The organism is Vibrio sp. 2017_1457_13, from assembly GCF_030851525.1.
Taxonomy (GTDB): domain Bacteria; phylum Pseudomonadota; class Gammaproteobacteria; order Enterobacterales; family Vibrionaceae; genus Vibrio; species Vibrio metschnikovii.
On record NZ_VHTA01000007.1, the window covers coordinates 57,672 to 115,342 of the forward strand.

The following is a 57,671-nucleotide window of genomic DNA, read 5'->3' on the forward strand; positions in this document are numbered from 1 at the left end:
GAATTCATCAGGCGTGTCGTCCATCTCACCGAGCTCTTTTTGAATAGCTTTCATTTGCTCATTCAAATAATACTCACGCTGAGATTTCTCCATCTGTTTTTTCACTCGAGTGCGAATACGCTTCTCAACTTGTAACAGATCGATTTCCGACTCCATTTGCCCCATTAAAAATTCTAAACGCTCAGAAATGTCTAAAATCTCTAATACTTTTTGCTTATCCACCAATTTTAAGGGCATGTGAGCGGCGATGGTATCAGCTAAGCGAGCGGCTTCATCAATCCCATTCAGTGAAGTAAGTACTTCAGGTGGGATTTTCTTGTTCAGTTTGATAAAGCCTTCAAATTGATTGATCGCACTGCGAACAATCACTTCTTGTTCTTTTTCATCCAACTCTGGTGTCAGCAGATATTCCGCCTCTGCTGAAAAGAAATCACCCTCATGAAATTGATTAATTTTCGCGCGCTGCTGGCCTTCAACCAAAACCTTGACCGTACCGTCTGGCAGTTTTAATAGTTGAAGAATGGTCGCTACCGTTCCTACTGCAAATAGATCGGAAACTTTCGGCTCATCGGTTTCAGCTTGTTTTTGAGCAACCAAGAGCACTTGTTTGTTGTTATCCATCGCTGCTTCTAAGCATTGGATGGATTTTTCACGGCCAACAAACAGAGGAATGACCATATGTGGGTATACCACCACATCGCGCAGAGGTAGTACTGGGATCTCGATACGCTCGGAACGTTCCAAGTTCATATTATTCTCTCTTCCGCTTTTATGTATATCGGAGTATATGGGGCCTAACTGACTGGATTCAATGACGGAATTAAAAAAAGGAGGTATCACTACCTCCTTTTAAAAATGGTTGAACACTTTTTACTCAGCGCCTGCTGCCTGACTCTCATTTCCAGAATAAATAAGTAGCGGCTCTGACTCACCATTAATGACGGATTCGTCAATCACGACTTTTTCAACGTCTGCCATTGAAGGGAGCTCGTACATGGTTTCTAACAGAACATTTTCGAGAATTGAACGTAAACCACGTGCTCCTGTTTTGCGTTTCATCGCTTTAGCAGCGATAGCACGCAAGGCATCTTCACGAAATTCAAGTTCTGCTTTCTCTAACTCGAAAAGAGCGGCGTACTGTTTAGTCAGCGCGTTTTTAGGCTCACACAAGATTTGAATTAACGCTTTTTCATCCAACTCCGTCAACGTTGCGGTCACTGGTAAACGACCAATAAACTCAGGAATCAGACCGTATTTAACCAAATCTTCTGGCTCAACTTGGGTGAATAATTCACTCAATGACTTACTGTTGTCTTTTGAACGAACTTCAGCACCAAAACCAATCCCAGTGCCTTTAGCAACGCGTTGCTCAATCACCTTATCCAAACCAGAGAAAGCACCACCACAAATGAAGAGGATTTTGGAGGTATCAACCTGCAAAAACTCTTGCTGAGGATGCTTACGTCCACCTTGTGGCGGAACAGAAGCAACGGTACCTTCAACCAATTTAAGCAGTGCTTGTTGAACGCCTTCACCAGAGACATCTCGAGTGATCGACGGATTTTCTGCTTTGCGTGAAATCTTATCGATTTCATCAATATACACGATTCCGCGCTCCGCTTTTGCAACGTCGTAATCGCATTTCTGTAGCAATTTTTGGATGATGTTTTCAACATCTTCGCCCACATAACCCGCTTCCGTCAGGGTCGTAGCATCGGCCATGGTAAATGGCACATCCAAAAAGCGAGCTAACGTTTCTGCCAACAGTGTTTTACCGCTACCGGTTGGACCGATCAGCAAAATATTACTTTTACCGAGTTCCACACCATCACTGGTCGTATCACCGTTACGTAAACGCTTATAGTGGTTATATACCGCAACAGCGAGCACTTTTTTCGCGTGTTCTTGGCCAATCACATAGTCATCAAGATGTTCACGAATTTCACGCGGTGTTGGTAACGCCGACGACTCTTTCTTCGGTAAAACATCTTTGATCTCTTCACGAATAATATCGTTACAAAGATCGACACATTCATCACAAATGTAGACTGAAGGACCTGCGATTAGCTTGCGAACTTCGTGCTGGCTTTTGCCACAGAAAGAGCAGTACAGTAGCTTACTGCTACTACCCTCTTTGCTTTTATCTGTCATTCGCTAACCTCTTAGCCTTTACTCTTGATAATTTGAGTGTATAACAATTTACCCCAAATTGCGTTAATCAATTATTACGATTGTTATTCACCGCGATGGGTAAGTATCGCATCAACAATACCGTAATCGACTGCTTGCTGCGCTGACATAAAGTTATCTCGGTCAGTATCACGTTCAATGACATCTAGTGGCTGTCCGGTATGCTCTGCAAGTAGCGTATTTAATTTATTCTTGATGCTCAAAATTTCTTGTGCATGGATCTGAATATCCGATGCCTGCCCTTGGAATCCACCGAGTGGTTGGTGAATCATGACACGTGAGTTAGGCAGAACGTAACGTTTGCCAGGAGCACCACCGGCCAATAAAAAAGCGCCCATAGAGCAAGCTTGTCCAACACACAGGGTACTTACATTCGGTTTAATAAACTGCATCGTGTCATAAATCGACATACCTGCGGTTACGCTGCCACCGGGTGAGTTGATGTATAGAAAAATATCTTTATCTGGATTTTCAGATTCTAAGAAAAGCAGTTGAGCCACGACAAGATTTGCCATGTGATCTTCTACTTGACCCGTTAGGAAAATAACACGGTCTTTCAATAAGCGAGAATAGATGTCGTATGAGCGCTCACCACGAGAAGTTTGTTCCACCACCATGGGTACTAGCGCGTCAATAATTGGCGACATTGCATTTTTTTCTTGGTAGCTCATAGTCTTAATATCCCTAAAATAAATGGCCCGAATGATGGGCATCACACGGACCATTGTTAGCAGAAGAGTCGAGGTTTCGTCAACCCTTCTTGCTGATCACCGACTAAAATTAAGCCGCTTCTGGGTTCATTAGCTCATTAAAGCTAACGGTTTTTTCCGTTACTTGTGCTTTGGCAATGATGGCATCAATCGCTTGCTCTTCTAGAGCTACATTGCGCATGTTGTTCATCATTTGCTCATTTTGCTGGTAGTAAGCAATCACTTCACTTGGATCTTCATAAGCGGTGGCCATCTCTTCGATGATCGCTTTTACTTTCTCTTCATCCGCTTTCAGCTCTTGAGTACGGATCACTTCACCAAGTAGTAGGCCAACAACAACACGGCGTTTCGCTTGTTCTTCAAATAGCTCACGTGGAAGTTGGTTAGCCGCTTCAGTGTTACCACCAAAACGTTGGGCTGCTTGCTGACGTAGTACGTTGATTTCTTGGTCAACCAAAGCAGAAGGAACCAGTAGTTCGTTCTCTTTTACTAAGCCTTCAATCGCTTGCTCTTTAACGCGTGTTTTGATCGCTTGCTTTAGCTCACGTTCCATGTTTTTGCGAACTTCAGCTTTAAGACCTTCAAGACCACCGTCTGCAACGCCAAATTTAGCAACAAATTCATCGTTCAATTCTGGGAGCTCACGAGCTTCAACTTTGTTTACTTTGATAGCAAACTTAGCCGCTTTACCTTTTAGATTTTCCGCATGGTAATCTTCTGGGAAAGTCACGTCGATTTCAAATTCCATGCCTTTGGTTTTTCCAGCAATACCGTCTTCAAAACCAGGGATCATACGACCTGCGCCCATTTCTAGTGGGAAGTTTTCCGCTTTGCCGCCTTCAAACTCTTCACCGTCAATCGAACCGATGAAGTCGATAGAAACACGCTTACCTTCTTCAGCTGCTTCATCCACTTCTACCCAAGTCGCTTGCTGCTTACGAAGCGTTTCTAGCATTTCAGCGACGTCGGCATCGGTCACTTCTGCTGCTGGTTTTTCTACCGTAATGTTTTCTAAACCTTTCAACTCAACTTCTGGATAAACTTCAAAAGTAGCGGTGAATACCAAATCTTGGCCTTCTTCCATTGAAACAGGAGCAAACGTTGGTGCGCCCGCTGGGTTGATTTTTTCTTTTACGATAGCTTCGATAAAGTGACGCTGCATCACTTCACCAAGCATATCTTGACGTACTGCTTTGCCGTACATCTTAGCAACCATCTTCATTGGCACTTTGCCTTTACGGAAACCATCAAAACGACGGTTTTTCGCGATGTTGCGTAGTTCCGCTGTCACCGCATCTTCGATGTTTGCAGCTGGAACAGTAATATTGAGACGGCGCTCTAGGCCTTCTAGCGTTTCAACAGTAACTTGCATTATTTATAAACCTCAAAACTGGCTCAGTATTACTGAGCATCATGAGCCAATACGTTGACTGGCTGCATCCTTGTGTGGTGCTCGATTGAACACTTAGCGATAAAACATTGAGCATCGGCGTATCCAGTTAACTCACCTTCACGCCGGACTAATGAGTGATATCTTTGCCGATTTGCGCCGAATAAAGGTATCTCTGATTAGTCTCAGGACAAAAATTTAGACGCGACATTCTACCGACCCAAGCTTTTGCTGTCGAGTTAAACCCCAAGCCGGAACCCGTCAATCTGATAAAAACTCGCCTAAGTGCTAAAAAATCCATCACCTCGTTTCAACACGCTGTAATCGAAATGGGGACAATAAAGGCTTTTTCAAGAGAATCGAGGTCTTTTTTTATCCAAATCGATAAAAAGAGATCTTGCTCTTACTTTTATACTTTAAAAAATTCGACACTCGACGGTCCCACCGTAATGACGAGTCTATAGTCAACAAGACATCGTCGAGATGAGAATAGGATGAAGGTCCTACTTAAAAAAGACCGATAGTAACCTCGAGGCGCAAGAGAACATAAGCTAAGAAGAGCAGCTTATCGACAGCGTCTTTCCCCAATCTGGCGGCAATTGAGCATAATGCTCGTTCTCGACTTGTTCAGAAAAAGGGTCACGTAACACGTTGGTTAACCGCTCCAGTTCACGATAGTCCCCCTGCTCAGCGCGTTCAATTGCGATCTGTGCCAAGTAATTTCGTAAAATGTATTTCGGATTATGCTTACGCATCGTGGCACAACGTTGAGAGACCGAGACTAAATGGCCTTGAGCGTCTTTCTCTTGCTGACAACGCTGCAGATAATGCTCTAGCCACCGCTGACCAGCGTCTCTATCAGCAACGAGATCGATAACGCTTTGTTCATCAGCATGATCTAAACACGATAACTGACGCATAAAACGCGTGTAGTCGACTCGATGTTTCGCGAGTAACGTAAATAGCTGGTCGAATAACTCACTGTCCCCAGGCTGCTGGGTCAATAAGCCTAGTTTCTGACGCATTAGCTCGCTAAAATATTGATTAAGTAGCGGTTCATAACGGCTCAAGGCTTGTTCTAAATCTCCGCGGTCAATAAGTGGTGATAAAGCGTGTGCTAAAGCAGACAGATTCCATAAACCTATTCTTGGTTGCTGATTAAAGGCATAACGGCCTTGATAATCCGAGTGGTTACAAATAAAACTTGGGTCATAATCATCTAAAAACCCAAAAGGACCATAATCAAACGTTTGTCCAAGAATAGACATATTATCCGTATTCATCACCCCATGAGCGAAACCGACCGCTTGCCATTGAGCAATCATCTTTGCGGTTCGCTCAACAACCTGTGCAAACCAATCAGCATAAGGGTTATCCGCTTGCAGACATTGCGGATAATGCCACTCGATAACCTTATCGGCCAACAAACGTAGCTCATTGATTTTATTAGTATAAAAGAAATGCTCAAAGTGACCAAAACGCACGTGGCTTTGGCTCATCCTGACTAATAAAGCGCCTTTTTCTGCTTGCTCACGATAGACTAGCGTATCACTAACCATCATCCCCAGCGCTCGAGTGGTGGCAATGCCTAATCCCGCCATCGCCTCGCTACATAAATACTCACGGATTGTCGAACGTAAGACCGCACGCCCATCCCCCATCCGTGAATAAGGGGTAAGTCCAGCACCTTTTAAATGCAGATCAAAGACTTCCCCTGAGAGACTGGTTATTTCAGCTAATAGCACACCTCGCCCATCGCCTAAATCTGGATTATAAACCCCGAATTGATGACCCGCGTATTTCATTGCCAATGGTTTAAAACTCTCCGGCATCTGTAGCCCAGAGAAACAAACAAGCAGTTCTTGATCGGGTTGATCGGGTAAACCGAACTGAGTAGCGAATTCCGCATTCCATGCTATCCATTGTGGATTATCGAGCGGTTGGGGCATTACTTCTCGATAAAAAACCTTGGGTAACGCATGGTAACGATTGGTCAGTGTCGTGGTTTGCCAGATAGACATCAATGCTGCTCTTTTGGTGGTATTTTGCGAAAAATAGCAAATACCCGAGTAAAATACTAGGTTTTATATTATCCTCTGCACACTCGGTTTTCGATGGATAACACTCATCAAAACAACCTTGCGCTGAACGCAGCGTCGCTTTCAGTATGACAAGAAAAAGAGCGCTATCCCCGAATAACGAGGAGTCGCAGCGAAGTGGCAAGTGAGTGAAGCCCGATGAACATAGACACGATGTGATAGAGATAAACAAACGCCGCTCACACCGCTGCAGCTTCAAGTTGGAAGGGTATATACTCACTAAACGTAGCCGAGTGCATTACACCAATAAGGGAAACATTATGTTGTCGATATTTGATATTTTTAAAGTTGGTGTTGGGCCATCCAGCTCTCATACCAACGGACCGATGATCGCTGGCTTTCAATTTTTATCCTTGATTGAGGATATATCGCTGGTGACCAGAATCCAGATTGATTTGTATGGCTCATTAGCATTGACCGGAAAAGGTCACCATACCGATCGCGCGGTATTGCTCGGACTACTCGGTAATCAGCCAGATACTATTGATATCACACAAGCGAAGATGGATTTACACACCATTCAACAAACCGCTACGTTAAATTTAGCAGGTAAAAAAAACATCCCTTTTTCTCATCAAGATGATCTCCTTTTTCATCCACAGAGCTTACCTTTACATGAAAATGGCCTAACGTTTAGCGCGTTTGATCAGCAACATCGCCTTGTCGCTTTTGAAACTTACTACTCAATTGGTGGTGGGTTTATTGCTACCGCTGCGCAACTTGAACATGGTCACGCCGCTTCACCCATTAACGTTGAATTTCCTTTTACCTGTGCCGATGACTTGCTCAACAAAGCGCAACGTAATGGGCTTAGTCTCGCCGGTCTCGTTCTTCGCAATGAACTTGCTTTGCGTGATGGGCAAGAGATCGACCGAAAATCAGAACAGATTTGGCAAGTGATGTCCTCTTGCATGGAACGAGGGTTTGAAACCGAAGGGATTTTAGAAGGCGGACTTAATGTGACTCGCCGAGCACCTGCGCTCTTGAAAAAACTCGAAGCCAATGCGTCCACAGAACAAGACCCATTAGAAGTCATGGATTGGATTAACTTATTTGCTTTTGCGGTCAGTGAAGAAAATGCGGCTGGAGGTCAGGTCGTCACTTCCCCAACCAATGGCGCAGCCGGAGTTATTCCCGCAGTACTGATGTACTATCATCGCTTTATTCGCCCTTTGGATCTTAAACAGATTAAAGATTTTCTCGCCGTCGCGGGGGCAATTGGTATGCTATATAAAATGAATGCCTCCATTTCAGGAGCCGAAGTCGGTTGCCAAGGAGAAATCGGCGTATCCTCTTCCATGGCGGCGGCAGGATTAACGTCATTACGTGGCGGCAGTAATGAACAAATTTGTATGGCAGCAGAAATTGCCATGGAACATTCATTAGGAATGACATGTGACCCAATTGGCGGCTTAGTGCAAGTTCCTTGTATTGAACGTAATGCGATGGGCGCCGTTAAAGCGATTAATGCCTCTCGCATGGCACTGAAACGCACAAGTAAGTGCTTAATCTCTTTAGATAAAGTGATTGAAACCATGTTCCAAACAGGGAAAGACATGAATAAAAAATATCGTGAAACGGCGTTGGGAGGTTTAGCGTTAATTCACTTAGCCCCCCCTTGCGAATAATGCTTACCCTGACACGATAGATAGATAGATGCAGATGCGAACCAAGGATGGCTCTTATCTATATGAATGACCCTTCTACCCATACCAACATTATTCTTTAATCAGTAAAGACGGTTTATTTGACGAGGTATCAAGCATGTTATCGATCTGTTTACGCTGTTTAATCCATCGATAACTGAGCGACAATAGACATAGCTCGTAGATCCAAAATGCATAACCCAATATATTCACCAACAATGAAAAACTGACACTTTGATGCCATTGGGCTGACTGATACACCACGAACCCAACCCCTAGTGGTAACACACCAACGAGCAAAAACAGCGATATCTGATAAGGCTGAGACAAACGCCATGCGGTAATGAGCCCGCGTGGTTCATCGTCAATCGATACCGCAGGGATCACTAATAGGCAGCGAGAAAATAACCAAATAACCGGTACAGCCAATAGCAAAAACAGCAACGCTAAACCAAAGAAAGAGAGTTCAAATAGAATCATGACTGAGAAAGTTGATAGAAAAATAAGTACCAATAATCCCGAAAATAGCAATAACCAATAACCGATGACTCTCAATTCTCTTAGCCCAGAGACGGGTTGTGGATTCTTCATCTCGAATGAATGATCGAGTAAAATAGCTCTGTGCATTCTGACGGTAACCCAAGCCGTCACACCAATCATCACTACCCCCGTTAGGAACACCAAAGGGCATTGCTCAGAGAAAAACGGATTGGAAAGAAGCCATCCCCCTAACTGAGTGATCACTAAGTGTGGCCAAGAGAGCCATAAAAATTTCCGCCATTGACGTTTAATCAGCTGAGCCGCGCTGACTAAAGTATATAAAAGCGGTAATGGACAGGACTTCATGAGTGTTACCTCAATGTATGGTAAACCGATAAATGTCATCTATCGGTTGACGAAAAATAAGCTAGTACTATGGACCATGGTGACTATTTTTTCAGCGGCAATCGCGTGACAAGCATCCAGGTTGTGCGACAAGTTAATGACATTTCTGTTATAAAATTAACCCTATCGACACCACCTAATGCGGTAACGAATAGATAGCTCACTATCTTTAACCTTGAATCGCGCCAATAAATTAGCCAGTATGGTTAAAAAAGGAGTTCATAAAGTATGAGTAATATCGCGCCACGCTTAACTCTGCGTGTGATTGAAAAGAACGATTATCCTGAGTTAGCCGCACTGATGGATCTCGTTTTCCACGATGTTGGGGGAGCTTGGCCACGAATGACGATCATGGATCTCATTCATCAATTTCCCGATGGTCAGATTTGTATCGAAGACGATGGTAAAATCATCGGTGCCGCTCTCACCATCAAAGTCGATTACAACCGATTCTCTCTACCGCATGTCTACACTGACATTATCAGTGAACATAATGTCATTCAGCATAAAACCAGCGGTGATGCTCTCTATGGCTTGGATGTGTTTGTCCATCCTGATTATCGTGGTTTACGTTTAGGGCGACGGTTGTACGCGGCGAGAAAAGAGTTATGCCGCAGTAATAACCTTAAGGCGATTTTAGCGGGTGGACGTATACCAGGCTATGCTCAACACGCCGATCAAATGCCCGTTGCTGACTATATTGAAAAAGTAAAACGCCGTGAGTTACACGACCCGATCCTCTCTTTTCAATTAGCGAACGATTTTGATGTTAAGCGTATCATGCGCCATTATCTCCCAGAAGATGACCACTCAAAAGGCTACGCAACATTATTAGAATGGGATAATTTTTTCTATGAGGCAGATATTCAGTCGGTACACGACGTTGAAAAAACGCTGGTTCGTATTGGTATCATCCAGTGGCAAATGCGCGCCGTTGATGGCGTAGAGGATTTGCTCGATCAAGCTGAGTTTTTCATTGATTCATTAGCCAAATATCAAGCCGACTTTGCCCTGTTCCCGGAGTTTTTTAATGCGCCACTGATGGGATTAAAACGTGAACAAAACAGCGTCGAAGCGATTCGTTTTCTTGCTTCTTTTAGTGAACAAATCAAACATCATTTCTCAAAGCTGGCCGTCACTTACAACATCAATATTATTGCTGGCAGCATGCCAGTGTTAGAAAATGGTCAATTGTATAACGTAGCGTATTTGCTGCATCGTGATGGTTCTATCGACGAACAATACAAAATACACATTACTCCCCATGAAAAACGTGACTGGGTAATTGATGGAGGCAATCAAGTCCGCGTATTTGAAACCGATGCCGGACGAGTGGGGATTTTAATTTGTTATGATAGTGAATTTCCAGAACTAGGAAGGATGCTAGCAGAGCAAGATGTGCAGATTATTTTTGTGCCATTTTGGACAGATACCAAAAATGGCTATCAACGTGTGCGGCTTTGCTCGCAAGCCAGAGCGATTGAAAATGAGTGTTATGTGGCTATCGGGGGAAGCGTCGGTAACCTGCCACGGGTTGATAATGTCGATATTCAATATGCGCAATCGGCTGTATTTTCACCGTCCGATGTTTTTTTTCCACATGATGCAACAATCACTGAAGCAAGTCCTAACACCGAAATGATCATTTTTGCCGATGTTGATCTCGATAAACTGAAGCAGCTCAATACTGAAGGCTCAGTGACTAATTTACGCCATCGTCGTATGGATCTGTACGGTGGATTTACTCACCCCAAAAACTAACCTTCTCTTAACAAAGAGCCACACAATCAAGACAACCTACTGTTAAGAATGAAATTATTCACCGTAGGTTGTCTTTAACTTTGCTACTCACCCCTCAAAACGTTAAATTAATGTTACCAAACTCACCATCATCCATGTCGTTCACGCTAGAATAACCAGTCACACGAATACAGGAACTGACTTTTATGGAACATTTACTCGCTGATTTTCCGGTTATTACTGAAATCCCTGTGGCTTGGGGAGAAATGGATGCGCTACAGCATGTGAACAATGTGGTTTACTTTCGTTATTTTGAAACCGCGCGTATCGACTATTTCAAACAAGTTGCCCTGATGGAAGAAACGCAAAGTACAGGTATCGGCCCAGTGCTAAGTGAAACCCAATGCCGTTACAAAATTCCGGTCACCTTTCCTGATACCTTACTGATTGGTTCACGTGTAGTTGATATTCAAAGCGATCGTTTTACTATGGAATATCAAGCGGTCAGTAAAAAAATGGGCAAAGTGACCACGACAGGCTCGGCGACCGTAGTCATGTTTAACTTCAAAAACGGACAAAAAGCTCACCTATCCGACAAACTGATCCACGCCATTAATACGATTGAAGCAACATCGTGATTCCAACCACCTTCTCCCTGACATCGCTTTAAGATGATTTTGAGAGCTATTAGACAAAACGGCCTTTCTCCGAGAAAGGCCGTCTCTTTTCGCCAACAACCATGATCATTGTCATCATTACCCCCCTTTAATTCGGTATAGTTTCCTCATCTTACAGACTGAAACACTAGGTAATTACTTTTTATAACACTTTATACTCATTATCTAACTCTGAAGTGGTGATATTCTCTGCTCAAAATGGTTCATCATCAACATCGTCGATGCCCAGACAACATGAGATAGCGAGTCGGTGGTCAGTGAATCCGTGGCCTTAAGATTAGTAACATTATGATTAAGTGTCATTGATACATTCAATACCGCGGCAACGGCAAGTGAGAAGGGATCGTCAATTACTAAATTAAGAGAGGTACTATGTTACTTATTGCACAATTAGTTATCGGGCTTACCCTGATATTAATGATCAGTGGTCGAACGCCACTGTATATGACCGCGATTATCGGCTCGACATTGGCCGCTTTACTGGCTGGTTTCCCCGTCACCGGTGGTGCGGATATTACTGTTTTGAAAATGGTCAACGGCAGTTTACACCCCGTGATTGCTGATATGGCGGGTGTATTACTTTTTATTGGTGTCATGGAAAAAACCGGCTTCCTCAATGTGATTATTCAACGCATCATTTTGTTGGGTAGCCGCTTTGGAGGAGGCCCTGGCATTGCCAGTGCAGGAACCGTCGCTGCTGGCGTGATTGGTGGTCTGACTGGCTTTACCCAACCCGCTATTACTGCGGTAATTACTGGTCCTGCCGCGATTAAACTCGGTGTTAATCCAGATAAAGTCGCAGGATTACAAGCGCATGCCGGTCACTTAGGTAACTTTGGTGGATTCACTCACCCAACCCTACTTGCTGTCATCGCCACTGCTGGTATTGGCTTTGGTATGATCAACGTCATTGGTGCGGTGACCGCTTTATCAATTATTGCGATCAGCTTTTGGCGTCTACGCGTTGAGCAAAAACGTAGTGGTATTACTTATACTCAAGAGCAAATCAATGCCATATTGCAAGACATTAAAGATAAATATGAAGACAAAAGCTTTTTAATCGCTATTTTACCTTTCATTGCTTTGGTGATTGGTTTTACTATCGGTTATCCAGTGTTTTTAGTTGGTGTGTTCTCTGCTTTGTTAGTCGCCATTTTAGCCAAAACACCACTAGGACAAGCTGAGTCAATGATGCTTGAAGGCGTACAACGAGTTGCTATCCCGCTCATTGCGACTATCGGCTTCTTATTTATGTCAACTGTCATTCGTAATGTTGGTGTCGTAGACATAGTCGCCAACTGGTTTGATCCTGCGCTTAACTACGCACCGATCGTGGTAATGTTGTTAGTGTCAGCGATTGCTGGTTTGATCACTCAATCAAACGCAGCATCAGCAGCGATTGTATTACCATTTCTGACGATTGTACTGAAATACGATGTTTCTCCACTTGCCGCCGCCGCGGCCGCTGCTGGTGGTTGTGCGGTTATGCAGTACTTCTTAACAGGGGGTCCCGTTGCTGCTCTTTCAACCACCGTGCCCGTTGTCCCTGGTTCAGAGCTAAAAGCGGCGAACCGCTTCCAACGCCCTTCTATTTTGGGGGGATTATTGGTGCTATTGGCGATTGTTGTCATTATCTAAACCTAATAGACTCCTCTCATGCTGAAACATCGCATAAGATAATAAGAAAAAACGCTAAGTAACCCTGTTACTTAGCGTTTTTATCCGAGGAGGCTCGATATACATCGCCGCTATAGACTATACCCAAACGAGTTGAAGTTGCAGGTAGGCGGCAAGTGAGTAAATCTCCATGAGCATAGGCAAACTATGTGATTGGGGTGAACGAACGTAGCCAACATCGCTGCAGCTTCAAGTAGGAAGGGTATTCAATATGTGGTTAATATCCGGTTTAGGTAAACACTCAAAACCAGGTTTAGCAAAGACATAACCTTGAATTAATGGAACGCCCAGTGCGATTAAACAGCCCAACTCCGCCAGCGTTTCAACCCCTTCGGCCAACGGTGTAATATTCAGATCTTTAAACATCGTTAAACAGTTACGTACTATACTTTGTCGGGTCAGATCCACATCAATACCACGAATTAACTGCATGTCTAATTTAACGATATTGGTTTGAAAATCAGCCAAGAGATTCAATCCAGAATAGCCAGAACCAAAATCATCAATCGCAGTTAAAAAACCCAACGATTTATAATACTCCACTACTCGTTTAACGTGTGTCGTATCTTCAAATTTTTCAACTTCAGTAAATTCAAATAAAATCCGGGAGATAGGAAAATCATAGCGTTGAGCAGCTTCTATCGTTGTCCGCAAACAGCGTTCTGGTTGATAAATCGCATTCGGTAAAAAATTGATACTCAACATCGAATCTAACCCTAATTGGCTAGCGAGCTGAATCGCCTTCACTCGGCAAGTTTGATCAAACAAATAACGGTTATGCTCATTAATTTGAGAAATTATTGAGTAAGCAGACTGCTCCTGCTCGCCTCTCACCAATGCTTCATAGCCAAAAATCGTCCGATTTTTAACATCAATGATCGGCTGAAAAGCCATCGTAAATGAAAATTCCAGTCCATCATGAGATTGGCAGTGAGCACAACTCACACGAGAAACAGGATCAGAGCAAGAAGTCATAACAACGAGCCTTATCAAACAAACTTATACACCAGAAAATAGTAGCATAATAATCAAGCAAAACCTGCGATTCTTTAAAAGTAAACCGAACCGATTCTGATCCTATTTTTAAATAAGCAAGTGGATTTACCCTATTACGCCATAGCCGATTATCAAATTTGTATTACTCTTATTAATGGAAAGGATTTGATTCACTGCATCCCCTTGCTTAGGATATCGTTATGCGTAATAACCAACCAACGACCAATAAAGAAAAAACCTTTGACCCAAAAACCAAATTAATTACGGTGACCGACACCCAAGGTATTATTTTGGAATGTAACGATGCCTTCGTCGACATCAGTGGTTTCAGCAAGAACGAGCTGATTGGTCAACCGCATAATATCGTACGCCATCCCGACATGCCCGCTGAAGCATTTGAGGTAATGTGGCAATATCTAAAAGCAGGAAAGCCTTGGATGGGGTTGGTGAAAAACCGTTGTAAGAACGGCGATTTCTATTGGGTAGATGCTTATGCCACTCCAATTACTAAAAATGGAAAAGTCGTGGGTTATGAGTCTGTCCGTTCTTGTCCAGAGAGACAAGCAGTTGCTCGTGCAGAAAAGTTTTATCAACGAATTAAGTCTGGAAAATCAACAAAGTCACTAGCTTTGCTCGCGCACCCTGAATATCTATTGTTAAGTATCGCTTTCTTGTTCGCCATCGTTTTATGGAATATCGGTTACTCTCAACTCTCTGAGCGCTTTTTTCTATTGAGTGTTGTTATCTTCTCGGCTTGGATCTCATACTCACGCAAGAAAATGTTTGCATCACTCAGCGCACTACTGAAAAACTCATTTAGTCACCCGTTAGCGGTCAGCACTTATACAGACGATAGTGGCGATCTAGGAACGATTAAAGTCTCCCTCCACAGTCAAGCCGCTCATCTCAGTACCATTTTGGCGCGAATTGAAAACGCGGCCAGTGACGTTTCATCGGGCATGAAGCGTGGGCAAAGCTTAACTCAAAGCGCCCGTAAAGAAATCATACGCCAGCAAGCCGAAACCGAGACTGTCGCTGCGGCGATGAACCAAATGAGCACTTCAATCAATGATGTTTCCGAGCATGTTAATAATACGGCGGGGCAAGCATCAACAGCCAATACGTTGACTCAAAACGGCGTCACAACGGCCCACATTACTCGAGATTCAATTGAAAAGCTCAAACAAACGGTGCAGCAGATTGGTCACTCTGTTGAAAGTGTTTCTGAGCAGACCACAAAAATTGCTCAAGTCGCCCAAATCATTGAAAATATTGCTGAACAAACGAATCTATTAGCACTTAATGCGGCTATCGAAGCGGCAAGAGCTGGAGAGCAAGGACGAGGTTTTGCTGTCGTCGCTGATGAGGTACGCGTATTAGCGACTCGAACTCAGCAATCAACACAAGATATCCACAATATTATTTCTGAGCTGACCGGTCGAGCTCAGCAAGCAGTAAACGTATCCAAAGTAGGCGTGCAAAATGCTGAAGAAGGACTAGGATACGTCTTAAAAAGTAGTGAAGTATTGGAAGGTATTTCACAGGCCGTTGAGCAGATTGCTGATATGTCAGCACAAATTGCTACTGCGGTTGAGCAGCAAGCTCATGTAGCAGAGGACGTTAATCAACAAATCGTCAATATTTCAAACTTAGCGGCATCCACCCAACGGAGTGCAAATCAGTTGAATGACTGTATTAATGATGTCGATAAGGTCTCGGACGATTTGCATGAACTTGTCGTGCGCTTCAAACAATAAGCGCCGATCAAAAAGCCCCAGTACAAGTACTGGGGCTTAAAATATGGCACGCCCTACAGGATTCGAACCTGTGACCACCTGCTTAGAAGGCAGGTGCTCTATCCAGCTGAGCTAAGGGCGCGTTACGGGAAAGGATTATACGAGTTCAAGCGCGTAAATCAACGCTTTTGACCGTTATTTTCTATCAAGTGCCTAAATATAAAGCAAAAGTACTATTTTAAAACGGGTTAACGAGTACATAACTCACGATGTCGTCGTCAGCCAACCACATAACGTCTTACTAAAATAGCATGACTCATCACTATTTAGCGGATCATCTTTACCGAATTTGAAACAGAAAAATCCGCACAAACATTAAAAATCAAATAGCAAACGTTTGCTTATAGATATTTTGCTTGTCATCTGCCACAATGCGCGCAAAATTTTGTGCTTTGCAGTGTAAGTAAGGAATGTTATGACGGCTCAATATATTGATGGAAAATTAATCTCGCAAACGGTGCGATCTGAAGTCGCAGCACGAGTAAAAGCCCGCACCGATTTGGGACTACGGGCTCCTGGACTTGCGGTTGTTCTTGTCGGCGAAGATCCGGCTTCGCAAGTCTATGTCGGCAGCAAACGTCGCGCCTGTGAAGAAGTCGGATTTGTCTCGAAATCTTATGATCTACCGGCAACAACGGGCGAAGCAGAGCTCTTAGCGTTAATCGATACGTTGAATCAAGACGACACTATTGACGGTATTCTTGTTCAACTTCCTCTACCTGCTGGCATTGATACGACCCAAGTACTAGAGCGAATTGTACCGGATAAAGATGTCGATGGATTTCATCCTTATAATCTCGGTCGCTTAGCTCAGCGTATCCCTAAACTGCGCTCTTGCACCCCTAAGGGGATCATTACCTTATTAGAACGTTACAATATCGAATTGCGGAGTAAACATGCCGTTGTCGTTGGTGCATCGAATATTGTAGGGCGTCCAATGAGTCTCGAATTACTACTGGCAGGCTGTACAACGACAACCTGCCATCGTTTCACTAAAGATCTTGAACACCATGTTCGTCAAGCCGACATTTTAGTCGTCGCGGTCGGTAAGCCTAATTTTATTCCCGGATCTTGGGTGAAAGAAGGAGCTGTAGTGATTGATGTCGGTATCAACCGTCTTGCTTCTGGACAATTGATTGGTGATATCGATTTTGAAGTTGCACGCACACGAGCCAGTTTTATCACTCCGGTTCCTGGTGGGGTTGGCCCGATGACGGTAGCAAGTTTAATTGAAAACACCATGATGGCGTGCGAACAGTTCCATACTCAAGATAAAACGCAACTTTAATCACTCGCATTAATTATCTCTGATTAACAATGAGAAGTAACATGTGAGACAAAAACGGGGCGAGTAATAATCTCTCTCGCCCCGTTTATATTTATAGTGATAAGATCACACCAGCCAATGCAGCGCTCATTAAATTAGCCAAAACGCCAGCCCCAATCGCTCTAAAACCATATTGAGAGATAAAACTGCGCCGCTCTGGTACTAAACTCCCCAAGCCACCGATCAAGACCGCCATCGTCGAAATATTAGCAAAACCACATAAAGCAAACGTTATGATCGCTTGCGAATGTTCACTCAATTGTGATTGTACGTTGATGAATTGAATAAAAGCGACAAACTCATTGATGACGATTTTATTACCAATCAGCGATCCGGCGGTAATCGCCTCATGCCATGGAATGCCCAATAACCATGCTATTGGTGCAAATAAATACCCCAGTATCAGCTCAAAACTTAATGTGATGCCGATCCCGTCCCCTACCCAGCCTAATAGACCATTGAGTAAGGCAATCACGCTAACAAAAGCCAGCAGTGTCGCGCCGACCGCAACCGCAATTCGTAGTCCAGACATCGCCCCATCAGCCATCGCTTCGACGACATTGGTTGCCTTTGGAATATCAATATCGATTTCGGCCTTTTGTTGGTAAGTTTCCGTTTCTGGAAACAACATTTTTGCCATTAATAAACCGGCAGGCGCAGACATAAACGCGGCGGCAATCAAATAGTTCAAATTGACGCCCAATGACGCATAACCGACCAAGGTGCCTCCGGCAACCGATGCCAAACCACAAGTCATCACCGCAAAAAACTGTGAATCACTCATCTGCTTTAAATAAGGCTTAACCACAAGGGGAGCTTCAATCATACCCACAAAAATATTGGCGGTTGCTGACAGCGATTCTGCTCGGCCAGTACCCAGTAATTTTTGTAGCGCTCCGCCAATCAAATTAATCACTTTCGGCATCAAGCCAATATGGTATAACCCGGAAATTAACGCAGAGAAAAAGATAATGATACCAAGGACATGAATGGCAAATACAAAGCCTACTTTCTCACTGGCTAACCCACCAAAGATAAAGCTGATCCCTTCTTGGCCATAATCGATCAAATGAGCAACGGCGCCTGTCACCCCATTGAGTATATCTTTACCTGCTGGCACGTAGAGCACCAACAGGGCGAAACCTACTTGCAACAAAAAAGCCAAACCGACCGTTCTAAGTCGAATATTTTTTCTATCTGCAGAAAATAGCCAAGCAACGCTTAAAATGGCTATCACACCAAGTAATGAGATCATAAATCCAATCCGAAAAGTTACTAATAATGCAAGGCGAGGCATTCTATAGCGCAAAAGTAGATACGCAAGTAGCAAATGTTAACGGAGTAGATCAAAAATAATCCACGCGATCACTGACTATTTAAGCCATTGAATTTCAACAAAACAAACGTTTGCTTTTTGATACTATTTCTATATGGAAATAATGTTTCTAGTCATGGAAAGAATTACTTAAGAAAAAGAACAAATTCATGCATAGACGACCAATGTTGCCAGACAAGAAAAACAGGGGGAGATTGAAACATTAAGTAGGTGGCAGACTTAGCATCCTGTCGATGCGAAGCGCACATAAGGCTCTAAGCGGCTGTCCCAGTAACAAGGACTCGCTAATTTGTCTTTGATAAAGTCGATCACCGCCGACGTTTTCTTAGGCATATGCTGGCGGCTAGGATAAACCGCATAAAACGGCATATTTTGGTTGGCGTGCCAATCTGGCAATAATTGAATCAATTGTCCGTGACGAAATTCATCTTTAAGCAGATACGTCGCTAGATACGCTACCCCCCATCCAGCCACTGCAGCATCACGTACCGCTTCCGCTAAATCAACCGAGTAGTTACCCGAAACTTGTATGGTCAACTTGTGATCCGATTTTGCAAAAGACCAACGGGTATAGTCACGATCCCAACTTCGATAAATCAAACAATTGTGCTCTGATAACGCTTCCGGAGTATGCGGCGTACCATGGTGTAGTAAATAGTCCGGTGAGGCGACCACAACAAAACGGCTATCCGCTAGACGCTGAGCAATGTATCCCTGAGGTATATGCTCATTGCTGGTTATCCATAAATCGAGCCCCTCTTGTAACATGTCAACACGATGATCAAACAGGTGGACCTCGACTTGTAGCTCAGGATAACGTTGACGCAACGATTCTAGCGCAGGTAAAACATGTAAAGTGCCAAAAGATTGCGATAAACCCAAACGCAGCAGCCCAGCGACTTCATCACGCTGACTTTCAACTTCAGCTTGCGCTTCATCGACCAAACGAAGTAACTCGGCACAATGCCGATAAAAACCTTGCCCCGCTTCGGTAATGGTGACACTCCGCGTTGTACGTTGTACCAACTTAATTCCCAAAGACGCTTCAAGTAAAGCCAACTGTTTACTGACATGAGAGACCGATACCCCCAATTGCTTGGCGGCAGCGGTAAAGCCTTTTTGCTGCACCAAAGTAGCAAAAATCACCATTTGCCCAGCTCGTTCCGCTAACACTGATTTTCCTTCCAGTAAAATGCGCCTTGTTATAAGACAGGTTTGAAGCGGTTAATGCACCGCGCTTTGTAACTGAGCATAACACTGGGTAGTTTCGCTGAGTATCTCTAGCATCTTAGCCGTTTCTGTTTCTTCATTCATTGCAATCCCCTGCTTGGCATTGCTATCGATTTGTGTCGCAAAAGCACACAGCTTATCGGCACCAAAACTGGCGGCACTGCTTTTAAGAGCATGACTAATTTCAATTAAGTAAGTCATATTGCCGCCATCAGCCCCTTGAGTGAGCTGCTGATGATAAAGGCGAAGTTCACCTAAAAAAATATCCATTAAGATAGGAATATTCTCTTTGCCAATCTCTTGAGCCAATGCATCAATTTTTTCGGTATTCATCCACTGCATAACGTCTCTAACGCTCCTTTTCCTGCTCTTTTTCATTCCAGGTTTGCAGTTTGCGATAAATCGTTGAGGGACTGACATCCAAATAACTCGCCGCTCTTGGAATATTGCCATCACACACTTCAATGGCTTTTTCTATCGCTTGCTTTTCCGTTAGCCATAACGGAAAAATATCATGCACAGAAAGCACCTTCTCATTCTGAGACAAAAAGGTAGGCTCTGCCATTCTTGGCGCATTGAGTGGCGGAGGCAGCATCGATAAGGTAATTTCTTGTCCATCATTCAATACCACAACATTACGCAGTACGTTTTGTAACTGACGCACATTACCTGGCCATTCATAATGCTTAAAACGCTCTGTTACTTCTGAAGAGAGGCGAACAAATCCTTTGCCTTCCTCTTTCGCCATATGACCTAATAATGAATAAGCAATTTCAATCACATCATCGCCCCGTTCTCGTAGTGGCGGTAAATGTAATGGAATCACGTATAAACGGTAATATAAGTCTTCGCGAAAACGGCCTTGTTGAACTTCTTTCCAGGGATCACGGTTCGTCGCACAAACAAAGCGCACATCGACACTGTGTAGCTTAGAAGAGCCGACTTTTTGAAAAGTACCAGTCTGGATAAAACGCAATAATTTGGTTTGCAGATCAAGATCCATCTCGCACAGCTCATCCAAAAAGAGCGTTCCACCATCAGCCAACTCCGCAGCGCCCTGTCTATCTGAGGCGGCTCCGGTAAAGGCACCTTTGACGTGACCAAAAAGTTCACTTTCAATTAAGTCTTTTGGAATCGCAGCACAGTTGATGGCGATAAACGGTTTGTCGCCTCGCTTACTGGCGGCATGAATCGCTTCGGCGCACACTTCTTTACCAGTACCACTCTCGCCGGTAATAAAAATGCTGGCTTTACTGCTCGCTGCGGAATCAATCGTGCGATATACCGCCTGCATCGTTTGGCTACTGCCAATAAAACCTTGATAGTTTTGATTATTTGGATCGTAATTTTCGCTTTTAAGCTTATTCGCTTTGCGCATCGCATTATTGACGGTAATACGTAGCCGATCCGCCTCACACGGCTTAATCAGAAAGTCTTGCGCACCTTGACGCATCGCCTCGACCGCAGTATCGATCGAACCATGTGCGGTCATAAAGATGATCGGCACATCGGGAGATTGTTTTTTTACAGCGGCAAGCACATCCATTCCTGTCATATCAGGCAAACGTAAATCTAACAGGATTAAGTCGGGCGTTCGTCGGTTAAGGCTCTCTATCGCATCGCGCCCGGTGCTGACGATATTAATGTCAATCTCTAGCGGAGTCAGATAGGATCGGTACAATGCTGCCACAGAAGCCGTATCCTCAACCATCAATAGATACTTGGTTTTAACGTTATTTTCGCTCAATTGCCTACCCAGCCATTTTATTTTTGCATTTTGCTTAATTGTTGCATCAAGAGTCGCATTTTGCAAACTCCTTATTACCATTATCCCGTATGCAACTCTTATATACTCTAGCTATTAGCGATAAACTGCTGACGTAACTGCGTAATTTGATCGCGCTTTTGAGCCGCCAATTCAAATTCGAGATCTTGTGCGTGTTTGTACATTTCAGCTTCGAGCTTCATGATCTGCTTTTCTAACTGCTGGGGAGTGAGTAAGTCATAACTCGCACCGGGTTCAGCAACCTTAGCAAGTGGCACAACTTTGCTCGCTTTCTGCTGTTTCGGCTTCGTCGCATCGCCTAATTCCATAATATCTTTAATGCTGCGTCTTAGCGCTTGAGGTTCTATTCCCCGCTGTTGGTTATACGCTTGCTGCTTCTCACGGCGACGCTCGGTTTCATCAATCGCTTTACGCATTGACTTGGTAATGTTGTCCCCGTACAAAATCGCCTTACCACGCAAATGACGCGCAGCGCGACCTATAGTCTGGATCAATGAGCGCTCTGAACGTAAAAAACCTTCTTTATCAGCATCTAAAATCGCGACTAAGGATACTTCCGGCATATCCAGACCTTCGCGTAATAAGTTGATCCCAACTAAGACATCAAACACTCCTAGTCGTAAATCACGAATAATCTCCACCCGTTCAACGGTATCAATATCCGAGTGTAAATAGCGCACTTTTACCCCGTGCTCGTGTAAATACTCGGTCAAGTCTTCCGCCATACGCTTAGTCAGTGTCGTTACGAGCACTCGTTCCTCTTTGGCGGCCCGAATGCGTATTTCTGATAATAGGTCATCAACTTGAGTGGCTACGGGACGTACTTCAATCTCAGGGTCGAGTAACCCCGTTGGCCGGACGACCTGCTCAACCACATCACCTGCGGATTTCTCTAATTCATAGACACTCGGCGTTGCAGATACAAAAATCGTTTGCGGTGCTAAGGCTTCAAACTCTTCAAATTTTAAAGGTCGGTTATCCAACGCTGACGGTAAACGAAAGCCAAATTCAACCAAGGTTTCTTTGCGTGAGCGGTCGCCTTTATACATGGCGCCAATTTGCGGTACCGTCACGTGTGATTCATCAATTACCAATAAACCATCGTGAGGCAAGTAATCAAATAAGGTCGGTGGCGGTTCACCAGCGCTACGACCACTTAAATATCGAGAATAGTTTTCAATGCCTGAACAAAAACCCAGTTCATTCATCATTTCGATATCAAATTGTGTCCGTTGTGAGATGCGCTGCTCTTCCAATAGCTTATTATTATCTAACAGGGTTTGACGCCGAAGTTGTAACTCTTGTTTGATCTGTTCAATCGCATCAAGAATCCGCTCGCGAGGTGTTACATAATGGGTTTTGGGGTAAACGGTAAAACGCGCCAAATCACGCTGGCGAATGACACCCGTTAATGGGTCAAACAGACTGATGCACTCAATTTCATCGTCGAACATTTCAACCCGAACCGCTTCTTGCTCCGATTCGGCTGGGAAAATATCAATCACCTCACCGCGAACCCGAAACTGACCGCGCTCAAAAGCAACATCATTACGGCTGTATTGCAACTCTGCTAAGCGCCGTAACATGTCACGTTGGTTAAGCACATCGCCGCGTCTTAGATGCAACATCATTTTTAGGTAAGAATCGGGGTCGCCCAAGCCATAAATTGCCGATACCGAAGCGACGATGATCGCATCTTTACGCTCTAATAGCGCTTTGGTCGCCGATAGGCGCATCTGTTCAATATGAGAGTTAACCGAAGCATCTTTTTCGATAAAGGTATCGGTAGTTGGAACATACGCTTCCGGCTGATAGTAATCATAGTATGAGACAAAATACTCCACCGCATTGTGAGGAAAAAAACTTTTCATCTCACCATAAAGCTGGGCCGCTAATGTTTTATTCGGTGCTAATAAAATGGTTGGGCGTTGGGCTTGAGCTATCACATTCGCTAACGTGAAGGTTTTTCCCGATCCCGTTACTCCCAATAAGGTTTGGTGCGCCAATCCCGCATCAATGCCTGCCAATAATCGTTCAATTGCCTCCGGCTGATCGCCAGAGGGTTGGTATTCAGAGACCAGCTCAAACGTTTTGCTCATTACCCATTATCCTGCTGCATTCATTGCTTTGAATGACTATTGTCCGGTCAGCGCTGCAAACTCGCAAGTAGTTTAGGTGTTAACACTAAAAACGCGTAACGATTATCCCTTTGGTACAAAAAACATCCCATTACTTATCCACAAAAAGACTCTCGACCTCGCATCACTGCAATAATCATGAATCTGACAACTACACCTGAACAATCTGTGGGTAAAACTAAAAAATCCTATAAAGTCAAAATACTAGCCATAAAAAGCAATCGATTACACTGGCGGGAGTATGATAACAATTGGAACTACGGCTAATTTTACAAATCCCCTTATACACTTATCCACAAAATTGGTGGATAAGTAAATGCAACGCATGCCTGATAAGGAGTACAGAAAAGTAAAGTCTCTATCATCAAAAATATCTATGATTTTTTAAGGGGTAGATATTGACAGAAAAAGAGCGGATAAGTAGTATTCTCGCCGCAAAACTATTCCCCCTTAGTTCAGTTGGTAGAACGGCGGACTGTTAATCCGTATGTCGCAGGTTCGAGTCCCGCAGGGGGAGCCAAATTCCAGAAAAAAGACGTCCTAGGGCGTCTTTTTTGCTTTTAGTCTATTTATATTTCTCACAACTGAGAAGGCAACAACATAACTCGATTAACCTAGCGGTTAAGCCACATTTTCTTCAAGCGGGGTTTCATTACCCTCTTCACTTTTCGCCACGACACCAGCAGCAATCGCATTACCCAATACATTGGTCGCTGAACGTCCCATATCTAGGAAGTGATCAATGCCGAGTAATAACAATATGCCCGCATCAGGGATGTGAAATTGATGGAGCGTGGCGGCGATCACCACTAATGACGCGCGAGGCACGCCTGCCATACCTTTAGACGTGACCATTAAAATGAGTAACATGGTCACTTGTTGTGCCATGGTTAACTCAATCCCATAAGCTTGGGCGATAAACATAACGGCAAAGGTGCAGTACATCATCGAACCATCAAGATTAAATGAGTAGCCCATCGGTAATACAAAACTAGAAATTCGCTTAGGAGTACCAAAAGCACTTAAACTTTCTAGCGTTTTTGGATAGGCAGATTCTGAACTTGCCGTTGAAAATGCCAACAGTATTGGCTCACGTATCATGCGAAACAGAGTAAACACGCGTCGCCCAAGCACCAAGGCTCCCATCAACAATAATGCGCCCCACAATATACTGAGTGAGAGATAAAATTGCCCCATGAACGTACCATAGGTACTCAAAATCCCCATTCCTTCTTTAGCCACCATGGCACTGATTGCCGCAAAGACAGCAAATGGAGCAAAGTTCATCACATAAGCGGTTACCTTCAGCATGATCTCTGACACACTTTTTAGCATATCAATTACTGGGTAAGCTGGAGCACCAATAGCGGCAGCAGCTAGACCAAAAAATAGAGAAAACACCACAATTTGTAGAATTTGATTACTGGCCATGGCTTCAATCACGCTTCTTGGTACAGCGTGAATAACAAAGTCCCGGAAGCTTAGTGCTTGTGCATCAACACCACTGGCTAGGGAACTGGAAGGAATATCTAAATGTAAACCAACACCTGGGGACAGAATGGTCACCATCACCAAGCCAAGAATTAATGACATCATTGACGCCATCATAAACCACATTAAGGTTTTAATTCCTATACGCCCAACCGTTGTCGTATCTCCCATTTTAGCAATGCCGACGGTTAACGTGGTAAACACTAAAGGGGCAATAATCATGTTGATCAGCCGTAAAAACACATCCGTGATTAGGGTTATGTTATTGGCAAACTCTTCTGGCTGAACAGGGGTATACCAACGAATACCTTGTCCGGTAGCAATACCCAGCAACATAGCAATAATAATAGCTCTCGTTAACCTATTCATCTCAATGATCACTCCATGTATACAGCTTCAATTAGCTGCGTGTCGTAGCAGATGTTATTCCTGCGGAAAGCGAGGTGAACAGCAGATTAGCAGAGAGGTATTGAGCTAAAGTCAATTTTTGTTCTGTCAACGTGAGCGCAATGTTAAGGAAATGTCATTTTTACTTACAATTTCTTGCACAATAACAACAAAAAATAGATCAGCACCTATTGCATTTCCTCAACAAATAGAAATCACTTGCTAAGTGAAAGATTATTTCGCGAGTTTTTCACGAATTAATGGCGCTAACTTATCTAGCGGTAGATAGCCGGGAATAATTTGCTGGCCAATTAACAGCGCCGGCGTACCGTTTAGCCCTAATTCACTAAATAGCTGATAGTTTTTCGCCAATTGTTGTTGGGTTTTTTCCTGTGCATTCAGCGCTTGGCTGGTATCGGTTTTTTGAGCGACTTGCAGTAACGACTGTGGATTATGCGCGCCCGGTTTTTTGACCAACAATTCATCCGCTTGAGTAAATTTTTGTTGGTCCGTCTGCCATAGGTTTAATGCATAGCTGGCCGAATTAACTGGACTATCGAGTTCTTTCAGCGGCACCAGCACACTCACCACTTTGATCGTCGGGTAACGTTTGACCAACTCATGCAATACCGGATCGAGTTTTTTACACCACGGGCAGCTGTAATCGGTGAAAAAAATCAGCGTTAATTCAGGGTCTTGAGCACCAAAACTCGGGTGATCAGGGTTGTTGTATAAATAGGCTTGATTATCCTTTAATACCTGCTCAAAACGATTGGCTTGTTGCTCGTACATACGTAACGTGCTGTGTAAATTCTCAATCACTTGCGGATTACGTTGTAAAATTTGTTCAATATCCGCCAACTGTTTGGTTTGCTCTACCGTCAATGCAGCAGCACTACTCAGTGAAAAGGTGGCTAATAAGCCGGTCAACACCATTTTGTAGATTTTCATGTTTTATCCTTTATTTAATAATGACTATACCCAAACAACTTGGAGTTGCAGGTAGGCGGCAAGTGAGTAAGTCCCCATGAGCATAGATAGGCTATGTGATTGGGGTGAACGAACGTGGCCAACCCCCCTGCAGCTTCAAGTAGCAAGGGGATAACTTGCTAGCCACAAACGAGCCAATAATCCCCATGGAGTGGTCAAACCGCTGGTAATAAATTCAATTTTCCCTTGATGGACTATCATGATTGTTGGCGTGTAACGTATATGCCAATCCTGTCCTATTTGACTGCGAGGATCGTTAAGCTGAGGAAATTCAATGTCATGATAAGCCAAATAACGTCGTATCTGCTCATCGCTACCAGAAGAGAGCGCAATACCTAACGTTGGGTAGTATTGACTGAGCCAATTGACTGTTGGGGTGACAAAGCGACATATATTGCACCAACTGGCCCAAAAATAGATCACCATGGGTTTCTCTGCACTCATGGCTTGAATATCGATTGACTGACCTTGGAGATCCACCGCCTGTAAACTGAATTGATTACGCTCTGGCATCTGTTGGCTACGCCATTGATCGATAGCCACAGAAACGACGATCAGTAGCAAACCAACCATCAACCACTCACGTCCTAGATGTAATAAGCGCTTTTTCTTCATCGTGCTTCTCCTTTTGCCTGACGCAAGGCATCCATCACCGCACGATCGGTTAATAACACGGGCAGAGCAATGCCTTGCGGAGCTTGAGGGCCATAAACGATATTAAACGGCACACCAAATCGGCCATGGTTTTGTAAAAAACGAGTAACCGATTCACTGGGCAGCGTCCAATCGCCGCGTATCAAAACCACCTCTTCTTTCTGTAGAGCTTTATGAACGGGATTTTGTAATAACACGTTCATTTTATTGACCTTACAAGTAATGCACCAGTCAGCTGTGACATCAACCAACACCACTTTACCTTGCTCTACATGCTCAGCAATTTGCTCTGCTATCAGTGGCTGCCAGGGTAAATCGTCAGTAAGCTGAGTCAGTCCATGAGTGGTACTGAGTTTGGCCAGCCACAGACCAGCGCCAAAAGACAATACGGTAATGAGCACGAAGAGAACGATACGCTGAGCGCCGTAGTGTCTCCATCCTTGCCAAACACACAGTGCTAGAGTAGATAACAGATAAAGCAGTATTGCCCACAGCGGCCAATGGGCAGCGAGTAGGGTTAATAACCACAATGAGGTGGCCAATAACATCAAGCCAAAAAGGATTTTTATACGGTTCATCCACGCACCCGGTTTCGGCAGCCGGAGTGCAAGCTGAGGAAACAGTGCCACCAGTAACCAAGGTAGCGCCATACCTATACCCAAGCCGGTAAAAATAAACCATAGGGTGAGCGTGTCTGCGCCCAATGCGAAAGCGACCGCCGTGCCTAAAAAAGGCGCCGAACAAGGCGTTGCTAATAAAGTTGCGAACATACCTTGTAAATAATGACCCAAATAACGCTGATCGGAGCCGCGCGTTGCCATCCATGTCGAAGCACTCACTGGCAAACGTAACTCGAATAAGCCGAGCATATTGGCGCCAAACAAGGTGGTGATCAGCAGCATTAGAACAATAAAGCTGGCACTTTGAAATTGAATACCCCAGCCGATTGCCTGACCACTCCATTTCAGAGCCAATAATCCTATGGCTATCAACCAAAAAGCACTGAGTATTCCTGCGGCCGAAGTGAGAAACTGCAAGCGGACACTACGACGCTGCGGTTTATCCAAGGTCAACACTGACGTTAACTTCATGCCTAATACCGGTAACACACACGGCATGACATTTAAAATCAAACCACCCAGTAACGCACTAGCAAACATCAGCACCAGTCCCCAACCTGAGGTTGTGGATTCAATCAGACCAGATTCAATCGCCACGGTTTGTTCAACCAATAGCGACTGATCAGCAAAAGTAACTTGTACGGATTCACCACTCAAATCCGCTTTACCGAGCCAACTAGAAACAGTAAATGTCGCCGTCAAGTTTTGCCCATCAACCTGAATTCGTGGTTGAGTAAAGCTACTTTCTGCGACTTTATCACTTTGACCATCAAGTAAGAGATCCGGCTGCTGCCAACCTTGTGGGTTGTGTGCGGTGATTTGTAAACGTTGCTGAGCCTCATCCCAGACAGCGCCTAATGTCAATAATTGCTGCGTTTTTTGCGGTACCCGACTCATCGCCTGTGCATATTGCGCCACTTCATTACTACTAGGCATCAACTGATCAGGAACAAAGCTCAGCTCAACGGGATAGTCAGTGATCACACAAACGGTCGAACAGGATGAGAGCCGTAAGCGCGCCTTAAACAGGACTGGCTGTTGCCAGTCTTGTATTTTAAGCGTGATCGGAAAGAGCGTATCACCTTGATAACCGATCGTTTCAATACCAAGCAGCGAAAAACGACTAGGAAACGGCCAATGCCACTGAAAGTCACTCACATTTTCAGATGCAGACCAGTCAATTTCTGGGGCAACACCGCCTTCTCCGGGAGATCGCCAATAGGTTTTCCATCCCTTATCTAACTTTACCTCCAGATAACCAGCAGCCTCTCCGCTTTGCGGATCGCTTTGGCCAGTTAACACCAAACGTACCGCAACAGGTGGATGATAAGCATCGGTCAACCAATCGGTAGCAACGACTTCAGCCTGCGCCAAGAACGAGCTAAATAAGCTTAATAACAAACAGACACGCACTAAACGTGTTAAGAAGATTCTAAATACAGGGAACATGGTTTTTCCTTATTAATAAACACCAACAGGTTTGTAGCTTTAATGCCAATACATGCTGGTTTTATTCATGGAAAACACACAGTTGAAGATGGGGTCGCCGCTTGGGAACTCTCGGTTCGCGAAAAATGGTAAAAGGTAAACGACTCATCAGCCGTTGACTGACGATGATCGCAACCGTTAACCACAATAATGGGCTAAATAGCTCCACTAATTGTTGTAAATGATGACTCAGCAGTTTTTCTGTTAAATGGCATGACTCACTCAAGGTATCGTTGTCGGCCAACACCAGCTCAGCGAGCACCGAGGACGCCTCAGGGCAAAAACTTAACACACCGCTATTTTTCGCCAGACACAGCACCATCACCCAACTGATCAACAGTAAGGCGAATAATCGGTAACGAGGGCGACGTAAATAATCCAATCAACAATCCTGAGTAACGTAAATCGACAAACTCTACCCAAACCACTTGGAGTTGCAGGTAGGAAGGGGATACAACCTATGGCGAATATGACCGAGCACAATCAATAAAGTTCAGCACAATCTTAGCTTAATGGTTCAAATTCCTCTTCGCATCAGGTTGCCAATCAAAGGATTTACTCTCTAACCGCAATTATTACGTATACTTTGTAGTCAACATACTAAAACCTTTGTTTTACTCGGTTGTTATTGACTGCGCAAAGCAGGATAATGCCCAGCTCGGAATTTAAGACAACGATCACTATGACCGACTATTTTTTGCTGTTAATCGGCACTGTTCTGGTTAACAACTTTGTACTGGTAAAATTCTTAGGCTTATGCCCTTTTATGGGTGTGTCGAAAAAACTCGAAACTGCGATTGGTATGGGGTTAGCGACGACGTTCGTCCTAACCCTTGCCTCTGTATGTGCCTATCTTGTTGAAAGTTACATTCTCGCGCCACTTGGTATTGAGTATTTGCGCACCATGAGTTTTATTTTGGTGATTGCAGTGGTGGTGCAGTTTACGGAGATGGTCGTTCATAAAACCAGCCCCACTTTATACCGTTTATTAGGTATTTTCTTACCCTTAATTACCACCAACTGCGCAGTGCTTGGCGTAGCGCTGCTCAATATCAATGAAAATCATAACTTTATCCAATCGATTATTTATGGTTTTGGGGCAGCGGTTGGCTTTTCTCTGGTGCTAATTCTTTTTGCGGCGATGCGTGAGCGCATTCAGGTCGCCGATGTTCCCGCTCCGTTTAAAGGTGCTTCCATTGCCATGATCACCGCAGGTTTAATGTCTTTGGCCTTTATGGGCTTTACCGGTTTGGTGAAATAAATGAGTACGTTACTGATCGCCATTCTTGCGCTGGCGGCACTGGCTGCCGTGTTTGGGGCTATTTTGGGGTTTGCTTCTGTTCGCTTCAAAGTCGAAGGCGATCCGATTGTTGATCAAATCGATGCCATTTTACCGCAAACGCAATGTGGTCAATGTGGCTATCCGGGCTGTCGACCTTATGCTGAAGCGATCGCCAATGGTGATACGATTAATAAATGCCCACCAGGTGGCCAAGCGACGATTGAAAAGTTAGCTGATTTAATGGGGGTTGAAGTTCAAGAATCCGCCCATGATTTGGATAATAAGGTCAAAACCGTTGCTTTTATTCACGAAGATATGTGTATTGGCTGTACCAAGTGCATCCAAGCTTGCCCTGTCGATGCTATCGTCGGAGGCACCAAAGCCTTACATACCGTAATAAAAGACGAGTGTACTGGTTGTGATTTGTGTGTTGCCCCTTGCCCAACTGACTGTATCGAGATGATCCCATTAGAGACCACTCCCGAAACGTGGAAATGGCAAATGAATGCTATCCCAGTCGTGAATATCGTTGAACCTGCGTCTAATTCGCAAAAAAGTGCGCATTAAGGATAGGTATGTTGTCATTAATTGAACAAATCCAAGCTGGTCGTCTTTGGGATTTCCCCGGTGGCATTCATCCACCTGAAAATAAACAGCAATCAACACAAACCGCTATCGCTCATGCTCCCATTGCTCATGAACTTGTTCTGCCAATAAAGCAGCACATAGGTAAAGCGGGCGATCTACTGGTTGAGGTCGGGCAGCGGGTGCTCAAAGGTCAAGCACTCACCAAATATACAACGACATTTATGCTGCCAGTGCATGCGCCGACGTCTGGAGAAATCATCGCAATAGAACCACGCACAACCGCTCATCCTTCAGGATTGCCAGAAATGTGCATTGTGCTACGCCCTGATGGTCAAGAATCGTGGATAGAGCGCCAATCAATCGCCGATTTTACTCAGTATTCAGCCGAACAACTGATTGAAATCATCCGCAACGCCGGCATTTCAGGAATGGGCGGTGCGGGATTCCCAACCGCAAAAAAAATTCAAACTGGGCTATCACGTACCGAAATATTGATCATTAACGCAGCTGAATGTGAGCCTTACATTACTGCCGATGATGCACTGATGCGCTTCCATGCCGACGAGATCATTCAAGGGATCAGTATTGTCGAGCATATATTGCGCCCTAAGCTGACGATTATCGGCATTGAAGATAACAAACCAGAAGCCATCCAAGCATTAGAGCAAGCGGCAAAAGAAAAAGATTTGCTGATCCGAGTGATCCCGACTAAATATCCTTCTGGCGGTGAAAAACAGTTGATCAAAATTTTGACCAACCTTGAGGTGCCTAATAATGGCATTCCGGCGGATATTGGTTTGATGATGCAAAATATCGGCTCAATACATGCGATTAAACGTGCAGTCATCGATGGCGAACCCCTGATTCAACGTGTGGTTACCTTAACCGGTAATACCTTTAAACAACCAACCAATGTATGGACGCTGCTCGGCACGCCAGTTGCGCATCTGCTAGAGAAGTTTGCTTACCAAGCCGACAAAAAATTACCGCGTTTGATCATGGGCGGGCCGATGATGGGCTTTACCCTACCTCATGCTCAGGTGCCAATTACCAAAACCAGCAACTGCATCTTAGCGCCGACCAGCAAAGAAATTAGTGCACCGCAAGCAGAAATGGCCTGTATTCGCTGTGGTTTATGTGCCGACGCCTGCCCCGCGTCGCTACTCCCGCAGCAGTTACAATGGCACGCCAAAGCTGAAGAATATGATAGATGCGAAGAGCTGAATCTAAAAGATTGCATTGAGTGTGGCGCTTGCGCTTATGTTTGCCCAAGTGAAATTCCTTTGGTGCAATATTATCGTCAAGCGAAAGCGGAAATTCGCACCCGCAAACGTGAAGCCGAAGCGGCTGAGCGTGCGAAGCAGCGCTTTGAAGAGAAAAAAGCCCGCATGGAGCGTGATAAAGCCGAACGAGAACAGCGCTTTAAACAAGCTGCCGAAGATCGCCGCAAAGAGATGCAAAATAGTGGCAGTGATGATGCGATCGCCGCCGCTATTGCGAGAGTCAAAGCGCAAAAGCAGCAAGAGGATAGTAATGAGAAAGCGGTGAAACCAGCGGTTGCTGCTGCCATTGCCCGCGCGAAAGCCAAACAAGCTGAAGCGAGACAATCCGTAGAGTCGCCAGTCGAAGAAATCTCTTCAGCTACGAGTACAGTGCCTGAGTCTACAGCTGCTGCGCCTAACAATGATAAAAAAGACGCTGTCGCCGCAGCCATTGCTCGCGCTAAAGCGCGTAAAGCCGCCCTGCAAGAGGCTTCTACTGATGACTCGTCTCCAGCAACCAGCCCAGCGCCTAAACCGATAGCCTCTGCGCCCAATGATGACAAAAAAGACGCCGTCGCCGCAGCCATTGCTCGTGCTAAAGCGCGTAAAGCCGCCCTGCAAGAGGCTTCTGCTGCTGACTCGTCTCCAGCAACCAGCCCAGCGCCTAAACCGATAGCCTCTGCGCCCAATGATGACAAAAAAGACGCTGTCGCCGCAGCCATTGCTCGTGCTAAAGCGCGTAAAGCCGCCCTGCAAGAGGCTTCTACTGATGACTCGTCTCCAGCAACCAGTCCAGCGCCGGAGCCTACCGTCGCAGCATCTAACAATGATAAAAAAGACGCCGTCGCCGCAGCCATTGCTCGTGCTAAAGCGCGTAAAGCCGCCCAGCAAGAGGCTTCTACTGATGACTCGTCTCCAGCAACCAGCCCAGCACCTAAACCGACAGCCTCTGCGCCCAATGATGACAAAAAAGACGCTGTCGCCGCAGCTATTGCTCGTGCTAAAGCACGCAAAGCCGCCCTGCAAACCAATCACCAAGCCAATAACGCTGAGGAGAAAAAATAGTGGCCTTTTTTATTGCTAGTTCGCCACACGCGCATAGCAAGCGCAGCACCGCTGAGTTGATGAAATGGGTCGCGATTTGTGCCCTGCCCGGATTGGTTGCACAAAGCTATTTTTTTGGTTGGGGAACATTAATCCAATTGATACTGGCGATAACCGTTGCCTTAGGTTTAGAAGCCATAGTGATGTTACTGCGCAAACGCTCACCACGTTTAGCTTTACGAGATTATAGTGCCCTTGTCACCGCCTGGTTGCTTGCTATTGCTATTCCCCCACTCTCACCTTGGTGGATAGTGATCATCGGTTTAGTTTTTGCCATTGTGGTCGGTAAACATTTGTATGGCGGACTCGGTCAAAATCCATTTAACCCAGCGATGGTGGCTTATGTTGTCCTGTTAATCTCATTTCCAGTACAAATGACCAGTTGGTTGGCACCACATCAATTAGCCCCAGAATCCGTGTCGTTTGTTGATTCTTTATCACTGATTTTTACTGGCTTTAATCAAGATGGGTTATCGCTACAGCAGATCCGCACAGGGATTGATGGCATGACCATGGCGACCCCATTGGATGCTTTAAAAACGGCGTTGCATGCTGGCAATACACTATCACAAGCGCTTTCCTTACCCCCATTCAGTGGTTTAGCAGGGATTGGTTGGGATTGGGTGAATCTCGCTTATCTAGCAGGCGGCTTATTATTGATTAAGCTACGGGTGATTAATTGGCATATACCGGTCGCTTTTCTCTCTGGGGTGATTGTCTCTAGTTTACTGTTGATGCTGCTGGCTCCGGGCACGACCGCTTCGCCGATTATTCATTTACTTTCTGGGGCGACGATGCTTGGGGCATTTTTTATTGCTACCGATCCCGTTACCGCTTCTACTACCAATAAAGGCCGGATTATCTATGGCCTGTTTATTGGGAGTTTAGTGGTGATGATTCGTAGTTGGGGAGGCTTTCCTGACGGTGTCGCCTTTGCGGTATTACTCGCCAACATGTGTGTCCCCTTAATCGACTATTACACCAAACCTCGTACTTACGGGCATTAAGGAGCATTATGTTTACTGCCATCCGTAAAAATGGGTTAATTTTGGCTATCTTTGCTTGCGCTTCCACTGGTGTCGTCGCGTTAACCCAATATTTGACCGCCAGCCAAATCAAAGCTCAAGAAACTGCACAATTATTATCAGTGTTAAATCAGGTGATCCCACCTGAATGGCATGATAATCAACTGTCAGCCGCATGCACACTAGTAAGCGATCCCTTACTCGGTAGCTCAAAAGCCATGCCTGTTTATCTCGCCACTCTGAATGGAGAGCACACCGCATTGGCTATTGAGGCGATTGCACCTGATGGCTATAGCGGAGCGATCAAAATCATTGTTGGTATTGATCAACAAGGAAATATACTCGGCACACGTGTTTTATCTCATCAAGAAACCCCCGGTCTTGGCGATAAAATTGATTTACGGATCAGCAATTGGATACTCAGTTTTACTGGCCGTCAAGTCAGTGATGACAATCAAAAACAGTGGCAAGTACGCAAAGATGGTGGGCAATTTGATCAATTTACCGGAGCGACTATCACACCGAGAGCGGTCGTAAAAGCAGTTAAACAAACGGTCGAGTATGTGAATTTACATCGCGAACAGATCGTTAATCAACCCTTGAACTGTGGAGGACAATAGATGAGTGACCATAAAACACTGATCAAAAATGGCTTATGGGATAACAACCCAGCTTTAGTGCAGTTACTAGGTCTGTGTCCGCTATTAGCCGTCTCGTCCACCGTCACTAACGCGCTTGGTTTAGGTCTAGCGACCTTATTGGTATTGGTCGGTTCGAATGTGACCGTCTCTTTAGTGCGCGATTATGTTCCCAAAGAAGTACGGATCCCGATTTTTGTCATGATCATTGCCGCTTTAGTGACTTGTGTGCAGTTACTAATGAAAGCCTATGCTTACGGACTTTACCTCTCTTTAGGCATCTTTATTCCCTTGATTGTCACCAATTGTATCATTATTGGTCGCGCCGAAGCATTCGCCTCAAAAAATCAAGTGCTTCCTGCCGCTCAAGATGGCTTCTGGATGGGATTAGGCATGACTGCCGTTCTGGTCGTCTTAGGCGCTCTACGAGAAATTCTGGGTAATGGTACTTTATTCGACGGTGCTGATTTGCTACTGGGTGATTGGGCATCAATACTGCGTATCGATCTTCTGCATTTAGACAATAGTTTCCTACTCGCACTACTACCACCAGGCGCTTTCATTGGTGTCGGTTTTCTGATTGCCGCCAAAAACGTGATTGATAAGCAGATTGCTCAGCGTCAACCTAAGCCTGAAAAGCAGGCCATTGAGCGCGCGCGCGTCACCAATGTATAACTCTATTGACTGGGTATTTGATTATGAATAACGCAAAGCGGTTAGCAATCCTTGAGCGCTTGAGAGCCAACAACCCTAACCCACAAACTGAACTCAACTGGAATACGCCATTTGAGCTGCTGATTGCCGTTTTACTATCGGCTCAAGCTACCGATGTGAGTGTCAATAAAGCCACGGATAAACTCTACGCCGTCGCCAACACCCCACAAGCCATATGGGATTTAGGTGTCGATGGCGTGAAGCAATACATAAAAACCATTGGACTATTCAATTCTAAAGCCGAGAATGTGATTAAGACCTGCCGAATACTGCTTGATCAGTACGGCGGCGAAATTCCAGAAGATCGAACCGCTTTAGAGTCACTGCCCGGCGTGGGTCGAAAGACCGCCAACGTGGTTCTTAATACCGCCTTTGGTTGGCCAACGATTGCCGTTGACACGCATATTTTCCGCGTCTCAAATCGGACTAAGTTTGCTATCGGTAAGAATGTCGATGAAGTCGAGCAAAAACTGCTTAAAGTCGTCCCCAAAGCATTCAAAGTCGATGTTCACCATTGGTTAATCCTTCATGGTCGTTATACTTGTATCGCACGCAAACCCCGTTGCGGGAGTTGCATTATTGAAGACTTGTGTGAATACAAAGAGAAAGTCTACCCAGAAAGCTAGGAGTCATTATGTCAAATAGTCGTATTCTTCATACCATGCTACGTGTTGGAGATTTAGATCGTTCTATCGAATTTTATACCCAAGTCATGGGCATGAAACTACTGCGTAAAAATGAAAACACCGAGTACAAATATACCCTTGCCTTTTTAGGTTATGGCGATGAATCTGAAGGTGCGGTCATCGAGCTCACTTATAACTGGGGAGTCGCTGACTACGAGATGGGCAACGCTTATGGACACATTGCGATTGGTGTCGATGATATCTACACCACCTGTGACACCATCAAAGCAGCAGGCGGTAATGTGACTCGTGAACCCGGTCCTGTTAAAGGTGGCAGTACACATATCGCGTTTATTAAAGATCCCGATGGTTATATGGTTGAACTGATTCAAAACAAACAAGCCAGTGCTGGGCTTGAAGGCTAATCAGCTTAACGTTTAATGCCGATATACAAAACCGCTCTAGTGAGCGGTTTTGTTGTCTTTGAGGGGGTGGAATACGACGGCCAGTGCGTTTTTATCAGCGTTCCATCAAACCTGAGTTCGCCCTAACGAAATCACCACTCGGCGGTTTTTATCTCGTCCAATCGGCGAAGCATTGTCAGCAATCGGCCGACGTTGCCCATAACCTTGAACTTGAATACGATCTTCTGGCAGTCCTAAGGTGCGAAAATAGCGTTGTAACGATTCTGCACGGCGCTCTGATAAACTTTGACTCTCATTGCGGCCTTCACTGGTATCGGTGTAAGTCGCCACTAATACCAGATCTATGTCTTGATTATATCGAATATAATCCGCGATTTGTGCTAAACGCTTCTGCGATGCTTTATTAAGCTCGACGCTATTTCCTCGGTCGTAATGCAAAATAGTGAACGCGATATCTTCAAAACTGTATGGCAAAAGATTAGCGATACAATCACTAAACACGTTGTACTGAGGCTGAAACAGTACCGATGAGAGCATCACTTCAATGCGTTGATCACGGCTTTGCCAATCTTGATAACTAAAGGTTGGATAACGCCCTTGTTCTAATTCACTCAAGAGTGCCCAAGCCGTTTGACCACCAATATAACCATCAAATTGTTTAAAAAACTGGATATTAGAGATGCGATCAGCACGCTCGCCCGGACGCCACCTCGGCGGCATAGAGACTAAGCTTACGTTACGAGTCTCACCCATCGGTCTGCGCATTTTTAGTTCAAAATCAAGATTAATCTGTTTGCTGGCATGAGAAGTAAAAACAGCATCGCCATAATTAGGAATGGGATGCACTAACTGGCACTCTAATGGTGTATTGACCACCATTTGCCAAGTAGACTGCTGTGGCGAGGCAACGTATTGCTTACCAGAAGCGAATGCATTCACAGTGCCAAGACAACCTGCTACATAAAGACCTGTCATTAGCCATTTATTCATAATCTGTCTCTTACCACAATAATAAGCACTAAGGCGATAACTTGCCGCAACGAAGGCAAATAACGCAATCTGCGTGAAGGGTCCGTAAAACATGCAAAAAACTCGCCACAACAACAAATTTTTGATGATTTTATTGCTGGGATTTGGTTTTTCTCAAGCAGATAATCTGTAATAATGTTGTTCTTGTCACTTAATTTAGGCTCACATGACTGTTATTAATGAAGCATTTGCGTTAAATAAACGCTTTAGAGGCTATTTCCCAGTAGTTATTGATGTTGAAACCGCTGGATTTAATCCACAAACGGATGCCTTACTTGAGATCTGCGCCATTACCTTATGCATGGATGAACAAGGAGATTTGCATCCTGCTTCAACCCTTCATTTTCATATTGAGCCATTTGAAGAGGCAAATATTGAAAAAGCCGCTTTAGAATTTAATGGGATTCATGATCCCTTCAGTGCATTGCGAGGCGCAGTCACCGAAGAATATGCGCTAAAAGAAATTTATAAACAGGTGCGTAAAGAACAAAAGGCGGCAGACTGTAGCCGAGCGATCATCGTTGCCCATAACGCATCATTTGATCACGGTTTTGTGATGGCAGCCAATGAACGTTGTAAATTAAAACGAGTCCCTTTTCACCCCTTCGCGACTTTCGATACTGCCGCACTCAGTGGGTTAGCTTATGGACAAACGGTGTTAGCTAAGGCTTGCAAAGCCGCAGGGATGGAATTTGATAATCGTGAAGCGCATTCCGCACTTTACGATACTCAACAAACCGCAGCACTATTTTGCGGAATTATTAATAAATGGAAAGCACTGGGTGGCTGGCCGTTAGCTCCCCAAACAAACACAACTGACTAATTGAGATATTTATGAACCCTGTTGTTATATCTGTGTGCGTCATGCTGATTTTAGCATTGATGCGCATTAATGTGGTCGTCGCCCTCACGTTCAGTGCGATGGTCGGTGGCCTTGTTGCTGGTATGAGTTTAAATGAGTCTGTCGCTGCGTTTGAAAGTGGTTTAGGTGGCGGCGCGACGATTGCTCTGAGCTATGCCATGTTAGGCACTTTCGCGGTGGCAATTTCTCGCTCCGGTATTACTGATGTCCTTGCCCAAAGCGTGATTAAACGTCTCCATGGTAAACAAAATCATGCAGCGACAACGGGATTAAAGTATGCCGTGCTCGTGGCTTTGCTGCTGATGGCGATGTCGTCGCAAAACGTGATCCCGGTGCATATCGCTTTTATTCCGATCCTGATCCCGCCCTTATTAGCGGTATTTGCTCGTCTCAAGATCGACCGCCGAATGATAGCCTGTGTGCTGACTTTTGGTTTAATTACCCCGTACATGATCCTGCCGGTCGGTTTTGGGGGGATTTTCCTCAATAATATCTTACTCAAAAACCTGCATGATAATGGCCTACAAAACGTTACCGCCAGTCAAGTACCCATGGCAATGCTACTCCCCGGCCTTGGTATGCTGGTCGGTTTGTTGATTGCGGTCTTTTTTACTTACCGTAAACCACGTGAATACCAAGCAACCGAACTGACCACCATTCAGCACCAAGAAAACAGTCATATCAATCGTAAGCACTTACTTACCGCAACACTGGGTATTGTGGCGGCATTGGCGGTGCAACTCGCTACTGGGTCAATGATCATCGGTGCTTTAGCTGGCTTTATGATTTTTACCTTTGGCGGGGTGATTGCTTGGAAAGAAACCCATGATGTGTTTACCAAAGGAGTGCACATGATGGCGATGATTGGTTTTATCATGATCTCTGCTGCAGGCTTTGCTGCCGTGATGAAAGCCACTGGTGGTGTCGAGTCACTGGTTACCGCTCTTTCAACCAGCATTGGCGATAATAAACCACTCGCAGCTCTATTGATGTTGGTCGTCGGTCTCCTTGTCACCATGGGGATAGGATCGTCTTTCTCTACTATTCCGATTATTGCGACGATTTATGTACCACTCTGCTTGGCTTTTGGTTTTTCCCCCATGGCGACTATCGCTTTAGTTGGTACCGCTGCTGCGCTAGGTGATGCCGGCTCTCCAGCCTCTGATTCAACTTTAGGTCCAACCTCTGGTTTGAATGCTGATGGCCAACACGAACATATTTGGGAAACGGTCGTACCGACCTTTATTCACTATAACCTGCCCCTGATTGCCTTCGGTTGGTTAGCGGCGATGGTGCTCTAGAGCTATATCAGATTTGACTATAAAAAAGAGCGCTCAATTTAGGCGCTCTTTTTTATCCATTCGGTAAACTCATCAAATAAAAGCAGTTAAGCGCCTTCGTTATGCAGCTCTAAGTTCGCTAAATCTTGTTGAATTTCCGCTAGCGTTTTCGCATCATCTCCGCGCATCGATTCGAGAAAATCAAGGTACTGCTGATCAATATCACCCGTCACATATTCACCGTTAAAGACTGACGTTTCAAACTTAGCAATATCAGGATTACCGAGACGCACCGCTTCAATCAAATCGGGTAGTGTTTGAAAAATTAAACCGTCAGCACCAATTTGTTTACAGATAGCTTCGTTATCGCGACCATGGGCAATCAGCTCATTGGCACTTGGCATATCAATGCCGTAAACATTAGGGAAACGGATTTCTGGTGCCGCCGACACTAAGTAGACTTTCTTAGCACCAGAGTCACGGGCCATTTCAATGATTTGTTCAGAAGTCGTGCCACGGACGATCGAGTCATCGACCAGTAATACATTTTTATCTTTAAACTCGGAGCGAATCGCGTTTAACTTACGACGCACCGATTTTTTACGCTGCTGCTGGCCAGGCATAATAAAAGTTCGACCGACATAACGGTTTTTGACAAATCCTTGTCGATAAGGAATATCAATCGCTTGGGCAATTTGTAGTGCAATATCACAAGACGTTTCAGGAATAGGGATCACTACATCAATCTCCAAATCGCTAAAACTTTCTTTGATTCGCTCGCCTAATTTTTTACCCATTTCGACTCGTGCGCTGTAGACCGAAATCTTATCAATGAAAGAATCTGGACGGGCAAAGTAAACGTATTCAAAAATGCACGGATTAAGTACTGGGTTTTGAGCGCACTGCTGAGTAAAAAGTTGGCCATCAAAGGTGGCATAAATTGCTTCACCGGGAGCGATATCACGCATAAAGCTAAAACCAACGGCATCTAAGGCAACGGACTCAGAAGCAACCATATATTCTGTGCGATCAGCCACTTGACGCTTACCTAAACAAAGCGGGCGAATCCCATTCGGATCACGAAAAGCAACCATGCCATGACCAATGATCATTGCCGCGACAGCATAAGCGCCACGTATTGTACGATGTACATTGGCGACAGCTCGAAAGACTTCTTCCGGCGTCACTTCGCTTTCAACAGAGTCTATTTCATGGGCAAGGACATTCAGTAACACTTCTGAATCTGAGGTGGTGTTGATATGACGGCGATCTTTTTCAAACAGCTTTTGGCGCACCTCTGTCGCATTGGTCAAATTACCGTTATGGGCCAGCGTGATACCAAAAGGCGAATTGACATAAAAAGGCTGCGCTTCCGATGCACTCGAACTGCCTGCTGTTGGGTAACGCACATGACCGATCCCAACCGTTCCTTGCAAGCGTTGCATATGTTTAGCTTCAAAGACATCTTTAACTAAACCGTTCGCTTTTCTCAGACGAAAACGATTGCTTTCTATGGTACAAATACCCGCGGCATCTTGGCCACGGTGCTGTAATACCGTTAACGCGTCATAAATTGACTGGTTCACCAGCGTTGTACCCACGATTCCAACAATACCACACATGTCTTAACCCTCGACTTTCAACAATAACTGGCGCTTAGTGAGCGCCAGAAAGAAAACTGGATGTTGCTTGTAAGTGTTCGAAGAAGGGAGCAATCAGGCGACTGAATTCTGGCACCAGTTGCGACCCTTTCCACCACTCTGCGTTTGGTGATGCGGTGAACGCATCCATAAAAAATAAAGCTGCTGCGACAATCAAAACACCTCGTAATGCACCGAAAACCACACCGAGGATCCTATCGGTTCCTGATAACCCTGTCTTATCAACTAACTGTGAAATGACGTAGTTAACCATCGCTCCAACAATCAAGGTGGCTATAAATAGCACCGCAATTGCCGAGCCATTACGAAACATCTCATCTTTAATGTTACTAAAGTACACGGCTAACTTTGCGTAGTATTCTGAAGCGATATAAAACGCGGCAAACCAAATAACCAATGACAACGCTTCTTTCGCAAAGCCACGAACTAAGCTGATCAACGCAGACAGGCCGATCACACTTAAAATGACAATATCTAACCAATTCATGAGTTCTTACATTCTAAGTTGGCGCGCATTTTAACAGAAAAATGCGCAACGCAAACGTTTTCTTAAGGATTTAATGGCTTAAATTTAAGTAACTGACCTTTAGCGCCAGTTATTTTCTCTAATTCCACTAACTGATTTTCTAACTTACTTTTTGAAACATCAGGCCCAATAATGACACGCGTAAAATCGTTTTCTTGTTTTGTGTGTGCCTGATAACCACGTCGTTGTAAGTCAGCAACCACATTTTTAGCATTTTCTGCATTTCTCAGTGCCATCAATTGAATGATCCAAGCGCTATCTTGATAATCATTTTTTTCAATCACAGGACGTGTGGTCGTCGTAACGGTTTGATGACTTGCCTCTTTCGGTATTGCTGTAGGCGATTCAGTGACGGTGACTGGAGAGTCGGGCAAAGCCACCTGATCTTCTATGGGATCAAGAATCTCAAACCGTTCAATATCACTATCGAGTTCAGGCCTTAGCGGAATGCTAGCAACGTCTTCTTGATAGTGCATTTTTTTACCGTCCAAGAGATCGGGTAATACGATCACACCAATCGCAACCAAAATGATCGTACCGACTAAGCGGCTTTGAAATTTACTGGCCATTTATTCTCCTTTACCTTGCCAATGCTCAAGGACTTCACCCACGGTATGAAAGGATCCAGCAACCACGATAACATCATTGCTTTGTGCCTTGGTCAACGCAGCTTCAAAAGCTTCCACTGGCGATGAGTATTGACGTTGAGTCGGGGTTAGATAATGCACTAACTCTTGTGAACTTGCGGCGCGAGGACCAGAAAGAGAAGCTGGATACCAATCCTTCACGACTGGGGTCAGTGCTTCGATAGTCGATTTAATGTCTTTGTCATGCAACATTCCGAGCACCATATGCACTTTTTGCTGTGGATAACGCTGCTCTAATTGCGAGACAAGATAGTCAGCCGAATGTGGGTTGTGTGCCACATCCAACAAAATCGTCGGTTGAGTCTGTAATACTTGCATGCGTCCGGCCAAATTGGCTTTACGTAATCCTTCACTCACATCAATGTCACTAATATCAAGTCCAGAGCAGCCTAACGCCATCAAGGCTGTGGCGGCATTGGCAAGAGGCAATGTCGGAATCGGTAAATCACTGAGTTCAAATGATCCACTGCGCCAACGCCATGATGAACTCGATAACGTCTCATAGTAATATTGAATACCGACCTGATAGAATGTCGCACTAATATCATCAGCATGAGCCGCCACCGTTGCAGGTGGAGAAGGTTGTCCGCAAATCGCTGGTTTTCCTGAACGGAAAATACCTGCTTTTTCAAAGCCAATCACGTTGATGTCATCACCGAGCCAATCCACATGATCAATCGCTAAACTGGTGATCACCGAGACATCATGCTCGACAACATTAGTTGCATCTAATCGTCCACCTAATCCAACCTCAAGCAAAATCACCTCGACCTGCTCAGTTTGAAAAAGACGCAGCGCGGCTAGAGTGCCAAACTCAAATAAGCTCAATGTAGTATTACCACGTTGAGTTTCAATGTAAGCAAAGGCTTGAGTATGTTTTGAATCCGGAAGTTCGTGACCGTTAATCCGTACACGCTCGTTGTAACGAATAAGATGAGGGGAGCTGTACACACCAACCGAGTAGCCGGCTTGGAGAAGAATACTTTCCATTAGGGCGCATGTTGAGCCTTTACCGTTCGTGCCCGCAACCGTAATGACGGTAGCAGATGGTCTGGTGAGTTGCGCTTTCTCGGCAACCGTTTGAACACGTTCTAAGCCGAGATCAATGGCCGAGGTGTGGATATGAGATAAATAATCAAGCCACACCGTAAGTGGCGATGTGGCTTGAGGAATAGAGTATTGAGTCATCTAACGTAGAACCATGGTTATGCTTGGCTTTGTTAGTGGTTACTTTACCCTTTTTTATCCGCTTCTGGTACAGAATATGTTTCTTCGTTTGGCGCTGCGTTCACAGAAACCACCAGAGGAGAAGCATGATTGGTCATTTTGGCTAACAATCCCGCCACACGTTGACGCATTTCACGACGATCGACGATCATATCTATTGCGCCATGTTCAAGCAAAAACTCACTGCGCTGAAAACCTTCAGGTAAATCTTCACGCACAGTTTGCTCGATCACGCGGCGTCCAGCAAAACCAATCAAGGCTTTCGGTTCACCAATATTAATATCGCCTAACATCGCCAAACTCGCAGATACACCACCCATCGTTGGGTCAGTCATCACCGAAATATAAGGTAAGCCTTTCTCTGTTAAACGCTGCAGCGCCGCACTGGTCTTGGCCATTTGCATCAATGACATTAAGGCCTCTTGCATACGCGCTCCGCCACTGGCAGAAAAGCAGATTAACCCGCAATTATTTTCAATCGCCGCATCGACTGCACGCACGAAACGCGCACCAACCACGGAACCCATTGATCCGCCCATAAAGGAGAATTCAAACGCACAAGCAACAACCGGAACACCGATCACCTGCCCTTTCATCACGATGAGTGCGTCTTTCTCGCCACTGCTTTTTTGCGCAGCCGCTAAACGTTCTTTGTAACGCTTAGTATCTTTAAACTTAAGCTTATCTTGTGGCTCAAGCTCTTGAGCGATTTCCTCGCGATTATCTTCGTCTAAAAAGGTCTCTAGACGACGACGCCCTTTCATGCGCATATGATGGTTACATTTAGGGCAAACCTCTAAATTGCGTTCCAACTCAGCGTAGTACAGCACTTCTTCACAAGAGGTACATTTAGTCCATACCCCTTCAGGAATAGACGCTCTACGTGAACTGACAATGTTGCTTTTTTCTAAAATCTTTTCAAGCCAACTCATGCAAGACCTTTTTACTTTCTCATCTCCCGCGCTAGTGCGAAAGATATAAATTAGACATAAACGCGTGGGATTAAAGCATACAAAACCGCAACTGTAGACAAAAAACTGGTTGTACCTATTTCTTTGCCCAATCAATATGCATCTGTGTATTGGAAGCTATTTGCCCCAGTTAGTTCAAATTCTCTGCTAAAAATAGCGGCCCCAGTGGCGCTTTGGGTAATTCAAACTGCGCTGGATAATCGACAGCAACGAGATACAAGCCTTCAGCCTTGGCCGTTGCAGCAGCTAATTTGCGATCTTTGGCTGCCAATAACCACTCTATCCATTGTGGCTCTTGCTCTCCACGTCCGACTTCAATCAAACTACCGACAATATTACGCACCATATGATGAACAAAAGCATTCGCTTTTATATCAACGACAACATAACGCTCATGGCGAGAAACATTCAAGTGCATAATATTACGCCAAGGGCTACGAGACTGGCAATGTACCGCTCGAAAAGAAGTAAAATCATTTTCACCCAATAAATATTGACCTGCCAGCTGCATTCGCTGAACGTCTAATTCTGGATGATAATGACTGACCCCCGAAGATAGGATCCCTGGGCGATAAGCATGATTATAGATAACGTATCGATAACGACGCGCCGTCGCACTAAAACGAGCATGAAAATCGTCGGGAACCACTTTCGCCCATCGAACAGCGATATCCTTCGGTAAGTTAGCGTTAGCGCCCATCGTCCATGCAGCCATGTTACGTTCAGCTGTGGTATCAAAGTGGACAACCTGCCCTGTACCATGCACTCCTGCATCGGTACGTCCAGCACATTGAACCTCTACCGGATGATTCGCGATAATCGACAGGGCTTTTTCAAGCTTTTCCTGTACGCTAATGACGTCTCGTTGCCGTTGCCAGCCAAAGTAATGGGTACCATCGTACTCAATACCCAGAGCAATTCTCATGTTCTGTTTCTCATTGAAAATGGGGCGGGCAGTATATACTGATCGCCAAACAACGTGAAGACACCTACGCCGCGAAAGTCATCCATCTTTACAGGCTATTGCCGACCATTGATTCTATCAATAAGGTATTTTGCCTGACGACGAATTTCATCATCACCATCAACGATCGCTTCTTCCAGTAACTTGATTGCGCCTTTACTGTCATTCATTTCCAAGTAAATTTTCGCTAGATCAAGCTTACCGGCCGCTTCGGCATTATTGTCAACATCAAAATCAGTGATATCTCCGAGTACATCAGGAAATTCATCTAAACCGACATCCAACTTAAGGGCTTCATCATCAGGATTTATCGAACCTTCATCCCTTTCAACTTGCGCCATCAACTCATCAACGGTCATGAACTCACGCTTTTCCGGTGAAAAATCAACTACATCTTCCTGATTTTCCCAATTTTCCACTTCAACTTCAGGTTGCTGATTTTGTATTTCCTCTTGCCAGATCGCTTGATCTTCTTCCGGTATCTCATCAGGGATAACGGCTTTTTGATCCTCGGTTAAACTAAAACCATTCCAGTCTTCTCCGCCCATTTGTAACATGGCATCAATATCCATGCCTGCACTGTCAATGGTTTTAGCATCTAACGGCGAATTAAACAGATCCATTGGACGAGCCATTGGGTCATTTAATAAATCCGTAAATTGTTGCTCATTGTACGCTTTACTGGATAACGTAGCGAAATCAATCGGCTCATCATTTTTATCCTCTGGCTCTGGCTCTGGCTCTGGCTCTGGCTCTGGCTCTGGCTCTGGCTCTGGCTCTGGCTCTGGCTCTGGCTCTGGCTCTGGCTCTGCAGCGATTGAAGCGGTGTCTTGCTGATCCGTCAAGTCTGAATGTTCAGCAACCTGATGTGGTGTCTGTAACTCCTCTTGTTGATCAAAGTTAGCCATGATGTCATCAAGTTCAGCAGCATCTTCATCACCATCAAAAATAACCTCTGATTCGGTTTCAAATTCCGTATCGGCTAAGGCATCTTGCTCGGTATATTCAGCAAGCTCACTCTCATCAAAACTTAATGGACCGTCTTCCTGCTCTGAAGATGGCTCAAGGGCTGAGTCATCAGGTTGGCTATTATCGGGCTCGACAATAGTGTCATCGACATCATTGACTATCGATTCTAAAGAAACATCACTGGATGGATCTTTACTGTCCGGCTGAGTAAACTCAGGCGGTTCGACGGATTCAGTTAATACTTCATCAACGTGGTCACTTTCTACCGCCACATCCGCATCTAACGATGATGCTTGCTCTTGTTGCGTGTCAGGTTGCTGTTCAAGCGTTTCTGGTTCAGCTAACTGATTTTCGAGACTGCTTTCAGGCTCTGGATCTGAGTCTAAATCATCATTCTCTAACTCATCGCTATCAACGGATAATTCACTTGGCACGTTCTGTTCCGCTTGAACAGCATCATTCTCATCGGCGTCTTCAGTATCAGCAGTAACGCTCGATGACTCTGTCATCGAGTCCGCATCGACTACCTCGACATCATCGTCTAAATCCGCCAAAGCGTCTTGTTCGGTATACTCGGCAAGCTCACTTTCATCAATATTTAATGGACCATCTTCCGACGGTTCAGCATGCTGACCATTCTCATCTATCGATTCAGGGGCTTGATCCTCAATGGTCTCTAGAGCGGCATCAAAGTCGATATCCTCACTATCAGAAGCAGACTGCTGGGATTCAAGCTGCTCAATATCACTAACCCGATCATCGCCATCAACATTTGCTAACATCGAATCCAAATCAAATGACGGCGCTTGATCTTCTGGTGTCTCTGGTTGCTCTGCCACTTGATTAACAAGGCTGCTTTCCGGCTCTGGATCTGAGTCTAAATCATCATTCTCTAACTCATCACTATCAACGGATAATGACTCTTCTTCACTTGGCACGTGCTGTTCCGCTTGAACAGCATCATTCTCATCGGCGTCTTCAGTATCAGCAGTAACGCTCGATGGCTCTGTCACCGAGTCAGTATCGAGTTGCTCAACATCATCGTCTAAATCCGCCAAGGCGTCTTGCTCGGTATATTCAGCAAGCTCACTCTCATCAATGCTTAGCGGCCCTTCTGTTTCTGGTAAAACTGGCGCATCAGGCTCTTCATCGATAAAATGATCAACATCGCTAATCTCGGTTTGCTCGATTAACAGCTCATCTTCTGACTCAGTAGAGTCACTTTGCGCAGCTTGTGGCTCACCATCGGTCGCAAGAGAGGCTTGATCTTCACTTTCAAAGCTCGATTCAACGTCCGTGCTCTCCTCTTCTTCAACCTCTAGTCTTTCTTCAGGTGTATCGGTTTTGGTAGAAGGTTCGTTGACTTCACCATCAAGCGCAGAGACCTCTTGTTTGGCCTCATCGATACTCGGCGATGGTGCATCTAAAGCTTCAATCGGTTCGGGATCTTCATCATCAACCAACCAATCTTCATCTTGTGGAACACCAAATTCATTCGCTACCGGTTCTGGAGCACTCGTGCTAGCCGCTTCGCCCCCTTCAATCTGAGGATCAAAATCAAATTCCTCCTCATCAACTGGCTGGTTAAGCGTTGATTCATCCTTATCCTCAAGATGAATATCATCCAGTAACGGATCTTGTGCGGGAGCATTACTGATCAGATCATCGATAAAGTTATTGCTATCGAATTCACTATCTTCAACTTCAGCCTGCTGCTCAATTTCGAGTAGTTCATCGAGAAACTCGGTTCCATCATCCAATGATACATTGATCGCTTCTTGTGGATCAGATTCGACGGACTCATTGCTCTCTACTTTTGGCTCTTGCTCATCAATCCATTCATCTAATAATGTCGGGCTGTCGTGATCAAATGACAGCGCTTCATCAACGTCAGATTCATCGAGTAGTTCATCAAGTAATTTATCAACAGCGGTATCTAAATCTTGTTCTGATAACTCCTCACTCACCAGTAATTCATCAAGTAATTCGGTACTGTCATCGTCCAACGAAAGATCCAGATCGTCCCCAACCAAACCATCTAATAAGTCGTCCAATACTTCATCAGCTTGATCTGACTCTGTCGTTTGTGATTGAATGCTGTCTAAAAGCGAGTCCAACTCTTCATCTGAGGTAAGCTCAGGCTCACTATCAATACTGTCTGCTTTAAGCTCATCAAGTTGACTATCTAAATCAAGCTCCGCATCATCGACCTCAGCTTCCATGAGTAACTCATCAAGTAACGCTTGATCAACTTCATTGCCTGATAAAAGCTCATCCTCATCACCAGCTAATAAAGCATCCATTGCGTCTTGAGACAGTGGGTCTTCTTCTGCGAGATCAAAATCTTCTTCATCAAGTTCATCACTTGATGGCTGATTTTCCGCTAAGTCGGCAAAATTGGTATCCAAATCACCATCGTCATCAATACCAGCGAAAGGATCGTCATCTTCGTCAAGATTTAAATCCATATCACCTTCATCAAGAGAAGCAAAGACATCCTCTTCTTCAGCCATATCATCGCCGTACAATATTTCGCTACTGTCAGATTCACCGAAGAGATCATCATCAAGTAAAAGATCATCGTCCCCTAGCTCTTCCCCCTCTTCAGGTAAGACTGGAGCAACCGGTGGCGGAGCGACTTTCTCTTCTGTTGATGATTGAACCTGCTCTGGCTGATCGGCTTTCGAGCGGCGGCTCAATAAGAGCATGACTATACCCGCAATCAGTAAACCGGGTATCAGTGCTAATAGCGCGACAAACCAAGTACTGGATAATAATTGCTCCCACGTAGAAGGGCCTTGCTGAACTTGTTGATTATTGCGTCGGTCTTCATTTAATAAGCGTTCAACTTCAACGCGGATTCGATTGTCATCACCCAGTTCATGTTTTAACTCACTCACCTCAGATTGCATTTGTGCCAATAGAAGTCGTAACTGATGATTTTTTTCTTCTAAAGCGAGGAGTTCGGCTTGCGCAACGTCAGTGAGTGGCGCGGGTGCAGGGATTGGCTCAGGAGCAACGCTTGGCGCCGGTGGTTCAACCACCGGTGATGCTTCAGTAACGGGTGGTGCGACCGGAGGACGTGCAGGCGTTGGGACAGCCGCGACCGTTGGTTCTGGTGACCCCGTTAAACGCGCTTGATGAGCCGTCATAATCGTGATCGCTTCTTGCGTTGACGCACGATTAATCTGTTCTATCGATGGTATCCGCAGAGTGCTTCCGGGCAATAAACTATGAATATTTTGATTTTCAAACGCTTGAGGGTTTAAACGATAAATAGCTAACAACGTTTGCTGAACTGAAACATTCGCTGATGGCCTTAATTGCGTTGCAATAGACCACAATGTGTCTTGGGGCGATGTGGGGCCGAAAAAGCGTGAAGGCTCAGAATTGTTGGTGGGTATTTGTCCCATATCACGACTAAAACGCGGAGCAGATTGCACTTCACCGTTTGGGCCGATGAGACGAATGACTTCTGCACTAACGATAGAAGTCTGAGTCACGGCGGCGATCGTTAATGGCAACAGCCATCGCTTAAAAAATTGACGCATAAAAGGCTCAGCTCTGTGCTTTAAAAATGAATATAACCTAAACAACTTAACAATGCAGGTAGACGGCAAGTGCGTGAATCTCCGTGAACATAAACAAACCAAACTAATGCAGCCTAACACCGCTACAACGTTAAGTAAGATGGGAATACAACGATCTTTTAAATATATCGGATTACCCCAGTAAAACTATAGGGACTAATACAAAAAATGTGCCTTACCTACAATAATCGCAGGAATCTCACACAAATATCTGGCAGACCCGCCCTTTTTCCTACCTTGCCCCTGATTCTAAGCTACTTGAAGATGCCGATAGGAGCAAGTAGACATCCCCCGCGAAGCATCACATGGCAACAAAACCAATAAAAAAGCCAACCTAAAAGTCGGTTGGCTTGATGTAAATCACCGTAGATAGACGTAAAACTGCTTACTCTTGGTCTATTTTTGCCCAAGTATCACGCAAACCAACCGTACGGTTAAAAACTAGCGAATCAGGTCGAGAGTCTTTGATATCTGCGCAGAAATAACCCATACGTTCAAACTGATAACCAAATTCAGGCTGAGCATTCTTCAGGCTTGGTTCGACAAAACCATGCATGGTGATCAATGAATCAGGGTTAATTGTTGCCGCAAAGTTATCTGCCGCGGCAGGATTTGCCACCGTAAATAAGCGATCGTATAAACGGAATTGAGCAGGCAAGGCTTTATCTGCTGAAACCCAATGAATTACCCCTTTGACTTTACGTCCATCGGCTGGGTTTTTACCCAGCGTTTCTGGATCATAAGTGCAGTAAATCGTCGTGATGTTACCTTGTTGATCTTTCTCAATACGCTCAGCTTTAATAATATAAGCACCACGTAGACGTACTTCTTTACCTAAGACCAAACGCTTATATTTTTTGTTGCCTTCTTCACGAAAATCTTCACGTTCAATCCAAATTTCACGTGTGAAAGGCACTTCTCGCTCGCCCATCTCCGGTTTATTAGGATGATTAGCGACCGTAAGCGGCTCAACACTATTCTCAGCAAAGTTTTCAATGACGATTTTCACTGGATCAAGCACAGCCATAGCACGAGGTGCATTCTCATTGAGATCGTCACGGATACAAGACTCAAGAGAACTAAATTCAATCATATTGTCTTGTTTAGTCACACCGATGCGCTTACAGAACTCACGAATAGAAGCAGGAGTAAAACCACGACGTCGTAAGCCAGAAATGGTCGGCATGCGTGGGTCATCCCACCCTTCGACCAGTTTTTCAACTACCAGCTGATTGAGCTTACGTTTTGACATCACCGTGTATTCTAGATTTAAGCGGCTAAATTCATACTGTCTTGGATGACAATCGATGGTGATGTTGTCTAATACCCAGTCGTACAAACGGCGGTTGTCTTGAAATTCCAGAGTACACAATGAGTGAGTAATGCCTTCGAGTGCATCAGAGATACAGTGCGTAAAATCATACATCGGATAAATGCACCATTTATCGCCGGTTTGGTGATGCTCTGCAAAACGCACGCGGTATAACACCGGATCACGCATCACCATAAATGAAGACGCCATATCAATTTTTGCACGAAGACAAGCTTGGCCCTCTGCAAACTCACCAGCACGCATTTTTTCAAATAAAGCCAGGTTTTCGTCAATCGGACGATCACGATATGGGCTATTTTTACCCGCTTGAGTTAATGTTCCACGGTATTCACGAATCTGCTCAGGAGTCAGCTCTTCAACATAGGCCAACCCTTTATTGATCAGTTCTACTGCATACAAATACAGCTGGTCGAAGTAATCGGATGAATAACGAACATGACCAGACCACTCAAAGCCTAGCCAATTAACGTCTTTCTTAATTGATTCAACGTATTCAAGATCTTCTTTTTCTGGGTTGGTGTCATCAAAACGCAGATTACACTGGCCTTGATAGTCTTGAGCAATACCAAAATTCAGACAAATCGACTTCGCATGCCCAATGTGTAGATAACCGTTCGGTTCTGGCGGAAAACGAGTCTGTACGCTAGTGTGTTTACCATCCGCTAAATCTTTATCAATAATTTGGCGAATGAAATTCGATGGACGAGCCTCAGCTTCACTCATCTATAGCACCTCAAAATTTAGTAGTATTGTCAGAAATGATTTTCTACGTTATGAGCTGGCGATCTCCAACTCAACATAGGTATTACCACCAATCATCCACAATTCCGCCCTATTTCACAATAAAAACTGCGGTTTTCAGACGAATATTTACCAGAACTGGCGGTATAAGTGACCTAATCTATCGTTTTATACCCTAACGATGTCAATCAGGATCTTTTCGCAAGCAAAACAAAAGCCTTCACTAATGTGAAGGCTTCAGAATAATCACCAACCATCGAGGCCGCTCACCGTAGTGTTCAGCTCGCTCTGCGATTGAGAGATTATTGTTGTGATTTGGAATCTATCGATTTCATTTCACCAGCAATGATTTCCGCTAAAGGACCAAGAATCACTTGTAAATTATTGGTACCTAATTTAACTACGCCCATTGCGCCTAGTGCTTTTAACTGTTTCTCATCGATGATTGACATATCTTTTACGGTTAAACGTAAACGAGTAATACAAGCATCAATATTCGATAAGTTTTCATGGCCACCAAGCACTTCTAAGTACTGTTTTGCTAATTCAGAAGACTCTTGTGAACCTTTAACCGAGCTCACCGCTTCGTCATCATCTTCACGACCTGGAGTTTTTAAACCAAATTTCAAAATTACGGTACGGAAAACCACATAGTAGATAACAAAGAATACTAAACCTTGAACTATCAGCATGTACCACTGTACGGCTAGCGGGTTACGTGAAGATAATACCATATCGACCAAACCAGCGGAGAAACCAAAGCCAGCGATCCACTGCATTGAAGCAGCAATAAATACCGACAAACCAGTGAGTACCGCGTGCAGGAGATACAGTAGAGGAGCAAGGAACATGAACGAGAACTCTAGCGGCTCTGTCACCCCAGTAAAGAAGGAAGCAAAACCTGCCGCAATCATAATCCCTGCTACTTTTTCTTTATTCTTAGCCGTAGAAGTATGATAAATAGCCAGCGCTGCACCGGGTAAACCGAACATCATGATCGGGAAGAAACCCGCTTGATACATCCCTGTCACGCCAGGAATAGCCACGCCTTCAGCAATCGATTTTGCACCACCAAGGAAGTTCGGAATATCATTAATACCTGCAACATCAAACCAAAACACAGAGTTAAGAGCATGGTGTAAACCCACAGGGATCAATAGACGGTTGAAGAATGCGTAGATACCCGCACCCGTCGCACCTAAACCTTGGATAGATTCGCCAAAAGAAACCAAACCACCATAAACGGCAGGCCAAACGTACATTAGTACGAAGGCGATAAGAATACCGGCAAATGAGGTTAAAATGGGCACTAAACGCTTACCAGAGAAAAAGGCGAGCGCTTTATGTAACTCAACCGTTGAATAGCGATTATAAATTTCTGCCGAAACAATCCCGACCAGAATGCCGACAAATTGGTTATTAATTTTTCCAAAAGCTGCAGGAACAGCGGCTAAATCAATACCTTGAATCTGTGCTACCGATCCAGGCGACAACAGGGTTGTCACGACCAAAAAGCCAACGAAGCCCGCCAAGGCTGCAGAGCCATCTTTATCTTTTGACATCCCGAATGCGACACCAATTGCAAACAGTACTGACATATTGTCAATAATCGCTGCACCCGCTTTAATTAGGAATGCCGCTAAGGCGGAGTTTGCACCCCAACCCGTTGGGTCAATCCAGTAGCCAACCCCCATCAAAATGGCTGCCGCAGGTAATGTCGCGACAGGCACCATCAGGGCCTTACCTACTTTTTGAAAATATCCAAGAATATTCACCTTAAGTTCCCCCTATAGGATTTTTGTATATGTTGAGCTACTTATTTTGATCGCCCAATTTAGTCACTGTCAGTTTATGCCATTAATTTTGCTCCGCAAATTAAAACCTTATCAATTGTGATCATAATCACCAGAAAGCAGCGAAATTGAGCAATTTTGCTAGCAGGATCATAAAACTTATTTTACCATATAAAAAAACAAACCTTTGCCGCTATCCTTAACCAAGAAGATAGCTTATAAAGCACCAGTCAAAGATAGATTATTGACTAAATCGATAACCTATTCAGCGATGATTTCTTTATATAACAAGGTGTTCAAAAACTTATTTTTGCTTACGATTTTGGTAAGCACACGATTGATAGATATTTCGCGAACTAATTGAAGTTGAGATGCCCGACTTACTGGGAGAAAAAGTAGGCCATACCACTATATTTACCTATCGGCTGGCCTCGATAACCTCCCGCTAAATCACCATGGCTCTCATCGTTTTGAGTAACAGTACGTAGACTTCAAGTCGCAAGGATATCAACACAATTAAGCTCCCCCGATAGATAAGGATTAACTGATTATGTATGCGCTCACAAACTGCAAAATCTACACTGGTAGTGATAAGTTAACTGATCATGCCGTTATCGTGGATAACGACCTCATTCAAGCTATCTGTCCGATAAATCAACTTCCATCGGCGATCAACCATGTTGATCTCAATGGTGCCAATCTCTGTCCTGGATTTATTGATTTGCAACTCAATGGCTGTGGTGGCGTGATGTTTAATGATCAAATCTCAGCAGATACCATCCAAGTGATGCATCAGGCGAACTTAAAATCCGGTTGTACTAGTTTTCTCCCGACATTGATTACTTCGTCAGATCACGATATTCAACAAGCCATCAGCGCACAACGTGAGTACCAAAAAAAATACCCACATCAATCTCTCGGTCTGCATTTAGAAGGGCCTTACTTGAATGTAATGAAAAAAGGCATTCATAGTGTTGATTTCATTCGTCAGTCAGATCAAGCGATGATTGACTTCATTTGTCAAAATAACGATGTCGTAACTAAAGTCACCTTAGCACCAGAAAATAATGACTTGCGACATATTGAGCAACTCGTTGACGCGGGCATTATTGTTTCTATCGGCCACAGCAATGCCACTTATGCAGAAGCTCGTAAAAGCTTTGCTGCAGGAATCTCTTTCGCAACCCATCTTTTCAATGCAATGACACCGATGGCTGGTCGTGAACCCGGCGTTGTTGGTGCCATTTATGACACACCCGAAGTCTATACGGGAGTCATCGCTGATGGTTTTCATGTTGATTACGCTAACATCCGTATTGCTCACAAAATAAAAGGCGATAAGCTCGTATTAGTGACCGATGCCACAGCTCCTGCAGGCGCTGAAATGGATTACTTTATTTTTGTCGGTAAGAAAGTATATTACCGAGACGGCAAGTGTGTTGATGAACACGGTACACTTGGCGGCTCAGCCTTAACGATGATTGAAGCAGTCCAAAATACGGTTGAGCATGTCGGAATCGCTTTAGATGAAGCATTGCGAATGGCCAGCTTATACCCAGCGAAAGCCATCGGTGTTGATAAGACGTTAGGTCGCATTAAACCAGGCTATATTGCTAACCTGACCATTTTTGACCGCGACTTCAATGTAAAAGCGACAGTAGTGAATGGACAATACGAGCAAAAGTAATCATGAATGGCGGACAAATAGGTAATGTAGATCTCGTTAAGCAGCTCAATAGCGCAGCTGTTTATCGCTTAATCGACCAACAGGGGCCAATTTCGCGCATCCAAGTTGCCGATGTCAGTCAACTTGCGCCAGCAAGTGTGACAAAAATAACCCGCCAACTCCTAGAAAGAGGGTTGATTAAAGAAGTCGCACAGCAAGCCTCGACCGGTGGACGACGTGCGATCTCTTTAACCACGGAAGTCGAACCATTTCATTCTATCGCCGTCAGATTAGGTCGCGATTATATTCAGTTGGGCCTGTATAATTTGGGAGGCCAAGAACTGGCTTGCTCTTCCTATGAGTTTCATTACGCTCATCAACCTCAGCTAATCGAAGGGTTAATTCATCATTTAAAAGCCTTTCTTGCTCAACAACAAAGTAATATTAAACAATTAATTGCGATTGGTATTGCCTTACCCGGTCTCGTTAACCCTGAGCTTGGGGTTGTTGAATATATGCCCAATATTGAAATTGATGCGCTTGGGCTTGGCGATATTATTCGAGACCACTTTCATGTCGAGTGTTTTGTCGGTAATGATGTGCGTGGCATGGCGCTGGCAGAACACTACTTTGGCGCGAGCCAAGACTGTCAAGATTCTATTTTAGTCAGCGTGCATCGTGGAACAGGAGCTGGAATCATTGTCAATGGACACGTTTTTCTAGGAACTAACCGCAACGTTGGCGAAATCGGTCATATTCAAATCGATCCTCTTGGTGAGCAGTGTCAATGTGGAAATTTCGGTTGCTTAGAAACCGTCGCCAGCAATCCAGCCATCGTCGCTCGTGTCAAGAAACGGCTTGCTCAAGGTTACAAATCAAGTTTGTCTGATCTGCCTAAAGTAACCATTGACGATATCTGTCAACACGCTTTGCAAGATGATGAGCTAGCGAAGCAAGCCCTAGTGCAAGTCGGTAATCAACTTGGTAAAGCAATAGCCATGACGATTAACTTATTTAACCCTCAGAAAGTCATCATCGCGGGTGATATTACTGCGGCGCAAGAGGTTATTTTTCCGGCTATTCTACGCAATATTGAAAATCAGTCGTTACAGGCTTTTCATCGTCAGTTACCTATTGTGGCATCAACGATCGACAAGCGACCCACGATTGGGGCTTTTGCTATGATTAAACGAGCCATGCTTAATGGCGTTTTGCTCCAGAAATTGCTCGAAGACTAAGGTCTATTGAGCCTCGTTGTCGTGCTCAACTCGCCACATTAATCCAGTCAGATCAGCGATTCCCTTTCTCTCCCCATGAACGTTGTCATTAACACGATTGGGGATATCGCCTTTCTAGTTATCCTTTCTCACACCTTAATTGCTGATTTATTAGACGCGGATTAGAACTCATTCACTGAAAAGCAATTTAAATTAGATAAAATTCACTATAACAAGCAATGATTAATTATTTAAACAAAGAAGTGTTGCCTTTTTTA

45 protein-coding genes and 2 tRNA genes (1 of these 47 only partly in view) are annotated in these 57,671 nt (G+C 44.7%); 19 read left to right on the top strand and 28 right to left on the bottom strand.

Going from position 1 to position 57,671, the window contains the following annotated elements:
* From lon to FKN88_RS11315, 5 genes are all read right to left on the bottom strand, one after another.
* A protein-coding gene (gene lon / locus FKN88_RS11295; RefSeq protein ID WP_004395644.1) for an endopeptidase La crosses the window boundary here: on the bottom strand, positions 1-750 show its 5' end (the start). The gene continues 1,602 nt to the left of window position 1, outside the view; only the first 750 of its 2,352 coding nucleotides appear in the window; its start codon is at positions 748-750; its stop codon lies off the left edge, out of view.
* A gap of 120 nt (positions 751-870) precedes the next feature.
* Complete coding sequence (clpX, locus tag FKN88_RS11300) at positions 871-2,151, bottom strand: ATP-dependent protease ATP-binding subunit ClpX (RefSeq protein ID WP_004395645.1); 1,281 nt, start codon at positions 2,149-2,151, stop codon at positions 871-873.
* Positions 2,152-2,234: 83 nt separating this feature from the next.
* The gene (gene clpP / locus FKN88_RS11305; protein WP_004395646.1) at positions 2,235-2,861 is read right to left on the bottom strand and encodes an ATP-dependent Clp endopeptidase proteolytic subunit ClpP; all 627 of its coding nucleotides are present in this window, start codon (positions 2,859-2,861) and stop codon (positions 2,235-2,237) included.
* A 109-nt stretch (positions 2,862-2,970) separates the two neighbouring features.
* A complete protein-coding gene (gene tig / locus FKN88_RS11310) occupies positions 2,971-4,272 on the bottom strand; it encodes a trigger factor (protein ID WP_154168638.1) in 1,302 nt (433 codons plus the stop codon).
* A gap of 569 nt (positions 4,273-4,841) precedes the next feature.
* Positions 4,842-6,311 carry a YdiU family protein gene (locus FKN88_RS11315; RefSeq protein WP_154168640.1) on the bottom strand — a complete coding sequence of 490 codons (1,470 nt, stop codon included), beginning with the start codon at positions 6,309-6,311 and terminating at the stop codon, positions 4,842-4,844.
* 338 nt (positions 6,312-6,649) lie between these two features.
* Here FKN88_RS11315 and FKN88_RS11320 point away from each other — a divergent pair, with 338 nt between their 5' ends.
* The gene (locus FKN88_RS11320) at positions 6,650-8,017 is read left to right on the top strand and encodes an L-serine ammonia-lyase (RefSeq protein WP_154168643.1); all 1,368 of its coding nucleotides are present in this window, start codon (positions 6,650-6,652) and stop codon (positions 8,015-8,017) included.
* A gap of 90 nt (positions 8,018-8,107) precedes the next feature.
* Here the strand turns inward: FKN88_RS11320 and FKN88_RS11325 are convergent, their stop codons facing one another.
* On the bottom strand, positions 8,108-8,881 hold the full coding sequence (locus FKN88_RS11325) for a sugar transporter (RefSeq protein WP_154168645.1): 774 nt from the start codon (positions 8,879-8,881) through the stop codon (positions 8,108-8,110).
* Positions 8,882-9,148: 267 nt separating this feature from the next.
* Between FKN88_RS11325 and FKN88_RS11330 the strand changes: the two genes are divergently transcribed.
* The 3 genes from FKN88_RS11330 to FKN88_RS11340 all read left to right on the top strand — a co-directional run bounded on the left by FKN88_RS11330 (position 9,149) and on the right by FKN88_RS11340 (position 12,975).
* Entirely contained in the window at positions 9,149-10,681 is a 1,533-nt protein-coding gene (locus FKN88_RS11330; protein ID WP_004395651.1) for a bifunctional GNAT family N-acetyltransferase/carbon-nitrogen hydrolase family protein, read from the top strand.
* A gap of 185 nt (positions 10,682-10,866) precedes the next feature.
* Positions 10,867-11,298 carry a thioesterase family protein gene (locus FKN88_RS11335; RefSeq protein WP_004395652.1) on the top strand — a complete coding sequence of 144 codons (432 nt, stop codon included), beginning with the start codon at positions 10,867-10,869 and terminating at the stop codon, positions 11,296-11,298.
* 411 nt (positions 11,299-11,709) lie between these two features.
* Positions 11,710-12,975 (top strand): SLC13 family permease, encoded by a 1,266-nt coding sequence (locus tag FKN88_RS11340; RefSeq protein WP_187985571.1) that lies wholly within the window; start codon positions 11,710-11,712, stop codon positions 12,973-12,975.
* 228 nt (positions 12,976-13,203) lie between these two features.
* On the opposite strand, the gene FKN88_RS11345 is transcribed toward FKN88_RS11340, so the two are convergent.
* On the bottom strand, positions 13,204-13,989 hold the full coding sequence (locus FKN88_RS11345) for an EAL domain-containing protein (RefSeq protein WP_154168649.1): 786 nt from the start codon (positions 13,987-13,989) through the stop codon (positions 13,204-13,206).
* Between the two features lie 221 nt (positions 13,990-14,210).
* Between FKN88_RS11345 and FKN88_RS11350 the strand changes: the two genes are divergently transcribed.
* Positions 14,211-15,767 (top strand): PAS domain-containing methyl-accepting chemotaxis protein, encoded by a 1,557-nt coding sequence (locus tag FKN88_RS11350; RefSeq protein ID WP_154168651.1) that lies wholly within the window; start codon positions 14,211-14,213, stop codon positions 15,765-15,767.
* A 44-nt stretch (positions 15,768-15,811) separates the two neighbouring features.
* Here FKN88_RS11350 and FKN88_RS11355 read toward each other — a convergent pair.
* A tRNA-Arg gene (locus FKN88_RS11355) sits at positions 15,812-15,888 on the bottom strand.
* A gap of 333 nt (positions 15,889-16,221) precedes the next feature.
* Here FKN88_RS11355 and folD point away from each other — a divergent pair.
* Positions 16,222-17,094 (top strand): bifunctional methylenetetrahydrofolate dehydrogenase/methenyltetrahydrofolate cyclohydrolase FolD, encoded by an 873-nt coding sequence (gene folD / locus FKN88_RS11360; protein ID WP_154168653.1) that lies wholly within the window; start codon positions 16,222-16,224, stop codon positions 17,092-17,094.
* Positions 17,095-17,185: 91 nt separating this feature from the next.
* On the opposite strand, the gene FKN88_RS11365 is transcribed toward folD, so the two are convergent.
* The 5 genes from FKN88_RS11365 to uvrB form a co-directional block, all read right to left on the bottom strand.
* On the bottom strand, positions 17,186-18,388 hold the full coding sequence (locus tag FKN88_RS11365) for a NupC/NupG family nucleoside CNT transporter (protein ID WP_154168655.1): 1,203 nt from the start codon (positions 18,386-18,388) through the stop codon (positions 17,186-17,188).
* Positions 18,389-18,688: 300 nt separating this feature from the next.
* On the bottom strand, positions 18,689-19,642 hold the full coding sequence (locus FKN88_RS11370) for a LysR family transcriptional regulator (protein ID WP_158144093.1): 954 nt from the start codon (positions 19,640-19,642) through the stop codon (positions 18,689-18,691).
* 51 nt (positions 19,643-19,693) lie between these two features.
* Complete coding sequence (gene luxU, locus FKN88_RS11375; RefSeq protein ID WP_154168657.1) at positions 19,694-20,041, bottom strand: quorum-sensing phosphorelay protein LuxU; 348 nt, start codon at positions 20,039-20,041, stop codon at positions 19,694-19,696.
* A gap of 7 nt (positions 20,042-20,048) precedes the next feature.
* Positions 20,049-21,410, bottom strand: coding sequence for a quorum-sensing sigma-54 dependent transcriptional regulator LuxO (gene luxO / locus FKN88_RS11380; RefSeq protein ID WP_154168659.1), 1,362 nt, complete (start codon positions 21,408-21,410; stop codon positions 20,049-20,051).
* A gap of 143 nt (positions 21,411-21,553) precedes the next feature.
* Positions 21,554-23,584 (bottom strand): excinuclease ABC subunit UvrB, encoded by a 2,031-nt coding sequence (gene uvrB / locus FKN88_RS11385; RefSeq protein ID WP_154168661.1) that lies wholly within the window; start codon positions 23,582-23,584, stop codon positions 21,554-21,556.
* 483 nt (positions 23,585-24,067) lie between these two features.
* Between uvrB and FKN88_RS11390 the strand changes: the two genes are divergently transcribed.
* Positions 24,068-24,143: transfer RNA gene (locus FKN88_RS11390), tRNA-Asn, on the top strand.
* A gap of 101 nt (positions 24,144-24,244) precedes the next feature.
* Here FKN88_RS11390 and FKN88_RS11395 read toward each other — a convergent pair.
* The 5 genes from FKN88_RS11395 to FKN88_RS11415 all read right to left on the bottom strand — a co-directional run bounded on the left by FKN88_RS11395 (position 24,245) and on the right by FKN88_RS11415 (position 29,635).
* Positions 24,245-25,483: a dicarboxylate/amino acid:cation symporter gene (locus FKN88_RS11395; protein WP_004395664.1), complete on the bottom strand. Its 1,239-nt coding sequence runs from the start codon at positions 25,481-25,483 to the stop codon at positions 24,245-24,247.
* A gap of 252 nt (positions 25,484-25,735) precedes the next feature.
* Positions 25,736-26,452 carry a DsbA family protein gene (locus tag FKN88_RS11400; RefSeq protein ID WP_154168663.1) on the bottom strand — a complete coding sequence of 239 codons (717 nt, stop codon included), beginning with the start codon at positions 26,450-26,452 and terminating at the stop codon, positions 25,736-25,738.
* Between the two features lie 135 nt (positions 26,453-26,587).
* The gene (locus FKN88_RS11405) at positions 26,588-27,106 is read right to left on the bottom strand and encodes a protein disulfide oxidoreductase (protein ID WP_154168665.1); all 519 of its coding nucleotides are present in this window, start codon (positions 27,104-27,106) and stop codon (positions 26,588-26,590) included.
* Entirely contained in the window at positions 27,103-29,214 is a 2,112-nt protein-coding gene (locus FKN88_RS11410; protein ID WP_306687574.1) for a protein-disulfide reductase DsbD, read from the bottom strand. The genes FKN88_RS11405 and FKN88_RS11410 overlap by 4 nt, the downstream gene beginning before the upstream one ends.
* A 61-nt stretch (positions 29,215-29,275) precedes the next feature.
* The gene (locus FKN88_RS11415; RefSeq protein ID WP_154168669.1) at positions 29,276-29,635 is read right to left on the bottom strand and encodes a hypothetical protein; all 360 of its coding nucleotides are present in this window, start codon (positions 29,633-29,635) and stop codon (positions 29,276-29,278) included.
* 300 nt (positions 29,636-29,935) lie between these two features.
* Here FKN88_RS11415 and rsxA point away from each other — a divergent pair, with 300 nt between their 5' ends.
* From rsxA to gloA, 8 genes are read left to right on the top strand one after another with little or no spacing between them, the layout of a single operon-like run.
* On the top strand, positions 29,936-30,514 hold the full coding sequence (rsxA, locus tag FKN88_RS11420) for an electron transport complex subunit RsxA (protein WP_004395667.1): 579 nt from the start codon (positions 29,936-29,938) through the stop codon (positions 30,512-30,514).
* Entirely contained in the window at positions 30,515-31,102 is a 588-nt protein-coding gene (rsxB, locus tag FKN88_RS11425; protein ID WP_004395668.1) for an electron transport complex subunit RsxB, read from the top strand.
* An 8-nt stretch (positions 31,103-31,110) separates the two neighbouring features.
* On the top strand, positions 31,111-33,450 hold the full coding sequence (gene rsxC, locus FKN88_RS11430; protein WP_154168671.1) for an electron transport complex subunit RsxC: 2,340 nt from the start codon (positions 31,111-31,113) through the stop codon (positions 33,448-33,450).
* Complete coding sequence (gene rsxD, locus FKN88_RS11435) at positions 33,450-34,496, top strand: electron transport complex subunit RsxD (RefSeq protein ID WP_158138126.1); 1,047 nt, start codon at positions 33,450-33,452, stop codon at positions 34,494-34,496. Before rsxC ends, rsxD begins: the two co-directional genes overlap by 1 nt.
* Before the next feature lie 8 nt (positions 34,497-34,504).
* Positions 34,505-35,134, top strand: coding sequence for an electron transport complex subunit RsxG (rsxG, locus tag FKN88_RS11440; RefSeq protein ID WP_154168675.1), 630 nt, complete (start codon positions 34,505-34,507; stop codon positions 35,132-35,134).
* The gene (locus FKN88_RS11445; protein ID WP_004395672.1) at positions 35,135-35,827 is read left to right on the top strand and encodes an electron transport complex subunit E; all 693 of its coding nucleotides are present in this window, start codon (positions 35,135-35,137) and stop codon (positions 35,825-35,827) included.
* 23 nt (positions 35,828-35,850) lie between these two features.
* Complete coding sequence (gene nth, locus FKN88_RS11450) at positions 35,851-36,492, top strand: endonuclease III (protein ID WP_154168679.1); 642 nt, start codon at positions 35,851-35,853, stop codon at positions 36,490-36,492.
* Between the two features lie 8 nt (positions 36,493-36,500).
* On the top strand, positions 36,501-36,917 hold the full coding sequence (gloA, locus tag FKN88_RS11455; RefSeq protein ID WP_072668601.1) for a lactoylglutathione lyase: 417 nt from the start codon (positions 36,501-36,503) through the stop codon (positions 36,915-36,917).
* Between the two features lie 105 nt (positions 36,918-37,022).
* Here the strand turns inward: gloA and FKN88_RS11460 are convergent, their stop codons facing one another.
* Positions 37,023-37,907, bottom strand: coding sequence for an OmpA family protein (locus FKN88_RS11460; RefSeq protein WP_154168681.1), 885 nt, complete (start codon positions 37,905-37,907; stop codon positions 37,023-37,025).
* 205 nt (positions 37,908-38,112) lie between these two features.
* On the opposite strand from FKN88_RS11460, the gene rnt reads away from it, so the two are divergent.
* Together rnt and FKN88_RS11470 are read left to right on the top strand one after the other, a co-directional pair.
* On the top strand, positions 38,113-38,769 hold the full coding sequence (gene rnt, locus FKN88_RS11465; RefSeq protein ID WP_154168683.1) for a ribonuclease T: 657 nt from the start codon (positions 38,113-38,115) through the stop codon (positions 38,767-38,769).
* Positions 38,770-38,780: 11 nt separating this feature from the next.
* A complete protein-coding gene (locus FKN88_RS11470) occupies positions 38,781-40,109 on the top strand; it encodes a Na+/H+ antiporter family protein (RefSeq protein WP_170906024.1) in 1,329 nt (442 codons plus the stop codon).
* A gap of 86 nt (positions 40,110-40,195) precedes the next feature.
* Here the strand turns inward: FKN88_RS11470 and purF are convergent, their stop codons facing one another.
* The 9 genes from purF to nagE all read right to left on the bottom strand — a co-directional run bounded on the left by purF (position 40,196) and on the right by nagE (position 54,492).
* Complete coding sequence (purF, locus tag FKN88_RS11475; RefSeq protein ID WP_004395678.1) at positions 40,196-41,710, bottom strand: amidophosphoribosyltransferase; 1,515 nt, start codon at positions 41,708-41,710, stop codon at positions 40,196-40,198.
* A 34-nt stretch (positions 41,711-41,744) separates the two neighbouring features.
* On the bottom strand, positions 41,745-42,236 hold the full coding sequence (locus FKN88_RS11480) for a CvpA family protein (protein ID WP_154168685.1): 492 nt from the start codon (positions 42,234-42,236) through the stop codon (positions 41,745-41,747).
* A gap of 62 nt (positions 42,237-42,298) precedes the next feature.
* Positions 42,299-42,844, bottom strand: coding sequence for an SPOR domain-containing protein (locus tag FKN88_RS11485; RefSeq protein WP_154168687.1), 546 nt, complete (start codon positions 42,842-42,844; stop codon positions 42,299-42,301).
* Positions 42,845-44,110 (bottom strand): bifunctional tetrahydrofolate synthase/dihydrofolate synthase, encoded by a 1,266-nt coding sequence (gene folC, locus FKN88_RS11490; RefSeq protein WP_154168689.1) that lies wholly within the window; start codon positions 44,108-44,110, stop codon positions 42,845-42,847.
* Between the two features lie 44 nt (positions 44,111-44,154).
* Positions 44,155-45,081: an acetyl-CoA carboxylase, carboxyltransferase subunit beta gene (accD, locus tag FKN88_RS11495; RefSeq protein ID WP_154168691.1), complete on the bottom strand. Its 927-nt coding sequence runs from the start codon at positions 45,079-45,081 to the stop codon at positions 44,155-44,157.
* A gap of 169 nt (positions 45,082-45,250) precedes the next feature.
* Positions 45,251-46,045: a tRNA pseudouridine(38-40) synthase TruA gene (gene truA, locus FKN88_RS11500; RefSeq protein WP_154168693.1), complete on the bottom strand. Its 795-nt coding sequence runs from the start codon at positions 46,043-46,045 to the stop codon at positions 45,251-45,253.
* A 95-nt stretch (positions 46,046-46,140) separates the two neighbouring features.
* Positions 46,141-50,604: a FimV/HubP family polar landmark protein gene (locus FKN88_RS11505; RefSeq protein ID WP_306687575.1), complete on the bottom strand. Its 4,464-nt coding sequence runs from the start codon at positions 50,602-50,604 to the stop codon at positions 46,141-46,143.
* Between the two features lie 424 nt (positions 50,605-51,028).
* Positions 51,029-52,699 (bottom strand): glutamine--tRNA ligase, encoded by a 1,671-nt coding sequence (glnS, locus tag FKN88_RS11510; protein WP_154168699.1) that lies wholly within the window; start codon positions 52,697-52,699, stop codon positions 51,029-51,031.
* 320 nt (positions 52,700-53,019) lie between these two features.
* Positions 53,020-54,492, bottom strand: coding sequence for an N-acetylglucosamine-specific PTS transporter subunit IIBC (nagE, locus tag FKN88_RS11515; RefSeq protein WP_040904532.1), 1,473 nt, complete (start codon positions 54,490-54,492; stop codon positions 53,020-53,022).
* A 568-nt stretch (positions 54,493-55,060) separates the two neighbouring features.
* Here nagE and nagA point away from each other — a divergent pair.
* Positions 55,061-56,197 (top strand): N-acetylglucosamine-6-phosphate deacetylase, encoded by a 1,137-nt coding sequence (gene nagA / locus FKN88_RS11520; RefSeq protein WP_154168701.1) that lies wholly within the window; start codon positions 55,061-55,063, stop codon positions 56,195-56,197.
* Positions 56,198-56,199: 2 nt separating this feature from the next.
* The gene (locus FKN88_RS11525) at positions 56,200-57,414 is read left to right on the top strand and encodes an ROK family protein (RefSeq protein ID WP_306687576.1); all 1,215 of its coding nucleotides are present in this window, start codon (positions 56,200-56,202) and stop codon (positions 57,412-57,414) included.
* Positions 57,415-57,671 lie beyond the last annotated feature (257 nt).

What these genes read in the sequence shown, in the direction of transcription:
- luxU (WP_154168657.1), bottom strand. Translation starts at nt 20,041, where the DNA reads ATGCAGTGGATGAATACCGAAAAAATTGATGCATTGGCTCAAGAGATT.
- gloA (WP_072668601.1), top strand. Translation starts at nt 36,501, where the DNA reads ATGTCAAATAGTCGTATTCTTCATACCATGCTACGTGTTGGAGATTTA.
- FKN88_RS11320 (WP_154168643.1), top strand. Translation starts at nt 6,650, where the DNA reads ATGTTGTCGATATTTGATATTTTTAAAGTTGGTGTTGGGCCATCCAGC.
- FKN88_RS11480 (WP_154168685.1), bottom strand. Translation starts at nt 42,236, where the DNA reads ATGAATTGGTTAGATATTGTCATTTTAAGTGTGATCGGCCTGTCTGCG.
- rsxC (WP_154168671.1), top strand. Translation starts at nt 31,111, where the DNA reads ATGTTGTCATTAATTGAACAAATCCAAGCTGGTCGTCTTTGGGATTTC.
- luxO (WP_154168659.1), bottom strand. Translation starts at nt 21,410, where the DNA reads ATGGTTGAGGATACGGCTTCTGTGGCAGCATTGTACCGATCCTATCTG.
- FKN88_RS11350 (WP_154168651.1), top strand. Translation starts at nt 14,211, where the DNA reads ATGCGTAATAACCAACCAACGACCAATAAAGAAAAAACCTTTGACCCA.
- folC (WP_154168689.1), bottom strand. Translation starts at nt 44,110, where the DNA reads ATGACTCAATACTCTATTCCTCAAGCCACATCGCCACTTACGGTGTGG.
- folD (WP_154168653.1), top strand. Translation starts at nt 16,222, where the DNA reads ATGACGGCTCAATATATTGATGGAAAATTAATCTCGCAAACGGTGCGA.
- FKN88_RS11340 (WP_187985571.1), top strand. Translation starts at nt 11,710, where the DNA reads ATGTTACTTATTGCACAATTAGTTATCGGGCTTACCCTGATATTAATG.
- truA (WP_154168693.1), bottom strand. Translation starts at nt 46,045, where the DNA reads ATGAGAATTGCTCTGGGTATTGAGTACGATGGTACCCATTACTTTGGC.
- FKN88_RS11445 (WP_004395672.1), top strand. Translation starts at nt 35,135, where the DNA reads ATGAGTGACCATAAAACACTGATCAAAAATGGCTTATGGGATAACAAC.
- FKN88_RS11335 (WP_004395652.1), top strand. Translation starts at nt 10,867, where the DNA reads ATGGAACATTTACTCGCTGATTTTCCGGTTATTACTGAAATCCCTGTG.
- FKN88_RS11395 (WP_004395664.1), bottom strand. Translation starts at nt 25,483, where the DNA reads ATGAATAGGTTAACGAGAGCTATTATTATTGCTATGTTGCTGGGTATT.
- FKN88_RS11400 (WP_154168663.1), bottom strand. Translation starts at nt 26,452, where the DNA reads ATGAAAATCTACAAAATGGTGTTGACCGGCTTATTAGCCACCTTTTCA.
- glnS (WP_154168699.1), bottom strand. Translation starts at nt 52,699, where the DNA reads ATGAGTGAAGCTGAGGCTCGTCCATCGAATTTCATTCGCCAAATTATT.
- accD (WP_154168691.1), bottom strand. Translation starts at nt 45,081, where the DNA reads ATGAGTTGGCTTGAAAAGATTTTAGAAAAAAGCAACATTGTCAGTTCA.
- rsxG (WP_154168675.1), top strand. Translation starts at nt 34,505, where the DNA reads ATGTTTACTGCCATCCGTAAAAATGGGTTAATTTTGGCTATCTTTGCT.
- nth (WP_154168679.1), top strand. Translation starts at nt 35,851, where the DNA reads ATGAATAACGCAAAGCGGTTAGCAATCCTTGAGCGCTTGAGAGCCAAC.
- FKN88_RS11410 (WP_306687574.1), bottom strand. Translation starts at nt 29,214, where the DNA reads ATGTTCCCTGTATTTAGAATCTTCTTAACACGTTTAGTGCGTGTCTGT.
- FKN88_RS11330 (WP_004395651.1), top strand. Translation starts at nt 9,149, where the DNA reads ATGAGTAATATCGCGCCACGCTTAACTCTGCGTGTGATTGAAAAGAAC.
- nagA (WP_154168701.1), top strand. Translation starts at nt 55,061, where the DNA reads ATGTATGCGCTCACAAACTGCAAAATCTACACTGGTAGTGATAAGTTA.
- FKN88_RS11315 (WP_154168640.1), bottom strand. Translation starts at nt 6,311, where the DNA reads ATGTCTATCTGGCAAACCACGACACTGACCAATCGTTACCATGCGTTA.
- FKN88_RS11345 (WP_154168649.1), bottom strand. Translation starts at nt 13,989, where the DNA reads ATGACTTCTTGCTCTGATCCTGTTTCTCGTGTGAGTTGTGCTCACTGC.
- clpP (WP_004395646.1), bottom strand. Translation starts at nt 2,861, where the DNA reads ATGAGCTACCAAGAAAAAAATGCAATGTCGCCAATTATTGACGCGCTA.
- uvrB (WP_154168661.1), bottom strand. Translation starts at nt 23,584, where the DNA reads ATGAGCAAAACGTTTGAGCTGGTCTCTGAATACCAACCCTCTGGCGAT.
- rsxA (WP_004395667.1), top strand. Translation starts at nt 29,936, where the DNA reads ATGACCGACTATTTTTTGCTGTTAATCGGCACTGTTCTGGTTAACAAC.
- clpX (WP_004395645.1), bottom strand. Translation starts at nt 2,151, where the DNA reads ATGACAGATAAAAGCAAAGAGGGTAGTAGCAGTAAGCTACTGTACTGC.
- FKN88_RS11405 (WP_154168665.1), bottom strand. Translation starts at nt 27,106, where the DNA reads ATGAAGAAAAAGCGCTTATTACATCTAGGACGTGAGTGGTTGATGGTT.
- purF (WP_004395678.1), bottom strand. Translation starts at nt 41,710, where the DNA reads ATGTGTGGTATTGTTGGAATCGTGGGTACAACGCTGGTGAACCAGTCA.
- tig (WP_154168638.1), bottom strand. Translation starts at nt 4,272, where the DNA reads ATGCAAGTTACTGTTGAAACGCTAGAAGGCCTAGAGCGCCGTCTCAAT.
- rsxB (WP_004395668.1), top strand. Translation starts at nt 30,515, where the DNA reads ATGAGTACGTTACTGATCGCCATTCTTGCGCTGGCGGCACTGGCTGCC.
- FKN88_RS11505 (WP_306687575.1), bottom strand. Translation starts at nt 50,604, where the DNA reads ATGCGTCAATTTTTTAAGCGATGGCTGTTGCCATTAACGATCGCCGCC.
- FKN88_RS11470 (WP_170906024.1), top strand. Translation starts at nt 38,781, where the DNA reads ATGAACCCTGTTGTTATATCTGTGTGCGTCATGCTGATTTTAGCATTG.
- FKN88_RS11485 (WP_154168687.1), bottom strand. Translation starts at nt 42,844, where the DNA reads ATGGCCAGTAAATTTCAAAGCCGCTTAGTCGGTACGATCATTTTGGTT.
- FKN88_RS11325 (WP_154168645.1), bottom strand. Translation starts at nt 8,881, where the DNA reads ATGAAGTCCTGTCCATTACCGCTTTTATATACTTTAGTCAGCGCGGCT.
- FKN88_RS11525 (WP_306687576.1), top strand. Translation starts at nt 56,200, where the DNA reads ATGAATGGCGGACAAATAGGTAATGTAGATCTCGTTAAGCAGCTCAAT.
- FKN88_RS11365 (WP_154168655.1), bottom strand. Translation starts at nt 18,388, where the DNA reads ATGATCTCATTACTTGGTGTGATAGCCATTTTAAGCGTTGCTTGGCTA.
- rnt (WP_154168683.1), top strand. Translation starts at nt 38,113, where the DNA reads ATGACTGTTATTAATGAAGCATTTGCGTTAAATAAACGCTTTAGAGGC.
- FKN88_RS11460 (WP_154168681.1), bottom strand. Translation starts at nt 37,907, where the DNA reads ATGAATAAATGGCTAATGACAGGTCTTTATGTAGCAGGTTGTCTTGGC.